The sequence below is a fragment of the Amycolatopsis suaedae genome (genome assembly GCF_004214935.1).
Lineage (GTDB): Bacteria > Actinomycetota > Actinomycetes > Mycobacteriales > Pseudonocardiaceae > Amycolatopsis > Amycolatopsis suaedae.
This window is the reverse complement of the sequence record NZ_SFCC01000004.1, coordinates 56,741-113,829: the sequence shown is the minus strand read 5'-3', so window position 1 is coordinate 113,829 and position 57,089 is coordinate 56,741. Positions and strand designations below refer to the sequence as shown.

At 69.5% G+C, this 57,089-nt stretch carries 57 protein-coding genes (2 of these 57 running past the window's edge); 47 read left to right on the top strand and 10 right to left on the bottom strand.

The features are described from left to right. The 5 genes in view from rplF to rplO are tightly spaced (at most 25 nt apart) and all read left to right on the top strand, a layout consistent with a single transcriptional unit that may run on beyond the window. On the top strand, positions 1-289 hold the 3' portion of the coding sequence (rplF, locus tag EWH70_RS08960) for a 50S ribosomal protein L6 (protein ID WP_130474832.1). 248 nt of this gene lie to the left of the window's left edge; the window shows 289 of its 537 coding nt (coding positions 249-537); its start codon lies beyond the left edge, outside the window; the stop codon is at positions 287-289. Further along, entirely contained in the window at positions 286-693 is a 408-nt protein-coding gene (gene rplR / locus EWH70_RS08955; RefSeq protein ID WP_420809043.1) for a 50S ribosomal protein L18, read from the top strand. Before rplF ends, rplR begins: the two co-directional genes overlap by 4 nt. 25 nt (positions 694-718) lie before the next feature. Then, positions 719-1,366: a 30S ribosomal protein S5 gene (rpsE, locus tag EWH70_RS08950; RefSeq protein WP_130474830.1), complete on the top strand. Its 648-nt coding sequence runs from the start codon at positions 719-721 to the stop codon at positions 1,364-1,366. Between the two features lies 1 nt (position 1,367). Then, positions 1,368-1,553, top strand: a complete 186-nt coding sequence (rpmD, locus tag EWH70_RS08945) for a 50S ribosomal protein L30 (protein ID WP_130474829.1) — start codon at positions 1,368-1,370, stop codon at positions 1,551-1,553. Then, a complete protein-coding gene (gene rplO, locus EWH70_RS08940; RefSeq protein WP_130474828.1) occupies positions 1,550-1,999 on the top strand; it encodes a 50S ribosomal protein L15 in 450 nt (149 codons plus the stop codon). Before rpmD ends, rplO begins: the two co-directional genes overlap by 4 nt. 155 nt (positions 2,000-2,154) lie before the next feature. On the opposite strand, the gene EWH70_RS08935 is transcribed toward rplO, so the two are convergent. Further along, entirely contained in the window at positions 2,155-3,078 is a 924-nt protein-coding gene (locus EWH70_RS08935) for an SEC-C domain-containing protein (RefSeq protein WP_130474827.1), read from the bottom strand. 514 nt (positions 3,079-3,592) lie between these two features. On the opposite strand from EWH70_RS08935, the gene secY reads away from it, so the two are divergent. The 12 genes from secY (at position 3,593) to truA (ending at position 11,570) form a co-directional block, all read left to right on the top strand. Next, positions 3,593-4,900 carry a preprotein translocase subunit SecY gene (gene secY, locus EWH70_RS08930; RefSeq protein WP_130474826.1) on the top strand — a complete coding sequence of 436 codons (1,308 nt, stop codon included), beginning with the start codon at positions 3,593-3,595 and terminating at the stop codon, positions 4,898-4,900. Beyond that, a complete protein-coding gene (locus EWH70_RS08925; RefSeq protein ID WP_130474825.1) occupies positions 4,897-5,451 on the top strand; it encodes an adenylate kinase in 555 nt (184 codons plus the stop codon). The genes secY and EWH70_RS08925 overlap by 4 nt, the downstream gene beginning before the upstream one ends. Positions 5,452-5,486: 35 nt before the next feature. Next, a complete protein-coding gene (map, locus tag EWH70_RS08920) occupies positions 5,487-6,272 on the top strand; it encodes a type I methionyl aminopeptidase (RefSeq protein ID WP_130474824.1) in 786 nt (261 codons plus the stop codon). A 302-nt stretch (positions 6,273-6,574) separates the two neighbouring features. Then, on the top strand, positions 6,575-6,796 hold the full coding sequence (infA, locus tag EWH70_RS08915; protein WP_005166804.1) for a translation initiation factor IF-1: 222 nt from the start codon (positions 6,575-6,577) through the stop codon (positions 6,794-6,796). 40 nt (positions 6,797-6,836) lie between these two features. Next, on the top strand, positions 6,837-6,950 hold the full coding sequence (gene rpmJ, locus EWH70_RS08910; RefSeq protein WP_004558882.1) for a 50S ribosomal protein L36: 114 nt from the start codon (positions 6,837-6,839) through the stop codon (positions 6,948-6,950). A 206-nt stretch (positions 6,951-7,156) separates the two neighbouring features. Then, positions 7,157-7,537 carry a 30S ribosomal protein S13 gene (gene rpsM, locus EWH70_RS08905; RefSeq protein WP_130474823.1) on the top strand — a complete coding sequence of 127 codons (381 nt, stop codon included), beginning with the start codon at positions 7,157-7,159 and terminating at the stop codon, positions 7,535-7,537. Then, the gene (locus tag EWH70_RS08900) at positions 7,534-7,722 is read left to right on the top strand and encodes a hypothetical protein (RefSeq protein ID WP_130474822.1); all 189 of its coding nucleotides are present in this window, start codon (positions 7,534-7,536) and stop codon (positions 7,720-7,722) included. The genes rpsM and EWH70_RS08900 overlap by 4 nt, the downstream gene beginning before the upstream one ends. A gap of 19 nt (positions 7,723-7,741) precedes the next feature. Next, positions 7,742-8,146, top strand: a complete 405-nt coding sequence (gene rpsK / locus EWH70_RS08895; protein WP_130474821.1) for a 30S ribosomal protein S11 — start codon at positions 7,742-7,744, stop codon at positions 8,144-8,146. Between the two features lie 23 nt (positions 8,147-8,169). After that, positions 8,170-8,778 carry a 30S ribosomal protein S4 gene (gene rpsD / locus EWH70_RS08890; RefSeq protein WP_130474820.1) on the top strand — a complete coding sequence of 203 codons (609 nt, stop codon included), beginning with the start codon at positions 8,170-8,172 and terminating at the stop codon, positions 8,776-8,778. Positions 8,779-8,893: 115 nt separating this feature from the next. Beyond that, positions 8,894-9,970, top strand: coding sequence for a DNA-directed RNA polymerase subunit alpha (locus tag EWH70_RS08885; protein WP_130474819.1), 1,077 nt, complete (start codon positions 8,894-8,896; stop codon positions 9,968-9,970). 77 nt (positions 9,971-10,047) lie between these two features. Then, positions 10,048-10,653: a 50S ribosomal protein L17 gene (rplQ, locus tag EWH70_RS08880; protein WP_130474818.1), complete on the top strand. Its 606-nt coding sequence runs from the start codon at positions 10,048-10,050 to the stop codon at positions 10,651-10,653. Continuing rightward, complete coding sequence (truA, locus tag EWH70_RS08875; protein ID WP_240686914.1) at positions 10,650-11,570, top strand: tRNA pseudouridine(38-40) synthase TruA; 921 nt, start codon at positions 10,650-10,652, stop codon at positions 11,568-11,570. Before rplQ ends, truA begins: the two co-directional genes overlap by 4 nt. Here the strand turns inward: truA and EWH70_RS08870 are convergent. The 3 genes from EWH70_RS08870 to eccE all read right to left on the bottom strand — a co-directional run bounded on the left by EWH70_RS08870 (position 11,510) and on the right by eccE (position 14,613). Continuing rightward, positions 11,510-12,484, bottom strand: a complete 975-nt coding sequence (locus EWH70_RS08870) for a hypothetical protein (RefSeq protein WP_130475154.1) — start codon at positions 12,482-12,484, stop codon at positions 11,510-11,512. The genes truA and EWH70_RS08870 overlap by 61 nt on opposite strands. A gap of 228 nt (positions 12,485-12,712) precedes the next feature. Then, on the bottom strand, positions 12,713-13,435 hold the full coding sequence (locus EWH70_RS08865; protein ID WP_130474816.1) for a hypothetical protein: 723 nt from the start codon (positions 13,433-13,435) through the stop codon (positions 12,713-12,715). Then, the gene (gene eccE, locus EWH70_RS08860; protein WP_240686913.1) at positions 13,432-14,613 is read right to left on the bottom strand and encodes a type VII secretion protein EccE; all 1,182 of its coding nucleotides are present in this window, start codon (positions 14,611-14,613) and stop codon (positions 13,432-13,434) included. Before eccE ends, EWH70_RS08865 begins: the two co-directional genes overlap by 4 nt. 248 nt (positions 14,614-14,861) lie before the next feature. Between eccE and EWH70_RS08850 the strand changes: the two genes are divergently transcribed. From EWH70_RS08850 to EWH70_RS08835, 4 genes are all read left to right on the top strand, one after another. Continuing rightward, positions 14,862-15,071: a hypothetical protein gene (locus EWH70_RS08850; RefSeq protein ID WP_130474813.1), complete on the top strand. Its 210-nt coding sequence runs from the start codon at positions 14,862-14,864 to the stop codon at positions 15,069-15,071. A 161-nt stretch (positions 15,072-15,232) separates the two neighbouring features. Next, positions 15,233-16,906 carry a type VII secretion protein EccB gene (gene eccB / locus EWH70_RS08845; RefSeq protein ID WP_130474812.1) on the top strand — a complete coding sequence of 558 codons (1,674 nt, stop codon included), beginning with the start codon at positions 15,233-15,235 and terminating at the stop codon, positions 16,904-16,906. Between the two features lie 71 nt (positions 16,907-16,977). Continuing rightward, positions 16,978-17,292: a hypothetical protein gene (locus EWH70_RS08840; protein WP_130474811.1), complete on the top strand. Its 315-nt coding sequence runs from the start codon at positions 16,978-16,980 to the stop codon at positions 17,290-17,292. Continuing rightward, entirely contained in the window at positions 17,289-18,374 is a 1,086-nt protein-coding gene (locus tag EWH70_RS08835; protein ID WP_130474810.1) for a WXG100 family type VII secretion target, read from the top strand. The genes EWH70_RS08840 and EWH70_RS08835 overlap by 4 nt, the downstream gene beginning before the upstream one ends. Positions 18,375-18,473: 99 nt before the next feature. Here the strand turns inward: EWH70_RS08835 and EWH70_RS08830 are convergent, their stop codons facing one another. Beyond that, positions 18,474-20,054 (bottom strand): type VII secretion-associated serine protease mycosin, encoded by a 1,581-nt coding sequence (locus EWH70_RS08830; protein WP_240686912.1) that lies wholly within the window; start codon positions 20,052-20,054, stop codon positions 18,474-18,476. An 86-nt stretch (positions 20,055-20,140) separates the two neighbouring features. Further along, the gene (gene eccD, locus EWH70_RS08825) at positions 20,141-21,541 is read right to left on the bottom strand and encodes a type VII secretion integral membrane protein EccD (RefSeq protein ID WP_130474809.1); all 1,401 of its coding nucleotides are present in this window, start codon (positions 21,539-21,541) and stop codon (positions 20,141-20,143) included. A 245-nt stretch (positions 21,542-21,786) separates the two neighbouring features. Here eccD and eccCa point away from each other — a divergent pair, with 245 nt between their 5' ends. From eccCa to EWH70_RS08805, 4 genes are all read left to right on the top strand, one after another. Further along, positions 21,787-25,794: a type VII secretion protein EccCa gene (gene eccCa / locus EWH70_RS08820; RefSeq protein ID WP_130474808.1), complete on the top strand. Its 4,008-nt coding sequence runs from the start codon at positions 21,787-21,789 to the stop codon at positions 25,792-25,794. 25 nt (positions 25,795-25,819) lie between these two features. Continuing rightward, positions 25,820-27,721: a type VII secretion-associated protein gene (locus EWH70_RS08815; RefSeq protein WP_130474807.1), complete on the top strand. Its 1,902-nt coding sequence runs from the start codon at positions 25,820-25,822 to the stop codon at positions 27,719-27,721. 563 nt (positions 27,722-28,284) lie between these two features. Then, positions 28,285-28,602 carry a WXG100 family type VII secretion target gene (locus EWH70_RS08810; RefSeq protein ID WP_130474806.1) on the top strand — a complete coding sequence of 106 codons (318 nt, stop codon included), beginning with the start codon at positions 28,285-28,287 and terminating at the stop codon, positions 28,600-28,602. A 50-nt stretch (positions 28,603-28,652) separates the two neighbouring features. Continuing rightward, on the top strand, positions 28,653-28,937 hold the full coding sequence (locus EWH70_RS08805; protein WP_130474805.1) for a WXG100 family type VII secretion target: 285 nt from the start codon (positions 28,653-28,655) through the stop codon (positions 28,935-28,937). 60 nt (positions 28,938-28,997) lie between these two features. Here EWH70_RS08805 and EWH70_RS08800 read toward each other — a convergent pair whose 3' ends face one another. Next, on the bottom strand, positions 28,998-29,588 hold the full coding sequence (locus tag EWH70_RS08800) for a DUF4333 domain-containing protein (protein WP_130474804.1): 591 nt from the start codon (positions 29,586-29,588) through the stop codon (positions 28,998-29,000). Positions 29,589-29,621: 33 nt separating this feature from the next. Continuing rightward, entirely contained in the window at positions 29,622-30,515 is an 894-nt protein-coding gene (locus tag EWH70_RS08795; RefSeq protein WP_130474803.1) for a hypothetical protein, read from the bottom strand. A gap of 214 nt (positions 30,516-30,729) precedes the next feature. Here EWH70_RS08795 and rplM point away from each other — a divergent pair, with 214 nt between their 5' ends. From rplM to EWH70_RS08765, 6 genes are all read left to right on the top strand, one after another. Next, positions 30,730-31,182, top strand: a complete 453-nt coding sequence (rplM, locus tag EWH70_RS08790) for a 50S ribosomal protein L13 (protein ID WP_130474802.1) — start codon at positions 30,730-30,732, stop codon at positions 31,180-31,182. Between the two features lie 14 nt (positions 31,183-31,196). Continuing rightward, the gene (gene rpsI / locus EWH70_RS08785) at positions 31,197-31,685 is read left to right on the top strand and encodes a 30S ribosomal protein S9 (protein ID WP_130474801.1); all 489 of its coding nucleotides are present in this window, start codon (positions 31,197-31,199) and stop codon (positions 31,683-31,685) included. Positions 31,686-31,936: 251 nt separating this feature from the next. After that, complete coding sequence (glmM, locus tag EWH70_RS08780) at positions 31,937-33,271, top strand: phosphoglucosamine mutase (RefSeq protein ID WP_130474800.1); 1,335 nt, start codon at positions 31,937-31,939, stop codon at positions 33,269-33,271. Between the two features lie 116 nt (positions 33,272-33,387). Continuing rightward, a complete protein-coding gene (locus tag EWH70_RS08775; protein ID WP_130474799.1) occupies positions 33,388-33,723 on the top strand; it encodes a hypothetical protein in 336 nt (111 codons plus the stop codon). A 1-nt stretch (position 33,724) separates the two neighbouring features. Continuing rightward, a complete protein-coding gene (locus EWH70_RS08770) occupies positions 33,725-35,956 on the top strand; it encodes a WXG100 family type VII secretion target (RefSeq protein WP_130474798.1) in 2,232 nt (743 codons plus the stop codon). A gap of 9 nt (positions 35,957-35,965) precedes the next feature. Then, on the top strand, positions 35,966-36,433 hold the full coding sequence (locus EWH70_RS08765) for a hypothetical protein (protein ID WP_130474797.1): 468 nt from the start codon (positions 35,966-35,968) through the stop codon (positions 36,431-36,433). Between the two features lie 44 nt (positions 36,434-36,477). Here the strand turns inward: EWH70_RS08765 and EWH70_RS08760 are convergent, their stop codons facing one another. Beyond that, the gene (locus EWH70_RS08760; RefSeq protein ID WP_240686884.1) at positions 36,478-37,422 is read right to left on the bottom strand and encodes a cytochrome P450; all 945 of its coding nucleotides are present in this window, start codon (positions 37,420-37,422) and stop codon (positions 36,478-36,480) included. 37 nt (positions 37,423-37,459) lie between these two features. Between EWH70_RS08760 and EWH70_RS08755 the strand changes: the two genes are divergently transcribed. The 5 genes from EWH70_RS08755 (at position 37,460) to EWH70_RS08735 (ending at position 42,899) form a co-directional block, all read left to right on the top strand. Beyond that, complete coding sequence (locus tag EWH70_RS08755) at positions 37,460-39,199, top strand: fatty acyl-AMP ligase (protein WP_130474796.1); 1,740 nt, start codon at positions 37,460-37,462, stop codon at positions 39,197-39,199. Positions 39,200-39,210: 11 nt separating this feature from the next. Beyond that, complete coding sequence (locus tag EWH70_RS08750; protein WP_130474795.1) at positions 39,211-39,468, top strand: acyl carrier protein; 258 nt, start codon at positions 39,211-39,213, stop codon at positions 39,466-39,468. 194 nt (positions 39,469-39,662) lie between these two features. Then, the gene (locus EWH70_RS08745) at positions 39,663-39,941 is read left to right on the top strand and encodes a hypothetical protein (RefSeq protein ID WP_130474794.1); all 279 of its coding nucleotides are present in this window, start codon (positions 39,663-39,665) and stop codon (positions 39,939-39,941) included. Then, a complete protein-coding gene (locus tag EWH70_RS08740; protein WP_130474793.1) occupies positions 39,941-42,376 on the top strand; it encodes a WXG100 family type VII secretion target in 2,436 nt (811 codons plus the stop codon). The genes EWH70_RS08745 and EWH70_RS08740 overlap by 1 nt, the downstream gene beginning before the upstream one ends. Before the next feature lie 28 nt (positions 42,377-42,404). Next, the gene (locus tag EWH70_RS08735; RefSeq protein WP_240686883.1) at positions 42,405-42,899 is read left to right on the top strand and encodes a hypothetical protein; all 495 of its coding nucleotides are present in this window, start codon (positions 42,405-42,407) and stop codon (positions 42,897-42,899) included. 31 nt (positions 42,900-42,930) lie between these two features. On the opposite strand, the gene EWH70_RS08730 is transcribed toward EWH70_RS08735, so the two are convergent. Further along, complete coding sequence (locus tag EWH70_RS08730; RefSeq protein WP_130474792.1) at positions 42,931-43,731, bottom strand: dienelactone hydrolase family protein; 801 nt, start codon at positions 43,729-43,731, stop codon at positions 42,931-42,933. A 228-nt stretch (positions 43,732-43,959) separates the two neighbouring features. Here EWH70_RS08730 and glmS point away from each other — a divergent pair, with 228 nt between their 5' ends. The 11 genes from glmS to alr form a co-directional block, all read left to right on the top strand. Further along, complete coding sequence (gene glmS / locus EWH70_RS08725) at positions 43,960-45,822, top strand: glutamine--fructose-6-phosphate transaminase (isomerizing) (protein ID WP_130474791.1); 1,863 nt, start codon at positions 43,960-43,962, stop codon at positions 45,820-45,822. 10 nt (positions 45,823-45,832) lie between these two features. Then, positions 45,833-47,275, top strand: coding sequence for an NAD(P)H-hydrate dehydratase (locus EWH70_RS08720; protein ID WP_130474790.1), 1,443 nt, complete (start codon positions 45,833-45,835; stop codon positions 47,273-47,275). A 222-nt stretch (positions 47,276-47,497) separates the two neighbouring features. Further along, complete coding sequence (locus tag EWH70_RS08715; protein ID WP_130474789.1) at positions 47,498-48,949, top strand: extracellular solute-binding protein; 1,452 nt, start codon at positions 47,498-47,500, stop codon at positions 48,947-48,949. Then, positions 48,946-49,815, top strand: a complete 870-nt coding sequence (locus EWH70_RS08710) for a carbohydrate ABC transporter permease (RefSeq protein ID WP_240686882.1) — start codon at positions 48,946-48,948, stop codon at positions 49,813-49,815. The genes EWH70_RS08715 and EWH70_RS08710 overlap by 4 nt, the downstream gene beginning before the upstream one ends. Then, positions 49,812-50,666, top strand: a complete 855-nt coding sequence (locus tag EWH70_RS08705; protein ID WP_130474788.1) for a carbohydrate ABC transporter permease — start codon at positions 49,812-49,814, stop codon at positions 50,664-50,666. Before EWH70_RS08710 ends, EWH70_RS08705 begins: the two co-directional genes overlap by 4 nt. Further along, entirely contained in the window at positions 50,663-51,706 is a 1,044-nt protein-coding gene (locus EWH70_RS08700; RefSeq protein ID WP_205669070.1) for an NAD(P)-dependent alcohol dehydrogenase, read from the top strand. The genes EWH70_RS08705 and EWH70_RS08700 overlap by 4 nt, the downstream gene beginning before the upstream one ends. Next, a complete protein-coding gene (locus tag EWH70_RS08695; protein WP_130474787.1) occupies positions 51,696-52,493 on the top strand; it encodes a DeoR/GlpR family DNA-binding transcription regulator in 798 nt (265 codons plus the stop codon). Before EWH70_RS08700 ends, EWH70_RS08695 begins: the two co-directional genes overlap by 11 nt. 4 nt (positions 52,494-52,497) lie before the next feature. After that, on the top strand, positions 52,498-53,496 hold the full coding sequence (locus EWH70_RS08690; RefSeq protein WP_130474786.1) for a zinc-dependent alcohol dehydrogenase family protein: 999 nt from the start codon (positions 52,498-52,500) through the stop codon (positions 53,494-53,496). Between the two features lie 2 nt (positions 53,497-53,498). Further along, positions 53,499-54,926 carry a xylulokinase gene (xylB, locus tag EWH70_RS08685; protein WP_130474785.1) on the top strand — a complete coding sequence of 476 codons (1,428 nt, stop codon included), beginning with the start codon at positions 53,499-53,501 and terminating at the stop codon, positions 54,924-54,926. Next, positions 54,926-56,011: an ABC transporter ATP-binding protein gene (locus tag EWH70_RS08680; protein ID WP_130474784.1), complete on the top strand. Its 1,086-nt coding sequence runs from the start codon at positions 54,926-54,928 to the stop codon at positions 56,009-56,011. The genes xylB and EWH70_RS08680 overlap by 1 nt, the downstream gene beginning before the upstream one ends. Positions 56,012-56,038: 27 nt before the next feature. Beyond that, positions 56,039-57,089 carry the 5' portion of an alanine racemase gene (alr, locus tag EWH70_RS08675; RefSeq protein WP_130474783.1) on the top strand. The gene runs 77 nt beyond the window's last position, so only the first 1,051 of its 1,128 coding nucleotides appear in the window; it begins with the start codon at positions 56,039-56,041; its stop codon lies off the right edge, out of view.

Below are 57,089 nucleotides of genomic sequence, written 5' to 3'. Positions count from 1 at the left end.
CGAGAAGAAGCTCGAGATCCACGGTGTCGGTTACCGCGTGCAGGCCAAGGGCTCGGACCTGGAGTTCGCGCTCGGGTTCAGCCACCCGGTGAAGATCGAGGCCCCCGAGGGCATCACCTTCAAGGTGGAGACCCCGACCCGGTTCTCGGTGTCCGGCATCGACAAGCAGAAGGTCGGCCAGACGGCGGCGGTCATCCGCAAGCTGCGCCGCCCCGACCCCTACAAGGGCAAGGGTCTGCGCTACGAGGGTGAGCGCATCCGCCGCAAGGTCGGAAAGACGGGTAAGTGATCATGAGCGACACGACTACGACGAAGCGCAAGCCGGTCGGCAAGGACATCTCGACGCGCCGTCGCGTGGCGAAGACCCGTCGGCACTTCCGGCTTCGCAAGAAGATCAGCGGGACCCCGCAGCGGCCCCGCCTGGCCGTGAAGAAGTCTTCGCGGCACATCGCGGTCCAGCTCATCGACGACATCGCCGGGCACACCCTGGCCGCGGCGTCGTCGGTCGAGGCGGACGTTCGCGCGGTCGAGGGCGACAAGAAGGCCAAGGCCGCCAAGGTCGGCGAGCTGCTGGCCGCCCGCGCGAAGAACGCAGGCGTTTCCGCCGTCGTGTTCGACCGTGGTGGCAACGCCTACCACGGCCGGATCGCGGCTCTCGCCGACGCGGCCCGCGAAGGCGGGTTGGAGTTCTGATGCAGATGAATGGAAGGACAGCCTGATGCCGGGACGTACACGGCAATTCGGCGGCGGCCAGGGCGGACCCGGCGGGCAGGGCGGCGATCGCGACCGCAATGACCGCCGCGACCGCAGGGACCGGCGCGACGGCGGCCGTGGCGGGGCGGCCCAGGACAAGACCCCGCACCTCGAGCGCGTCGTGGCGATCAACCGCGTCGCCAAGGTGGTCAAGGGTGGCCGGCGGTTCAGCTTCACCGCGCTGGTTGTCGTCGGTGACGGCGACGGCCAGGTCGGTGTCGGCTACGGCAAGGCCAAGGAGGTGCCCTCGGCCATCGCCAAGGGTGTCGAGGAGGCGAAGAAGAACTTCTTCCGCGTGCCTCGCATCGCCGGCACCATCCCGCACCCGGTGCAGGGCGAGGACGCCGCCGGCGTCGTGCTGCTGCGTCCGGCCAGCGCCGGTACCGGTGTCATCGCCGGTGGCTCGGTGCGTGCGGTGCTGGAGTGCGCCGGGGTGCACGACGTGCTCTCCAAGTCGCTCGGCAGCGACAACCAGATCAACATCGTGCACGCGACCGTCGCCGCTCTGAAGAGCCTGCAGCGTCCGGAGGAGGTGGCGGCCCGTCGTGGTCTGCCGCTCGAGGACGTCGCTCCGGCCCGGATGCTGCGCCAGCGTGCGGGGCAGGGGGTCTGACATGGCTCAGCTCAAGGTGACCCAGGTCAAGAGCAAGATCGGCACCAAGCACAACCACCGCGAGTCGCTGCGCACCCTCGGGCTGCGCAAGATCCGCCAGTCGGTGGTGCGGGAAGACACTCCCGAGGTGCGTGGCCTCATCAACGCGGTCCGCCACCTGGTGGAGGTCGAGGAGGTCAAGTCATGACGGCCATCAAGATCCACCACCTGCGGCCGGCGCCCGGCGCCAAGACGGACAAGATCCGGGTCGGCCGCGGTGAGGGTTCGAAGGGCAAGACGGCCGGGCGCGGTACGAAGGGCACCAAGGCCCGGAAGAACGTGCCCGCCGCGTTCGAGGGTGGGCAGATGCCCATCCACATGCGGCTGCCGAAGCTGCGTGGCTTCAAGAACCGGTTCCGCACCGAGTACCAGCCGGTGAACGTGGGCGACATCGCCCGGGTGTTCGCCGACGGTGGCACGGTCGGTCCGGAGGACCTGGCCGCCCGCGGCCTGGTCCGCAAGGGCAAGCTGGTGAAGGTGCTCGGCACCGGTGACGTGAACGGCGTCAAGCTGAACGTCACGGCCGACAAGTTCTCCGCTTCGGCGAAGGAGAAGCTCGAGGCGGCCGGCGGCACGGCCACCGAGACGGCCTAGTTCTCCACGCCCCACAGAAAGGCCCGCCAGGTCCCCCAAGACCCGGCGGGCCTTTCTCATGCCCACCCCGCGCGCCGTCTTTAGCCCGCTAAAGCCGCCGCCCGCCGCCCCCGCGCCCCACGTCGGCTTTAGCGGGCTGAAGACGGTTCCGGACGTCAGAGTGGACGGCCGCAGCACTTCTTGTACTTGCTGGCCGAGCCACACCAGCACGGCGCGTTCCGAGTCGGCGGCCAGCTGATCGTGTTGCCGCCGTCGGCGAGCTCGTTCATGCAGGCCATGCGGGTGTCCCCGTCCAGGGGGTCACGGCCAGTTCGGGCGCAGAAGTCCTGTAGCGCTGCGGCGGTCAACGGCACCATGACGATCCGGCTGACCCCGGCCTCGGACAGCTCGCGGTTGTCGGCCTCACGGTCCGCGCAGATGAGGTCGACGTCGGTGCGTTCGACCAGCTGTGGCCAGTGGGCATGAGCCAGGGGGATCTGGTCGCGGGGCCAGAACAGGACCTGCAACTCTGCCGGCGGGTCATGAGGAAGCCTGCTGAACAGCTCCTCGGTCTGGTCCGGCAGAGGCAGGACTGACTCGTCGAGCTCATCGGCGGGCATCCTGAGTGCCTGGCGAACGTCCCCGCGGCCGGTGAGGATGGCGTTGGCAAGGGAAGCGAAGCCGAAGTCCGCGGTCAGTTCGGCCATGTCCTGCTCGGTCAGTCTGGAGACGGCCGTGTTGAACCAGGTCAGTGCTTCCTGATACTCGCCGCGCTGGCTCAGCAGCTCCGCGGCCAGGTGATGGGGAATGGGCGATGGAAGGCGCGACTGTCGCAGCTCGGCGAGCTGGGTCCGGGCTTCCGCCTCGCGGTCGAGAGCGAACAGGAACTCGGCCATCGCCACTCGGGCGCAGCCGCCGTCCTCGCCGCCCAGGGCTATCGCCTGCGTGAGCAGCTCAGCAGAGCGTTCCTGGTTACCGGCCCGATGCCACGCCCCGGCCGCCTCTACCAGGATCTGACCTCGTTGTTCGGGATGAAGTGCCAGTTCGGCTTCGAGTTCTTCCGCCATGTCGGCGTTCGGGTTTGCCTGCACCACCCGCACGCTATCGCGATCGCCGCGTCACCGAGCGCGCCGCCGTCCGAGCCGGGACCGGCTTTAGTCCGCTAAAGTCGCCACGGCCCCGCAGGCGGCTTTAGCCCGCGAAAGACGGCGTAGGCCAGCCGGGTGGTTCCGCCCAAGGCGAACAGACCGTTGTCACGGAAAGTAAGTGCACGACGACATCCTCAGCCGGGGCGTACACCGTCCGCCCGGGCGGTGACGATCGTCTGACCTGGCACCGGATGCCCGCCAGCGGCAAGGAAATCAACGCGGGCACCCCGAACGGCCCATTCGCGCGGCGACGTACCGCCACCGTCACCAGGATCCTGCCAGCGAAAACCTGGCACGTGCTGGTCATCACGAACGGTAAGGCTGTTAGAGTCGGCGACACGCTTCGGGACACCTGTGCCCGGAAGCGTTCCTGGCTTGCCTGCCAGCGAGTATGTGTTCCCGCCGGTCTCGTGCCGGCCAAGCCGATCGTCGGCACGAAGCCGGCGACGCCGAGGAGGTCCCCCGCGTGCTCAGCGCCTTCCGCTCGGCTCTCGCGACGCCGGACCTGCGCAAGAAGATCCTCTTCACGTTGATGATCGTGGCGGTCTACCGTCTCGGCACGATCATTCCGGCCCCGGGGGTGTCCTACCCCAACGTGGAGGCGTGCCAGGCGCAGGTCGAGAGCAGTGGCATCTACTCACTGCTGAACCTGTTCAGTGGCGGCGCGCTGCTGCAGCTGTCGATCTTCTCGACCGGCATCATGCCGTACATCACCGCGAGCATCATCATCCAGCTGCTCGGCGTCGTGATCCCGCGGTTCGAGGAACTGCGCAAGGAGGGCCAGTCCGGCCAGAACAAGCTGACGCAGTACACCCGGTACCTGACCATCGCGCTGGCGATCCTGCAGGCCACCGGTGTCATCGCGCTGGCCGACCGCGGACAGCTGTTCCAGAACTGCGACCAGCCGGTGATCCCGGACAACTCGATCTACACGCTGGCGCTGATCGTGGTCACCATGACCGCGGGCACCGCCGTGATGATGTGGATGGGTGAGCTGATCACCGAGCGCGGTGTCGGCAACGGCATGTCGGTGCTGATCTTCCTGAACATCGCCGCGATCCTGCCGGCGGAGGGCGCGAACATCCTGGACCGCAACGGCGGCCTCGTCTTCGCCTTCGTCTGCCTGTTCGGCCTGGTCATCATCGCCAGCGTCATCTTCATCGAGCAGGGCCAGCGCCGGATCCCGGTGCAGTACGCCAAGCGTATGGTCGGCAGGCGCATGTACGGCGGCACGTCGACCTACCTGCCGATCAAGGTCAACCAGGCCGGTGTCATCCCGGTCATCTTCGGCTCGTCGCTGCTGTACCTGCCCGACCTCATCTCGCGGCTCATCGGCGACCAGAACGCCAACTCCGGATGGCAGGTCTTCATCCGGACCTACATCGTCGACCAGTCCAGCTGGCTGCACATCCTGCTGTACTTCGCGATGATCATCTTCTTCACGTACTTCTACATCACGATCACGTTCAACGTGGACGAGCGTGCGGAGGACATGAAGAAGTACGGCGGGTTCATCCCGGGCATCCGGCCGGGCCGCCCGACCGCCGAGTACCTCAGGTACGTGCTCGGCCGGATCACGCTGCCGGGGTCGATCTACCTGGGCATCGTGGCGATCCTGCCGAACTTCTTCCTGTCGCTCACCGGCCAGGGCCAGAACCAGAACTTCCCGTTCGGCGGCACTGCGGTGCTGATCATGGTCGGCGTCGGCCTCGACACGGTGAAGCAGATCGAAAGCCAGCTCATGCAACGTAACTACGAAGGATTCCTCAAGTGACCCGCGTGGTTCTGGTGGGTCCGCCGGGTGCCGGCAAGGGGACGCAGGCCAGCGCCCTGTCGGAACGGCTGGGTGTCCCGCACATCTCGACCGGTGACCTGTTCCGCGCGCACGTGGGCGAGGAGACGCCGCTCGGCCTGGAGGCCAAGCGCTACCTGGCCGAGGGCGAGCTCGTCCCTGACTCGGTGACCAACGAGATGGTCAAGGAGCGGCTGGCCGAGCCGGACGCCAAGGTCGGGTTCCTGCTCGACGGCTTCCCGCGCACGACCAAGCAGGCCGAGGTCCTCGGCCAGATGCTCGCCGACGCCGACGTCAGCCTCGACGCGGTCATCCAGATCGATGTCCCGGAGGACGTCCTGGTCGACCGGCTGCTGTCGCGGGGGCGCTCGGACGACACCGAGGACGTCATCCGGCGTCGTCAGCAGGTGTACCGGTCCGAGACCTCGCCGCTGCTCGAGTACTACGCGGACATCCTGGTCACCGTGAACGGTGTCGGTGGCGTCGACGAGGTGTCCGAGCGCGTGTTGTCCGCACTCGACGACCGCGGGTGAACGGCGGCTGGCAACGGTTGTTCCGGCGCGGACGCATGATCGAGGTCAAGTCACCCGGTGAGCTCCAGGCGATGCGGGCGGCCGGGCTTGTGGTCGCCCGCACGCTCGCCCTGGTGACTGAGGCGGCGAAACCCGGTTCCACCACGGCGGAGCTCGACGAGCTGGCCGAGCAGACGATCCGGGACGCCGGCGCGGTGCCGTCGTTCAAGGGCTACCACGGCTTCCCCGCGTCCATCTGCGCCTCGGTGAACGAGGAGATCGTGCATGGCATCCCGTCGTCCCGGCAGCTGGCCGACGGTGACCTGATCTCCGTCGACTGCGGGGCGATTCTGGACGGCTGGCACGGCGACTCGGCAGTGACCATCGCGGTCGGGGAGGTGTCCGCCGAGGACGCGGCCCTGTCGGCCGCCACCCGCGCCGCGATGTGGGCCGGTGTCGAAGCCGTGCGGGCGGACGGGCGGCTCACCGACATCTCCTTCGCCGTGCAGACGGCGGCCGAGCAGGCGGCGATGGCCGACGGGATCGACTACGGGATGATCGTCGAGTACGGCGGTCACGGAATCGGCAGCCAGATGCACATGGAGCCGTTCCTGCCGAACATCGGCAAGCCGGGCAAGGGGCCCAGGCTGAAGGTGGGCATGGCGCTGGCGATCGAGCCGATGCTGACGCTCGGCACGGGGGAGACCCGTGAGCTGGACGACGGCTGGACGGTCATCACCACCGACGGCTCCCGCGCCGCCCACTGGGAGCACACCGTCGCCATCACCGAGGACGGCCCGTGGGTCCTGACCGCGCCCGAGGAGTCGGCTTTAGCGGGCTAAAGACGCCTCCCGGGACCCGGCGGTCACGGGACGTATGGTGCTTCGCGACTCTGCGTGGTCGACGCTGATCCGGTGGTAAACTGGAGGGTGACCAGGGCCTCCGGGCGGCCACCGTGCGCTAGCACACACAACCCCCGGTTCAGGTCTTCAACACGGGTTGCGTACACTGTCAAGTCGGCGTATGTGTCTCGCCGGGTCCAGCGCGCTCGTGAATTTTCTCGCGGCATTGGAGTCGGGGCGGCACGCGCGTCGCACATGAAGGCAAGCACTCACGCTCAACCGAATCACGAAACGCGGAGGACATGGGCAAGAAGGACGGGGCCATCGAGGTCGAAGGCCGCGTAGTCGAGCCGCTTCCCAACGCGATGTTCCGCGTCGAGTTGGAGAACGGCCACAAGGTCCTTGCACACATCAGCGGCAAGATGCGGCAGCACTACATCCGCATCCTGCCCGAGGACAGGGTCGTCGTGGAGCTCTCGCCCTACGACTTGTCCCGTGGTCGCATCGTCTACCGCTACAAGTGATCTGGTCAGGCGAAGCACACACAGCAGGAAAGCAGGAGACGTGAAGGTCCAGCCGAGCGTCAAGAAGATCTGCGACAAGTGCAAGGTGATCCGCCGTCACGGCCGGATCATGGTGATCTGCGAGAACCTGCGGCACAAGCAGCGGCAGGGCTGATCGCCGGGCACACGTCGGCCACTGATTGACGGCTACACAACTCCCCGAACCTGCCGGGCCCTGACGGGCCTGGTTCACCCCCGGACTCCAGGCCGGGGCCGGGACACCACCAGCGTAAGCCGGTGGGACGACAGCGAGTCGGTCCCGGGACCGGGCGGGGAGCAGACCTGGAGAGACGAACACACCGACAAGGAGCACCAACGCCAATGGCACGACTCGCTGGCGTAGACCTCCCCCGCGAGAAGCGGTTGGAGATCGCGCTTACCTACATCTACGGCATCGGCCGTACCCGCTCCAAGGAGCTCATCGGCGCCACGGGCCTGAACGCGGACACCCGCGTCAAGGACCTGAGCGACGACGACCTCGTGAAGCTGCGGGACTACGTCGAAGAGAACTTCAAGGTCGAGGGTGACCTTCGCCGCGAGGTGAACGCCGACATCCGTCGGAAGATCGAGATCGGGTGCTACGAGGGGCTGCGGTGGCGCCGCGGTCTTCCCGTCCGCGGTCAGCGGACCAAGACCAACGCCCGCACCCGCAAGGGCCCGAAGAAGACGGTCGCCGGCAAGAAGAAGGCTGGCAAGAAGTGAGCGTCCGGGGCAAGAAGGTCGTGCACATCGGCGGTGCTCAGCGCCGCGGCACGGCTTCGTGCGTTTCGCCGACGGCGCTCTACGCCCGCCCCATGGCCCTGCGTGAGCTGTACACCGACGCCGGTTCCGTGATCCGGCGCGGGCAGCGCGAAGCGGCCGCCGCTCACCAGCAGAACTCGCGCTAACGAGGAGAATCACCCAGACATGCCACCCAAGTCTCGCACCGCCGGGGCCAAGAAGGTCCGGCGGAAGGAAAAGAAGAACGTGGCCCACGGCCACGCGCACATCAAGAGCACCTTCAACAACACGATCGTGTCGATCACCGACCCGAACGGTGCCGTGATCTCCTGGGCCTCGTCCGGGCACGTCGGCTTCAAGGGCTCGCGCAAGTCCACGCCGTTCGCGGCGCAGATGGCCGCCGAGAACGCGGCGCGCAAGGCCGCCGAGCACGGCATGAAGAAGGTCGACGTGTTCGTCAAGGGCCCCGGCTCCGGCAGGGAGACCGCGATCCGTTCGCTGCAGGCGGCCGGTCTCGAGGTCGGCATCATCCAGGACGTGACCCCGCAGCCTCACAACGGCTGCCGCCCGCCCAAGCGGCGCCGGGTCTGAGGAACGGGGAGGAGTAAGCACCAATGGCTCGTTACACCGGCCCCGCGACGCGTCTGTCGCGTCGCCTGAAGGTTGACCTCATCGGCGGCGACCAGGCTTTCGAGCGCCGCCCGTACCCGCCCGGCCAGCACGGCCGCGGCCGGGTCAAGGAGAGCGAGTACCTGCTCCAGCTGCAGGAGAAGCAGAAGGCCCGCCACACCTACGGCATCCTCGAGCGGCAGTTCAGCCGTTACTACAAGGAGGCCGTGCGGCGCCCCGGCAAGACCGGTGAGAACCTGCTGCAGCTGCTCGAGTGCCGCCTGGACAACGTGATCTACCGCGCCGGCATCGCCCGCACCCGCAGGCAGGCCCGGCAGCTGGTCAGCCACGGCCACTTCCTGGTCAACGGCAAGAAGGTCAACATCCCGAGCTTCCGCGTCTCGAAGTTCGACATCATCGACGTGCGTCCCAAGTCGATGCCGATGCTGCCCTTCGTCGCCGCCAAGGAGTCCTTCGGCGACCGCCCGATCCCGGCCTGGCTGCAGGTCGTGCAGTCCAACCTACGCGTCCTGGTGCACCAGGAGCCGGAGCGGGCGCAGATCGACGTTCCGGTTCAGGAGCAGCTGATCGTGGAGTACTACTCGAAGAACTGACCCCTGGCCGGGTTCGCCCGGTGGGGATCGAGCGGCGGCGCCGCCGAGTGCGCCGCCGCTACGCCACCTCTCGACGTCATATGGCGGGCGTCGGCAGGACAAGGAGAACAAGAAAGTGCTGATTTCCCAGCGACCGGCCCTCGGCGAGGAGACGGTCAACGAGACCCGTTCGCGGTTCACCATCGAGCCGCTGGAGCCCGGCTTCGGTTACACCCTCGGCAACTCGCTGCGTCGCACGCTGCTGTCGTCGATCCCGGGTGCGGCGGTCACCAGCATCCGCATCGACGGTGTGCTGCACGAGTTCACCACCGTTCCGGGGGTGAAGGAAGACGTCACCGACATCATCCTGAACCTCAAGGAGCTGGTCGTGTCCTCCGAGGAGGACGAGCCGGTCACCATGTACCTGCGCAAGCAGGGCCCGGGTGAGGTCACCGCCGCCGACATCGTGCCGCCCGCCGGCGTCACCGTGCACAACCCGGATCTGCACATCGCCTCGCTGAACGGCAAGGGCAAGCTGGAGATCGAGCTGGTGGTGGAGCGTGGCCGTGGCTACGTCCCCGCCCTGCAGAACAAGCAGGCCGGCGCGGAGATCGGCCGGATCCCGGTCGACTCGATCTACTCGCCGGTGCTCAAGGTGACCTACAAGGTCGAGGCCACCCGTGTCGAGCAGCGCACCGACTTCGACAAGCTGATCCTGGACGTGGAGACCAAGCCGTCGATCACGCCGCGGGACGCCGTCGCGTCGGCCGGTAAGACGCTGGTCGAGCTGTTCGGGCTCGCCCGGGAGCTCAACGTCGACGCCGAGGGCATCGAGATCGGCCCGTCGCCGCAGGAGGCGGACACCATCGCCGCCTACGCGATGCCGATCGAAGACCTGGACCTCACGGTCCGGTCGTACAACTGCCTCAAGCGCGAGGGCATCCACACCGTCGGCGAGCTGGTTTCGCGCAGCGAAGCCGACCTGCTCGACATCCGCAACTTCGGTGCGAAGTCGATCGACGAGGTCAAGCTGAAGCTCGTCGGCCTCGGCCTCACGCTGAAGGACAGCCCGCCCGGGTTCGACCCGACCGCGGCCGCCGTCAGCTACGACGGTGAGGGCTGGTCCGAGGGCGTCGGCGGTGGCATCACCGACGGCATCTCGGACAACGGCCACGACGACGGCCAGGACTACGCAGAGACGGAGCAGCTGTAGGACCGGTGGTCGCTCCGGTGTGGTGACGCATCGGAGCGACCTGGTTCCGCGGCTGGAAAGCTGAACTAGGAGAACCGATGCCCACCCCCACCAAGGGAGCCCGTCTCGGCGGCTCGGCCGCTCACCAGCGGCACCTGCTGGCCAACCTGGCCACGTCGCTGTTCGAGCACGGCAAGATCACGACGACCGAGGCCAAGGCCCGGCGCGTGCGTCCGCTCGCCGAGAAGCTCATCACCAAGGCGAAGCGGGGCGACCTGCACAACCGGCGGCAGATCCAGCGGGTCATCCGCAACAAGTCGGTCGTGCACAAGCTGATCGCCGAGATCGGTCCGCACTTCGAGGACCGTGAGGGCGGCTACGTCCGGATCACCAAGACGGTGCCGCGCAAGGGCGACAACGCCCCCATGGCGGTCATCGAGCTGGTGGCCGAGAAGACGGTGACCGCGGAGGCCCAGGCCGCGCGCAAGACGAAGTTCGCCAAGGACGAGGCCCCCAAGGCTGCCGCCACCGAGGCCACGGAGGAGACCACGGACGCCGCCGAGGCGACCGAGGCTCCCGCTGCCGACGAGGCTCCGGCGGCGGAGTCCGCCGACTCCGCCGAGGCCAAGTCCGACGACGCCCCCGAGGCTGCCGACGAGTCGGCTTCTGCGGGCGAAAGCGACACCAAGAAGGCCGACTCCTGACGTTGACGTCGGCTGAAGCCTTCTCCGGCGAGCCCGTCACCCCCACCGGGGGTGGCGGGCTCGTCCGTCTGCGCCTGGACGTCTCCTACGACGGCACGAACTTCTCCGGCTGGGCCAAGCAGCCGGGCAGGCGGACCGTGCAGGGCACGCTCGAGGACGCTCTCACCAAGCAGCCTCCGGGTGCGGAACCGCCCCGTTCGGTCGTCGTCGCTGGCCGCACGGACGCCGGTGTGCATGCCACCGGCCAGGTGGTCCACCTCGACGTGCCGGCTTTAGCGGGCGAAAGCCGATCCGGCCGGCTGCCTGTCGATGCGGACGGGATTCCGGACCTTGGGCGCATGCTGCACCGCTGGAATCGGTACCTGCCCGCGGACGTGCGTGTACTCGGCGCGAGGGTGGCGCCGCGAGGATTCGACGCGCGGTTCTCCGCCATCCGCAGGCACTACCGCTACAGCGTCTCGGACGCGCCGTGGGGCGTTGACCCGTTGCATCGCTTCGACACGCTCGCCTGGGGCCGTGAGCTGTCCGTTGAGCGGCTGAACGAGGCTTCCGCGGAGTTACTGGGCCTGCACGACTTCGCGGCGTTCTGCAAGCAACGTGAAGGCGGAACGACCGTGCGTGAACTGCAGCAGTTCAGTTGGCGTCGCACCGGTGAGCACCTCATCGAGGCCACGGTGTCGGCAGATGCGTTCTGTCATTCGATGGTGCGAAGTCTTGTCGGGGCACTCCTTCTGGTCGGGGACGGCAGGCGGCCGCCCGGGTGGCCCGTTCGGCTGCTCGGTGATCGTGTCCGGGACAGCGCCGTCGCACCCGCACACGGGCTGACCCTGACGGGCGTCGATTACCCGCCGGACGATCAGCTAGCCGCCCGTGCCGACCAGACCCGTGCGGTGCGGTCGCCCATCGAGACGCCCTGACCCCTGGTGCGGGCGCGGCCGATACCCGCCTGGATCTTTCCGAGCAGGGTCGTGTAGTCACCGGCGAGGTCCTCGGCTGTGACCACGACGAACTGCCACCCCTGCGCGAACAGTTGTCGGCGCCTGAGATCGTCCAGACGTGCCTGACGAGGTGCGTTGTGCCACCGTCCGTCGTACTCGACCGCCACCTTTTCAGGTTCGATGGCGAGGTCGAGGCGAGCGATGCGTCTTCGTCCTCGGCGAACGGTCAACTGTGGGACGGCCTTGATCCCGCCGAAATGCATGACCACGCGTAGTTCGGACTCGGGATGGGACTCGGCGCGTGTGTCCGCGAGGTTCAGTGCGGTTCGGGCGAGCCGTATGCCGCGGTTTCGCCGACGGTGAAACATTTTGTCCAGTGTGCGCCTGCGTATTCGCTTGAAACGCAGGAAGGCGTCGAGGTCGGGTACGCCGATGCGAAGGCGGCGTACCCACCCGCGTGTGCGTGGTGAAAGGCGGAGTAACAGGTCCAGTGCCACCCTGCTCGGCTTTGCGATTCTGATGCCGTTCCATCGTCGGGACTCGGTTTTCTTCACCTCCGTTCGCCGGACGTGCATTCCTTGCTTGGGGCCGAAGCGCGATGCCTCAGGTACGACGAACTCGACGGGATCGTAGGGCTTGGCCAGTTCGACGCCCATCACCGTCGCCGCGGACCTGCCGGTCAGCACCGCGTCTTCAGGCACAACCAGTGCCGCACCCCGGCACCGCAGTTCGTGGGTGACGGGGACGTCGGCGGCGACGTAGACGTCCTGGAAGAGCCGGCGGAACCTCGGTCCCTGGAGCTGCGCTTTCGTGACGATGCCCGCGGCCCGGGCTTCGGAGCCGCGGAATACGTCGTTGAGTACGGGGTTCTCGAAAACTGTCGTGGTAGTCACGTCCAACACCGTGCAACACGGCACCGACAAATTCGAGTCCTGCGAGATATCCACAGCCAGCGGGTTGTCCACAGCCCCGCGAATTCACTATTGACAAAGTTGCGCCTACGAAAACGACGCCGGCCCCGTCGGCTTTAGCACGCTAAAGCCGACGGGGCCGGGCACAAGAACGGCGCCGGGGGCGGAGATGCCCGGCCGGCGCCGTTCGAGTGGACGTGGACGCTGCAGTCAGTCGCCGCGGCGGACAGGGCCGAGGAGCTGCTGTTCCTTGGCGGTCGTGACCAGTCGCAGCGGCCGCCACAGGTTGCGGCCCAAGGCCACCACCTGGTCGTCCTTGAGGCCGGTGAGCTGCCGCATCATCTGCGGCGGCAGACGCCAGATCCGGGCCGCCAGCTCGGCTTGTCCCGGCGGAAGCCGCTGCATCAGCACCATGTCGGCGGCGTTGGCCGTCGCGCTGGCCTGCGGATGCAGGTAGGGCAGCACGTACACCGTCGTCTGCCACGGTGACCGCGGCGGGAACAGATCCTGCGGAGTAGGCCCGCCGTCGGTCACCACGAGCAGCGGGGCGTCCTCCGACGGCCGGGGCAACTCAACCGGCGAAAGCCGACGGATCTGCACGAGCGGCGACGGACGGCCGTCGCGCTGGGTTCCGGCGGCCTGCTGCAGCAGCTGCCAGGCTGTCGGCCGACCGGTGGCCACGACCACCCACGCACCTACCGCCATCGCCCGCAGAGCCACCTGGCGTGCCAGGTACAGGCCGCCGACCAGAACGATCCGGGTGGGGGTCGAGCGGAGCGCGGAGATCGTCAGCGGCTCACCCTTGAGACCGGAACCGAGCACGATTCCGCCTCGGTCACCTGACGGGCTGATCGCGTCGAGCAGCGCCGGGTCGACGGAGAACTCCGGAGCCACCCCGGTGTTCTGGCCCGCGTCGCGCACACCCGTGCTCATGCCGTACCTCCCATCGGCAGCGTGGCCGCCAACCCAGCCACCTGCAGACCCCGTAGCGGGGTCAGGCTGATGCCGACCCGGTCGGCCAGGCTGTTCAGCCGGTTGTCGGCGGCTTCCAGCTCACGCGGGTTGCGGGCGCTGAGCCGGACCACGCCACGCAGGCCGATCCGCCCGTCGTCCGAAGACGGCGAAATCGACATGGCGACCGTCGCCGACAGCGCCCGGACACTGGTCAGGGCGTTCAGGTTGGTCGTGATGCGCCCCTTGGGCCAGGTGGTGATGGCGTAGCTGGCGTGACCGATGCCGGCCGCCGTCACGCCCGTCCGGCGCTCCTGCAGCCCGACCCGCTCGCCGGAACCGGCCACGGCGGTGAGTTCAGCCGCCGAAAGACCGGCACGCAGCAGCTCGTCCGGATCCAGCGGCCTCGTCGGCACACCACGGGACTCGAGCGCGTTACGCACACGGGACAGAGCGCCGATCAGGGCACGGTGCGCACCCACGACGCCGCCGCCACGCTCACGGATCGCCGACGGGCACCGTCGCGGGTCCAGCCGGACGGCGACCCAGGTGGTGCGGCGTGCAGCGGCCGGCAGCGGTCCCAGAACCTCCATATAGGAAGTGAGCGCGGGGGAATCCGACGGCAGTGCCGCACTGCCCGGGTAGGTGTGCCAGATGACCTGGATCGAGTCGAGCACCACACCACGGTCCTCGAGGCAGGGAGCCAGCGACGACAACGGCAGGCTCGGCGCGCCATCGGCCTGGTTGATCAGCGCGGGGGTGGGTTCCACCAGCAGGACCGCGGTCCACGTGCCGTCGTCCCAGGCGAGGCCGACCTGCTGACGCTCGTGGTCGACGCCGTGCGCGACGACCAGGCCGGGCACCACCAGCCGCAGCAGGTTGACCCGGGCGTCGTCCGCGCCGGTGACGGTGTTGTCCTCGGTCGCCATCGCCTCCAGGCTCGCCGGGGGCACCGGGTGCGCCACCCGTGTGTGCGAGCGCATGGAGTAGCGGAGGCTAAGTCCAACCCATTGGGTGAACCACTGGCCGCCCCATCGAAGGAACGCCAGGATCAGCGCGACCGCGAGCACGCCGATCGAGACGTACAGCAGGTCCATGTCGATCGCCAGCAGGATGAGGCCGATCGCCAGGCCCACTTCGAGCAGGATGAGGTTCATCACCGGCAGCGGACCCAGGTTCACCCCGAGGGTGCGGCGGCGCGGAGTTCCCACCCGGACAGGGGCGGACGCTCCAGCCGGAGGGCCAGGCGGAGGGCCGCTGGGACCTCCCGATCCCCCAGCTCCCCCTGGGCCACCTGGCCCGCCGGGGCCTCCGGGACCACCCGGACCGCCGGGCCCGTTGGGAGGTCCGCCGGGGCCTCCCGGACCGGCCTGACGTGCCGGAGGAGCACCACCGGGACCACCCGGGCGTGCGGACTGACCGGCTGGCCGTCGGCCGGGAGGAGCTGCGGGGGGCGGGCCGGCGGGGCCACCGGGTGGGCCGCCAGGGCCGCGCGGCGCGGCCGGTGCGCCGGGCGCCCTCACCGGCTGCCCGGGCGGCGTCGGCGGCGGTCCCGGGCGGCGCCCCTGCGGCGGCTGCCCACCTGCTGGACGCCCCGGTGGGCGTGGAGGAGTGGTGACCGACATCCGCTCGTTCTCTTCCCCTCGTAACGTGCAACTGCGCCGGAAGACCAGTCCGGGTGTCGAACACTAACCGGAGTTGGTAGAAACCAACCACCAGTGGTCCCCGCACGGCTATCCTGCGGAACCGTACCGCGAGTGGGAGAGCTGTAGGTCGAGAATGCCGTCAACACCGACAACAAAGTCTCAGGTCCAGGCGTACCAGTTCGTGCTGCGGAGGATGCAGTCGGCGCTGGTCCGCAAGGACGCGGTCATGCTCCACGACCCGATGCGAACCCACTCCCGGGCGACCATCGTTGGTGTGGTCTTGAGCATGCTCGGTCTGCTGGGGTTCGTCATCTGGGGGTTCATCAAGCCCGCGCCGACTCCACCCAAGGCGGGCATCGTGATCGGCGAGCAGTCGGGGGAGGTGTACGTCAAGACGGAGAACCCGTCGTACCTGATCCCCACCTTCAACCTCGCGTCTGCCCGGCTGTTGCTGATGGCCCAGCAGGAGCAGCAGCAACAGCAGGGGCAGGGTGGCCAGCAGGCCGGCTCGGCACCGCCGGCGCAGGCCGCGCAGACCGAGGTCAAGCCCGCGACCGTTGTGCCCGACGACCAGCTCAAGGACATCCCGCGCAAGCGCATGCAGGGAATCGTCGACGCGCCGCAGCTTCTGCCGACAAAGGAACAGCGGATCGCCGACCACTGGGCCGTCTGCGACAACATCATCAGCGACGCCAACCTGCCCACGGAGGAACGCCGGAGGCAGGCCCGCCGGGAGACCGCCGTGCTGGCCGGTGTGGACAGCCTGGGCACCCAGGGCATGGGCCGGGAGCTCCAGCCCAACGAGGCGGTCCTCGTTCGCGGTGACAACCAGGAGATCTACCTGATCTACCGGCTGATCGGGAACGTGAACCAGCCCAACGCCAGCGCGGTCAAGGCGAAGATCGACGGCAGGAACGGCATCGTCCAGTCGACCCTCGGTCTCGGCGACGAGTACCGCCAGGCGTCGATGGGGCTGCTGAACGCCATTCCGGAGGTCGACCCGCTGCGGCCCATCGAGATCCCGAACGCCGGTAACCCCAGCCAGTTCAACATCGATGGCCTGCCCATCGGGTCGGTGTTCAAGACCCAGTCGTCGAGCGGGCAGCTCCAGTTCTGGGCGATCCTGCAGGACGGTGTCCAGGAGATCTCCGAGCTCACCGGCGACCTGATCCGCAACGGCAACCAGGTCCCCGGGCGGGAGACCGTGACGACGGTGAGCCCGGACCGGCTCAACAACGTGCAGCGCATCCTGCCCGGTATGCCGCAGTACCTGAAGGTCGACGAGTTCCCGAAGACCAAGCCGACGATTCTCGACTCGTTCTCCAGCGACACCCCGGTCACGTGCCTGGGATGGCAGGTCCGCGGCGAGGGGGCCAACCGGGACGGCCACACCGCGATCTTCGTCAGCAACGAGATTCCGTTCCCGAAGGACAAGCAGGGCAACCGGTACCAGCCTGTCGACATCGGTCAGGCCAACCCGGACGCGACGACGCGGGTGGACAAGTTCTACATGCCCTACGGCCGCGCCGCCTTCATCCGCGCTGCCCAGTCGAAGGAGTCGTTCGACACCGGCCAGATGTCGATCGTTTCGGATCGTGGGATGCGCTACGGCGTTCCGGACATGCGGATCGCGCAGGGGTTGGGGCTGGAGGCGCCGACGCCGGCGCCCGAGCTGATCATCGGGCTGCTGCCGACCGGGTCGTCCCTCAACACCAGGGATGTGCTCAGGACGTACGACTCGGTGCAGATCGACCCGAACTCCGGCTCGTTCCCGACGTCCTCGGCGGCCCCCGCGCCGCCAGGCTGACGGCGGGAACCGGTCCGGGCGGGCGCTCGTCCCAGTCGGTGACGGTCCCAGGTCCTGCGGAGGTGACACCGATGTCCGATTTCCGGCTCGACGCGGAGATCCTGGCCGGTTACGTCAGAACGATCGAAGGGGCTGCGGCCGACCTCGGTGCCGCTGTGTCCGTCCTGGACGGCGACGCGGTCGGGAACGACGCGTTCGGACCGTTGGGCAAAGAGGTGGGGGCCGACGGTGCCTATGCCCGCGCGGCGGAGGCCCTGCGCCGGCAGCTCGACGATGGTTGCCGAGCGGTCCGTTCGGCGGCGGACGCCCTGCGAACGGTGACGGCGATGCACACGGGGGGCGACGAGGACGCCGGCGCCCAGATCGGCAAGGCGGATCAGCGATGACGCGCACGCCCGACGCGCAGTCCTCACCCGACGTCGGCTTTAGCCCGCTAAAGCCGACGTCCGGCGCCGAGCGGGGTGGTGCGCACCTGAGCTACCTGTCGGAGGCGGCGGGGCAGTTGGGGGTGGACGATCCGGTCCGGACCCACTTGCTTCCGGCGATGGTCCAGTGGCGCGAACTGCGAGCTGAAGCGACTCGCTGGCGCTCGGCCGCACAGTCGGCGGCCGAGACGGCAACCGCGCTGGAAGCGACGCTGGGCAAGCTCGACGCCGGCTGGGACGGTGCCAGCGCGGATGCGTTCGTCGGCTACGTCAGGCGGATCATCGCGGCCGGCACGGACGCGCAGGAAGCGATGAGCACGCTGGCGGACGCACTCGACGAGGTCGCTCGCGGCACGGAACAGATCACCGGCACGCTGGCGGAAGTTCTTCTCGACGCCGCGGAGACGGTGTCGGAGACCGTCCTGATGCCCGTAGGCGGTGAGGACCGAGCCCGCGCCGAGATCGTCCAGGCGAGCCGGTGGGCTGCTCAGCTGCGGAACTCCGTGCGGGACATCCTGGAAGAATTCACCCGTTTGTGTGACGGCGTGGGGTCCGGGGGCCGCGACGTCGTGATGGAACAGCGTTACCCCGCCGAACCCTTCGTGCTACCCGAGGAGAACACCCCCGGCGTTCCCAACGCCGGTGCGACGAGCGACGCCTTGCCTGATGCCACGACCTCGGCGCAGGCTGCCGGTGACGAAGAGGGGCAGGGGGTGCAGGGCGGCCTCGGCGGTGGTACGCCGGGTGCCGAGGGCTTCGGCCCCGTAGGAGGCGGACAGCCCGCCGCAGGGCAGTCGCCGGTGGGCGCGCCCCCGGCGCCGCAGACCGGTAGCGGAACCGCTGCGCCGATGATGGGCGGGATGATGCCAATGGGCATGGGTATGGGCGCCGGTCAGGGCGGACAGGCAAGCCAGCGTCAGCCTCGCCGGGGCGCGCCCGTGGACCCCACCGAACTCGTCGGAAAGGCCGATTACGTCGCGCCCGCCGTCCTGGGGGAGGACCCCAAGCCGCCGCCCTCCGAGGACAAGGCCAAGCGTCTTTAGCGGGCTAAAGCCGACGTCGGCAGGGGAACGGGGCAGCCCGGAGTGGAGTCCCGCGACCCCGGTGGGCGTCTTTAGCCCGCTAAAGACGCCGTCGCGGGCCTAGGCGGAGCGCTCGGGGTCGTTGCGGCGCAGGGTGTGCATCACGAACATCGTGATCAGCAGGATCACCAGACCGCCACCGGCGCCGGCGAGCGCCACGATCATCGGGGTGTCGTCGGTGTTGTCGGCCGGCGGCAGGTCGGACGGGATCGTCATGTTCTGCGCCGGCGGGAACCCCTGCTCGGACGGCAGGGCGGCGGTCAGCGCCGCCATCGGGTTGATCATTCCGTAGCCGACGAACTGGTCCCGGCCACCGTGCGCGCCGGGGTGCTGCGCGGTCTGCATGATCCGCGCCATCACCTGCCGGGCGTTCAGATGCGGGAACTTCGCACGCACCAGCACCGCCAGCCCGGCGACGTACGGCGCCGCGAAGCTGGTCCCCTGAATCTCCTGGGGCTTGCCGCCCTCGATCGTCAGGTTCGCCAGCGACGGGGTGCTACCGGGAGCCGGATCCAACGAGATGATCTTGGTTCCCGGCGCCGCCACGCTCACCCACGGGCCGTTGACGCTGAACTGCGCCACACTGCCGGTCTGGTCGATCGCGGCCACCGACAGCACGTCGTCACGGAACCACGGCGGGTTGACGATGCTGATCGGCTGGTTCGGGTCGGGCTGATTGTTCTGCGGGCACGCCTCCGACGTGTTGCCGGCGGCCGCGACCACCACGATGTTCTTCTGCTCCACTGCGTAGCGGACCGCGGCCTGCAGCTCGCTCTCCGACGCCGTGCGCGGGCCGCCCGAGGCCTTGCGGCAGTTGTCGACCGACATGTTGATGACCTTGACGCCCTCGGTGTCCGCGGCCGTCCGCACCGAGTGTGCGAGCGTGCCGACGGTTCCCGCCGCGGTGCCGTTGTCCTCGATCTGCCGGCCGCCACCCTGCTGGCCCGGTTCGGTGCCGTCGCCGCCGGGCTGAGCCCCGCCGCCCTCCTCGGGAGGCGCCTCCGAGGAGGAACTGGGCGGAGCACCCCCGGACGAACTGGGCGGGGCACCCGAGGACGACGGCGGCGGAGCCGCGGGCGACGAGGTCTTCTCGGCCTCCTGGTAATTCTGGCTCGACTGCCGGATCGAAACGATCTGCGAATCCGGCGCGACCCCGCGAAAGCCGACGTCGTTGGGGGTCTTCGCGCCGATGATGCCGGCGACCTCCGTGCCGTGGCCGTCGCAGTCCTCCAGGCCGCGGTTCTCCTCCTTGACGTAGTCGCCGCCGCCCTGGACCGGGTGGCCGAACCACGGGTGGTTGTGCACGCCGGTGTCGATCACCGCGACCCTGATTGGCTGCTTGGTCTGCGGGTCGATCCCGATGCCGCCGGTCTCGGCCTGCATCAGCCGGTGCACGTCGTCGAGGCGCAGGTACTGCTGACCCCAGGGAATCTCCTTGGGGATGATGTTCTCCCCGAGGCTGCGGGTGACGCACTCGGTCTTCTTCTCGTAGGTCTTGTCGGGCTTGCCCGACCCGCTCGGCAGTGCGCTCAGGTCCACCGGGGGCGGTACGGCCATCCCCTGGCCGGGCGGGGGCGCTGCTGGTGGCTGGGCCGCCGCGACGGCCGCACCCGGCGTCAGCATGCCGATCGTGGCCGCCATCACCGCCGTGGCCGCCCGCTTGCCGGGTCCGAACCGCACCACAGTCCCCCTGTCCTTCCGCACTACGTCAGGCAAACCCCGGAAAGCTACCGGGGGAAGTCGATGTGCCGCACCGTCGAGTACAGATCCATGACGGCCAGCGCCAGCGGCAGCACCGTGGCGATGCAGATCGCCTCGATGATCTCCACCGTACGGCGCAGCGGCGGCGAGAAGCGCTGCCCGGGGAACACCACACCGAGGACGAGCGCCGCGGCGCCGACCAGGATGAGTGTTCCGAAGACCCACAGCAGCCTGCCGAGGCCGTCCTGCATCCACATCCAGCCGAGCAGGATGCCGCCCAGCGACACGATGCCGGTGGTGAGCAGCGCCACGGCCTGACTGCCGTTGGCGTAGGCGCGGCCGCGCAGCAGCAGCACCAGGCTCGCCACCACGCCCATGATCGGGCCGAAGATGCTCGACGAGCTGGCCGCGACGATCGACGAGAGCGCGGCGATCGTGCCGCAGCCGACCAGCAGACCGGTCATGTAGTTGTGCGCGACCGCGGTCCGGCGCTCGATGGCGGAGTAGTCGGGGAACCCGGTGTCCTCCTTGAGCTCCTCGGCGCTGCCGGGAACGTGTGGCAGCGGCAGTTTCGCCAGCTGCAACGTCACCCTCGGCAGCATCGAGATGCACGCCAGCGCCACGGCGGCGGTACCGGCGGCGATCCCCGCGGGCGGGTGCGCGATCAGCATGGCGACCAGGAACGCGATCGACGCCAGCGTCGCGGCCGAGGCCGCAGCGATGAACGTCGTGATCCCCGCTCCGATGATCATGATCGACGCCGACGCGACGATCAGCACCATGGCCGCGGCGAGAAGCAGGTTCGCGCGGATCCCCAGGCCGGGCACGATGTAGAAGCCGCTGACGAACGCCATCGGCAGACCACCGGCCGCGGCGATCAGCACGCCCGTCGACACCGCGTTGTAGGCCTTGACCATCGTGGCACCGACGGCGACGAACGCGATCGCGCCGACGCCACCGGCGATGGCCGCGGTCAGCGAGCTTCCGCCGGGGAACAGCCCGCCGCCCATGAACAGCGCGAGCGCGGCGGCGAACAGCGCCAGCCCACCCGCGATGTGACCGATCCGCTGGGCGGTCTCCTTGGTCCAGGGCCGGAAGCTGTCCGGGTCGGCCTCGGCGATCGCGTCGACGACGTCGTCGTACAGCGGCGGGGGCGGGTTCTCGTTGCGCTTGCGCAGCTGCAGCAGCTCGCCGTCGACGACGCCGAGCGACGCGAGCGTCCGGCTCGGGTCCAGCGGCGCGTCACCGAGCTTCGCCAGCGCCCAGCCGCCGTGCCTGGCCCCGCCGTCCGGCGTGGCCTCCTTGGCCATTTCCAACAGCATGGGCAGCAGGTCGGCCACCGCGACGTCGGCGGGCAGCGCCACGTCGATACGGGTCCGCGGTGCGACCACCGTGACCCTGCTGAATACCGTCGTCCCCGTCGCCACCAACTGCCCCCTGCCTAGAGAGAATGCTGCGGGCTACTTATACCCACGCCCGCCCACCTGGGCCAAACCGGCCCACAGGGTCGGCGAGCGGCTCTAGTATTAACCCACTCGTGGTGGCCGTGTGGTCACTTCGACCGAACCCGACCGGGTTGGGCAGTCTTTGACCCCATCGTCGGCCCGGTTCGCTACCGTGTGGGTCGGCCGCAGCTCGTGGCCGCAGTCGCCGAGTTGAAGAGGGGTCTTCGGTGAGCACGCTGCAGTTCAAGCGGTCGCCACGCCTGGCCGCGCCGCGTCCGCCAGGCGGCGAGGTGCACCTCGAGCCGCCACCGGAGGTCCCAAGGACCATCCCCGGCAACATCGTCATGAAGCTGCTGCCGGTCGTGATGATCGTCGCCTCGATCGGCATGATGATCTTCATGCTCACCGTCGGTGGGCGTAACCCCATGATGCTCATGATGGGCGGCATGATGGTCATGGGCACCGTCGGCATGATGGTCGGCGGCGCCGGCCGCGGTGGTGGCCAGAAGAAGGCCGAGATGAACGAGGACCGCAAGGACTACCTGCGGTACCTCGGCCAGATGCGCGACCGTGCCCGCGAGGCCATGGTCGACCAGCGTGCGGCCCTGGAGTGGGTCCATCCCGATCCGCAGGCGCTGTGGTCGCTGGCCACCAGCCGCCGGATGTGGGAGCGCAGGCAGAACGACCAGGACTTCCTGCACCTGCGTGTCGGCCGCAGCTCGCACCGCCTGGCGACGCGCCTCGTACCGCCGCAGACCGGCCCGGTCGACGAGCTGGAGCCGATCGCCACCCTCGCGCTGCGCCGGTTCGTGCGCGCGCACTCGATCGTTCCCGACCTGCCGACCCAGATCACTTTGCGGGGTTTCGCCGCCGTCAGCCTGCAGGGCGACCGCGAGCTGACCCGGGGCCTGACCCGGGCGATGCTGGCCCAGCTGGTCACCTTCCACAGCCCCGACGACGTGCTCATCGCCGTCGCCACCGCGGGCCGGGCCAAGGAGGTGTGGGAGTGGGCCAAGTGGCTGCCGCACACCCAGCACCCCGGTCTGTCCGACGGTATCGGCCAGCTGCGCATGATGGCCGGTTCGCTGGCCCAGATCGAGGCGTGGCTGGACGAGGAACTCCGGGACCGCCAGCGGTTCTCCCGTAACGCCACTCCGCCGCCGGACCAGCCGCACGTCGTGATCATCGTCGACGACGCCGAGGTGACCCGCGAGGAGCAGATCATCCTCGAGGAGGGCCTGGTCGGCGTCACGATCGTCGACCTGTCCGACTCGATCGGCAACCTCGCGGCCCGCCGCGGTCTGCGGCTGGTGGTCGAGGAGAAGCGGCTGGGTGCCCGCAGCGCCAGCGGTGTCGAGTGGTTCGGCCGTCCGGACACGCTCAGCGTCGTCGAGGCCGAGGCGCTGGCCCGCAAGCTCTCGCCGTACCGCGTCGGCTCCGCCGCGCAGGAGGCCGACGAGGACGAGCCGCTGCTGTCGAACCCGTCGCTGCTGGAGCTGCTGGGCATCCCCGGTGACCCGATGACCTTCGACGTGCAGCAGGCCTGGCGGCCGAGGCCGGTCCGCGACCGCTACCGCGTCCCGTTCGGGGTCGGTGAGTACGGCCAGCCGGTGGAGCTGGACATCAAGGAAGCCGCGATGGAGGGCATGGGCCCGCACGGCCTGTGCATCGGCGCCACCGGTTCCGGTAAGTCGGAGTTCCTCCGCACGCTGGTGCTGGGCATGCTCGCCACGCACTCGTCGACCACGCTCAACTTCGTCCTGGTCGACTTCAAGGGTGGTGCGACGTTCCTCGGTCTGGACACCGCGCCGCACGTGTCCGCGGTCATCACCAACCTCGCCGACGAGGTCACGCTGGTCGACCGGATGAAGGACGCGCTGGCCGGCGAGATGAACCGCCGGCAGGAGGCGCTGAAGGACGGCGGCAACTTCAAGAACGTCTGGGAGTACGAGAAGGCCAGGGAGAACGGCGCCGACCTCGACCCGCTCCCCGCGCTGTTCATCGTCGTCGACGAGTTCTCCGAGCTGCTGTCGGCCAAGCCCGACTTCATTGACCTGTTCGTCGCCATCGGCCGGCTGGGACGGTCGCTGCAGATGCACATGCTGCTGGCGTCGCAACGGCTCGAGGAAGGCAAGCTGCGTGGTCTGGACTCGCACCTGTCGTACCGCATCGGTCTGAAGACGTTCTCCGCGTCGGAGTCGCGGGCGGCGATCGGTGTGCCGGACGCGTTCGAGCTGCCCTCGGTGCCCGGTGGCGGGTACCTGAAGTACGACACCTCGACGCTGGTGCGGTTCAAGGCGTCCTATGTGTCCGGTCCGTACCGGCCCGCGGGCATCAAGGCCGCCGCGCCTGGTGCCGCCGTCGTCCGCGCGGACAAGCGGCCGCAGTTCTTCGTGCCCGACTTCGTCGAGCTGCCGAAGGAGCCGGAACCCGAGCCGGAGCCGGTCGTTCAGCAGCAACAGCCGGAGTCGGAGGAGGCCGTCGAGCCCAGCGAGCTCGACGTCATCGTGAGCAGGCTGGTCGGCCAGGGGCCGCCGGCACACGAGGTGTGGCTGCCGCCGCTGAAGGAGCCCAGCTCACTGGACACCCTGCTGCCGAACCTCAACCCCACCGAGGACCGCGGTCTGTCGCCGGTCGGCTTCTTCGGAAACGGCAGGCTGCAGATCCCGCTGGGCATCGTCGACCGGCCCTACGAGCAGCGGCGTGATCCGCTGTGGGCCGACTTCTCCGGTGGCGCGGGCCACGCCGTCATCGTCGGCGGTCCGCAGTCGGGCAAGTCGACCATGCTGCGTACGTTGATCATGTCGATGGCGCTCACCCACACGCCGGAGGAAGCGCAGTTCTACTGCGTCGACCTCGGTGGTGGCACGCTCGCCGGTCTCGCCGACCTGCCGCACGTCGGTGGTGTCGCGGTGGCCCGGCGCGAGCCCGACAAGGCCCGCCGCATCGTGGCCGAGCTCACCTCGCTCGCCAACGAGCGGGAAGGCCGGTTCGGTGCGATGGGCATCGACTCGATGAACGAGTTCCGCAACCGCAAGCGCCGCGGCGAGATCACCGCCGAGCAGGACCCGTGGGGTGACGCGTTCCTCATCGTCGACGGCTGGAAGGCACTGCGCGACGACTTCGACGAACTCGAGCCGCAGATCACCAAGCTGGCGACCCAGGGTCTGAACTACGGCGTGCACGTGATCATCGCGTCCAACCGGTGGGCCGACATCCGGCCCGCCATCAAGGACATGATCGGCACCCGGTTCGAACTCCGCCTGGGTGATCCCAGCGAGTCCGAAGTGGACCGCAGGGTGGCGGTCAACGTGCCGCCTGGCCGGCCGGGCCGGGGCCTGAGCCGGGACAAGCTGCACGTGCTCACCGGTCTTCCGCGCATCGACGGGTCGAGTGACGGCGAGAACGTCGGCCAGGGCGTCGCCGACGCGGTGGCCAAGATCAAGGCTGCCTGGAAGGGCAGGCACGCGCCTGCCGTCCGGCTCCTGCCGGACATGCTCCCGTACGAGGAGCTGTTGCTGCAGGACAAGCGGCGCGACTCCAAGCTCATCCCGATCGGTGTCAACGAGGACGACCTCGCGCCGGTGTATCTGGACTTCAACGCCGATCCGCACTTCCTGTGCTTCGCCGATGGCGAGTCCGGCAAGACGAACCTGCTGCGGCAGATCGCCCGCGGCATCACCGAGCGCTACACCAAGGAAGAGGCGCTCATCGTGCTCGTCGACTACCGGCGCACGATGCTCGGGTTCCTCGACGGCGACCAGTTGCTCGGGTACGCGGTGTCGGCACAGCAGCTGGAGTCCATGATCACCGATATCAAGGGCTCGATGACCCGGAGGTTGCCCGGCCCGGACGTCACGCCGGACCAGCTGCGCAACCGTTCGTGGTGGAAGGGCCCTGAGCTGTTCCTCATCGTCGACGACTACGACCTCGTGGTCACCCAGCAGGCGAACCCGCTGCGGCCGCTGAGCGACTTCCTCGCGCAGTCCAAGGACATCGGTCTGCACGTGATCGTCGCCAGGCGTTCCGGCGGTGCCAACCGGTCTTCGGTGGACCCGATCATCGGCAAGATGAAGGAACTGGCGCAGCCCGGTATCGCGATGAGCGGTAACCGCGACGACGGCGTACTGCTCGGTAACGTGCGCATGGGGCCGCTGCCTCCGGGACGGGGCAAGCTGGTCTCCCGCAAGGGCGGTACGCAGTTGATGCAGGTTTCGTGGATCCCGCCGGAGTGATCGACAGGGCCGTTGGGGGTAGCCGGTGACCTTGCGGGTCGCGGTCGACTTCGGCACGTCGAGTACCTGCGTCGTCGCGTCGCTGAACGGACGGGAACCGCAGGTCGTCGTCGTCGACGGGCAGCCGCTGATGTCGTCGGCGGTGTACGCCGCGCCGGACGGCACGCTGTTCGTCGGCCAGGAGGCCGAGCGGCAGGCCGCCGTCGACCCGGCGCGCTTCGAGCCAAATCCGAAGCGCCGCATCGACGAAGGTGAGCTGCTGCTCGGCGACACCGTCCTGCGGGTGGTCGACGCGGTGCACGCCGTGCTGCGTCGAGCGGTCGGCGAGGCGCGGCGGTTCGCCGGCGGTGCCGAGGTGAGCCTGCTGGTGCTGACCCACCCGGCGGACTGGGGAGCCGTCCGCACCCGGCTGCTGCGGCAGGCGGCCGGGCGGCTGGCGCACGAGGTGGCGCTGGTGCCCGAACCGGTCGCCGCGGCGGTGTTCCACGCCGCGACGTTCGCCACGGCCGAGGTGAACCAGGAGCGCACGGTCGAGTTCAGTGGCCAGCCGGGCGAGACGATCGCCGTGCTCGATCTGGGTGGCGGCACCGTGGACGTCAGCGTGGTCCGGCGGATGCCCCGCCGTCCGGCCGAGCGCCGCGGCGGGTTCCAGGTGCTGGCGACCCGCGGGGACCCGAGCTTCGGCGGGGCCGACATCGACCAGGCGCTGCTGGAGTACGTCGGCTCCCTGGTGTCCGGCTCGGAGCCGGAGGAGTGGCGGCAGCTCGTCGAGGGCCGGGAGCTGGCGGACCGGCGGCGCCGGCGGGTGCTACGGCAGGACGTCCGCGGCGCGAAGGAGACGCTGTCCCGGCACGCCTACACCGACGTCCCGATGCCGCCGCCGTTCGCCGACGCGCACGTGACCAGGGCGGCCCTGGAGCAGTTGATCGCGGTGCCGCTGGGCAGGACGGTTGAGCTGACCTCGGCCGCCATCGAGGAGGCCGGGCTGCGGCCGCAGCAGCTGACGGCGATCTTCCTGGTCGGCGGGTCCAGCCGGATCCCGATGGTGTCGCGGCTGGTCCACGAGCGCACCGGCGTCGTGCCGACCACGCTGGACCAGCCGGAGACGGTGGTCGCGCGGGGAGCACTGCGTGCGGTGCAGGTCGACCCGGACCGCACCGGCGCGCTGCCCGGCGCCGGCGGCTTTAGCGGGCTAAAGACGGCGTCCGGGCAGGCGCCGGGACCGAGACCGGTCAGTGAGCAGCGCACCGAGGTGGTCCGGGCCCTGACCCCGGGCCAGCCACGACCACCGCAGCCGGCGCGGCCCCCGCAGCCGACACCGCCGAGGCCGCTACCGGTCATGGAGCCCAGTCCGCCCAGAGGGATGCAACTGCCACCGTCCGGGGCGCGACCAGCGCGGAAGGGCTGGGTTCGGTGGGCCGTGATCGGCACGGTCGTCCTGTTGGCCGGCGTGGCCGGCGTTCTGGTGTTCACGCTGCGGCCGAACGAACCCGACGGCAAGGTCGTCGCGCAGTTCTCCTACCGCTTCCAGGTGCCGATGGACTGGACACAGACGGGCGGCGCCGTGGCCGACAGGCAGACGATCGTGCGGCCTGCCGACGCCCAGCAGGGCGACGACCTCGTGGTCGTGCAGGAGTACAACCAGGACTACGACGCGACCGCGAACCGTGCGGAACTGGTCGCCGACCTGGACACACGGGTACGGCAGGCCGGGCCGAGCTACTCGGGTTTCGTCGCCGACCGCGAGTACGCGGGCAAGACGACCGTGTATTACCGGGAGACGAAGCAGGCCGCGAAGGTCGACTGGTTCGTCGTCGGCAAGGCGCACGTGCGGGTGCACGTGGGCTGCCAGGCCACCGCCGGCGGCGAGGCCCGGGTGAGCGGTGCCTGCGAGCAGGTGGTGCGCACGCTGGAACTGACCAACTAGCGGGAGTGGGTATGGCCGACGACCCCATGCAGCGCCTGCGCACCGCGGTGCAGCACGCCGTGACTCACGCCGAGCGGGTGGGTGCGGAAGCGCGGGAGCGGGCGCGGCGGCAGCAGGCGGAGGCCCGTGGACTGGGCCGAGCGCTTCGTGGCCCGCTCACGACCGTCGCGGGGCAATTGGCGGCCGCCGAGTCGCAGGCTTCAGCCCGCGAATTTCGCATTAGCAACGGCCTATCGGTGCCCGAATCAGTTCGGATTTACGCAAGGGAACGGCCTGAGGAACCCCGTGTGGGTGACCACGAGGAAGACTTCTCGCGTTCCACAATTATGCGACGCGTGGACGGTACTCCCGGGTAACCGTTGGGGTACAACGGTTTCCGTGGCAGCAAGGTCGAGGCTGTGGATGTTGTCCGGTGCGCGGTTCCCGCCTGTCGCATTCACATCAGCAACTACTTGCCGGTTGATGCGGACACGAGGGAACCGACCATGGCAGGGTCTTCGTCGTAGGCACGTACGAAACAAACGCAGTACGGGCAAACCACTAGCCAAGAAGGGGGCAGCTCCATGAGCGGCTTTACCGGGACAGTCGAAGACTTCACCAATGCCGAGCGCAACGTGTACACCGCCAAGCAGTCGATGGACCAGAACCTGCTGAGGCTGCAGGACAACATCGAGGCGACCCGTGCCGGCTGGCAGGGCGGCGCTGCCGAGGCGTTCAACAAGGTGATGGAGCGCTTCAACACCGCCGGTGGCAAGCTGGGTGCCGCGCTCGAGAACATCGGCAACCTGCTCCAGCAGGCCGGTTCGAAGTACGAGCAGTCCGAGCAGCAGCAGCAGGACACCATCGCCAAGCTGAACTCCGGTTTCGAAGCGCTCGGCTGAGCCACTTTCCACTCTGACCACACACAGACTTTCACCTGACGGAGGAAACAATGGGCGAGATCAAGGTTGATTACGCGACAATCGAGCGCGCGGCCGAGGACTGCCGTGCCACCGAGGGCGAGCTGGCGGCCCTGTTCGACCAGCTGAAGCAGGACCTGCAGCCGCTGATCAGCAGCTGGAGCGGTGACGCGATGACGATGTACGAGCAGCACCAGAGGGAGTGGGACAACGCCTTCGAGGAGCTGAAGGTCGTCCTGAACCAGATCGCCATCGCGCTGCCCGAGATCCGGGACGGCTACCAGGCCACCGACAAGGGCGTCGAGGGCCTGTTCTGATCGGCCTCGCCACGTCAAGGGCCCGGCACTTCGGTGCCGGGCCTTTTGGCGTCTGGCGGATCAGCGCGGGGCGCCGACCTCGAACTCCGGGCGGTCGTTGAGCACGCGGATGCTCACCTTCCGTGGGGTCTTCCCGACGTCCAGCGTGCACTCGAACGTGTGACCGGCCTTGATCGGCTCGCCCGACGGGCAGCTGACGTTGCTGACGTTCGGCTCGCCGTAGGTGTCGCGCATGACGGCGGTGATGCCGTCCTGTGCCGATCCGGGGTCCAGCGTTTCCCCGGCGAACACGCCGAGCTGCCAGGCCGCGACACCGCCGCCGGCGAGCAGCAACACCACGACACCACCGATGATCAACGGCTTCTTCGACCTGGCCGGCCTCGCCGGCTTCTCCTCGGTGAACGCGCCGAGGCCGCCGTACTGGGACGATCCGGTGAAGCCGCCGCCGTACTGGGGCTCCGGCTGCGCGGGCTGGACCGGCTGGCCATGCGGCGGGCTGGCGGGTTGCTGCCACTGCCCCGGCTGCGGCTGCTGCGGCTGCTGGTAGGCGGGCTGTTGCCAGCTGCCCTGCTGGCCTGGCTGGGGTTGCCAGCCCTGGCTCTGCTGGGGGTCGCCGGGCTGCCACCACTGCGGGTTCGGTGGCTGGGTCATCGGGTCTCACCTCGCGTCGGGGTCGGCATGCCGTCAGCCACCGGTGATCTCGCCGAGCTTGCGGTGGAACTCGTCGACGGCTGCCCTGTCGGGCAGGTGCGTGATCTGGGCCGCGTCCGGTTTCTTGGGGATGTCCCGTGCGGTGGCGGGCCCGAGGTTCTCGTACTTGATCCGGACCTCGACCTCGCTCGGACCGGGGATGACCCCGACCATCTCGACCCGGACCAGCCCGCCGTCGGCGTTCAGCACCACCGTGGTGGGGAAGGTCTTGCCCTTCTGTTCCTCGGTGATCTTGGAGGCGAGCGACTCGGGGAACACCACCACGCGTTCCTTGATGAACACCCGCAGCGGAACGTCGGCGACCAGTTCGACACCGCCGTCGGGGAGGCTCTTGGCGCGCTTCGCGGCCTTGCCGCTGCCCTCCTTCACCGAGGACTCCACCGAGGCCACCAGCTTGCAGGCGTCGATCATGCCGTTCCAGTAGCACTCGATGAGGTTGCCGCCCGTGTACTCGCGGGACACCCACGGTGTCGATGCGAGGCTGGAGTAGACCGGGCCGAGGTGCATGTAGTCGAGCGGGTCGCCCGCCGGGTGCAGGAACTCCCGGAAGTCACCCGCGTCCTTGTTCGACCGCAGCTGAACGAAGCGCGACGGCGGGCTGCCGAACTGGACCGAGTCGAGTGTCGTGTTGGCGTTCTTCTCGCCGATCCGGGCGAACGACTCCAGGCGGGCCTTGCGGGACTTGTCCCCGCTGAACTCGCCCTTCAGCCCTTCCAGCTTCGTCCGGAACTTCTCCGTCACGTAGTTGGCCGCCTGGTCGCCGTCCGGCAGCGCCGTGCCGGCCCTGCCCTGCGCGCAGCCTGTGGCCAGCAGCGCGACGCAGGCCAGAGCTGTGAACCGGGTGATCCGCCGGGTGAGCGCTGGCACCTTCGTACCCCCTGGAAGGCTGGAAGCGGTCGAACGTCTGCAGACACTAGTATGGGTGGTTGAGGGCGTGCGCCTCGCGGTACACCGGGTTAAGGTGCCCCGCGTTCACCCGGTCCGAAGGGGCCGGGTATCGTCATAGGTCGTTGTGCGCTGCGGCGTGAACACGCTAGGCCCGCACTCAACCCACACGCGAAGTTGACGACGAGGTAGACCCTTGCCCACGTACAGCCCGAAGCCCGGTGACATCACTCGCGCCTGGCACGTGATTGACGCCGAGGATGTGGTCCTCGGACGCCTCGCGACCGAGGTCGCCACGCTGCTGCGCGGCAAGCACAAGCCGACCTATGCGCCGCATGTCGACACCGGTGACTTCGTCATCATCGTCAACGCCGACAAGGTGGCGCTGACCGGCAACAAGCGCGAGCAGAAGTTCGCCTACCGGCACAGCGGTTACCCCGGCGGTCTGCGCAAGCGTTCCTTCGGCGAGCTGCTCGACACCAAGCCCGAGCGGCTGCTCGAGAAGGTCGTGAAGGGCATGCTGCCGAAGAACAAGCTCGGCCGTGCCCAGGCGAAGAAGCTGAAGGTCTACGCCGGCCCGCAGCACCCGCACGCGGCGCAGCAGCCCCAGCCGCGCGAGATCAGCAAGATCGCGCAGGTCGCCAAGTGAGTGAGGAACAGTTCGTGACCAGCACCGAGACCGAAGGCCAGGAGAGCACCGAGACCTCGCCGGCCGCCGTCGTGACCAGCGAGACCCCGGCCGCGCCGCGGCCGTCGCGGGCCGCCGGTGGTTCCGCGCACTCCGTCGGCCGCCGCAAGGAAGCCGTGGTGCGGGTGCGCCTGGTGCCCGGCAGCGGTGAGTTCAAGCTGAACGGCAAGAGCCTCGAGGACTACTTCCCGAACAAGGTGCACCAGCAGCTCATCCGTGAGCCGCTGATCACCGTCGAGAAGGGCGAGTCCTTCGACATCTTCGGCAACCTCAAGGGCGGCGGCACGTCCGGCCAGGCCGGCGCGCTGCGTCTGGCCATCGCGCGTGCGCTGGTCGAGGTCGACGCCGACGACCGTCCCGCTCTGAAGAAGGCCGGCTTCCTGACCCGGGACGCCCGCGCCACCGAGCGGAAGAAGTACGGCCTGAAGAAGGCCCGCAAGGCGCCGCAGTACAGCAAGCGCTGACCCGCGCCCACGAGGCAACCCCCGAAAGCGCTCATCCGTCTACTACGGGTGGGCGCTTTCGGCATGTCTGTCCATACCCGCAGCCCCGCTGCGCCCCGGACGTCGGCTTTAGCACGCTAAAGACGGTCGCGGTGCCTGCCTCGTGCCCACCGTCGCCGTCTTTAGCCCGCTAAAGCCGCCTCCCGGGGGCGCGGCGGCGGCCGGTGTCCGGCCCGCTAGGTTGGTTCGGGTTGTTTGTTCAAGGAGGATCGATGGCTCGCCTTTTCGGTACGGACGGAGTGCGGGGGCTGGCCAACGCCGAGCTCACGCCCGAGCTGGCGACGGCCTTGGCGGCCAGCGCCGCCAGGGTGCTCGCTGCGCATGACCGTTCGCACCGGCCGGTCGCGGTCGTCGGCAGGGACCCGCGGGCCAGCGGCGAGATGCTGGAGGCCGCCGTCGTGGCCGGTCTGGCCTCGGCCGGTGCCGACGTCGTGCGGGTCGGTGTGCTGCCCACCCCCGCCGTCGCCTTCCTTGTCGGTGACCTGGGCGCCGACCTCGGCGTGATGATCTCCGCCTCGCACAACCCGATGCCGGACAACGGCATCAAGCTGTTCGCGGCAGGCGGGCACAAGCTGCCCGACGGTATCGAAGACGAAATCGAGGCAGGACTGTCCGCTGAAGCGGTTCGTCCGACCGGCGCGGAGATCGGCCGGGCCTCCGACCTGGCCGACGCGCTGGATCGCTACGCCGCTCACCTGATCGCCGCCACCCCGCACTCGCTGGATGGCCTCCGGATCGTCGTCGACTGCGCCAACGGCGCCGCCTCCTTCGCCGCGCCCGAGGTCTACCGCCGCGCCGGGGCGGACGTCATCGCGATCTGTGCTGAGCCGGATGGCATCAACATCAACGACGGTTGCGGCTCCACTCACATGGAGGTCCTCAGCGCTGCGGTGCGTGAACACGGCGCGGCGCTCGGTATCGCTCACGACGGTGACGCCGACCGCTGCCTCGCAGTGGACGCCGATGGCGAGCTGATCGACGGCGACCAGATCATGGCCGTGCTGGCACTGGCCATGGCCGAGGCGGGCGAGCTGACCGACGGCACGCTGGTCGCGACCGTGATGAGCAACCTCGGACTGCACCTCGCCATGCGCGCACACGGCGTGAACCTGCGGACCACCGCGGTCGGCGACCGCTACGTCCTCGAGGAGCTGCGGGCCGGCGGGTTCGCTCTGGGTGGTGAGCAGTCGGGTCACGTCGTGCTGCCTGCCCACGCCACCACCGGTGACGGTTTGCTCACCGCGCTGCGGCTGATGAGCAGGGTGGCGGCCACCGGGAAGACCCTGGCCGAGCTCGCCGGAGTCATGCAGCGACTGCCTCAGGTGCTGGTCAACGTCCGGGTGGCCGACAAGGCCGCGGTCGCCGGATCCTCCGCCGTCCGGGAGGCTGTCGACGCGATCGAGGCCGAGCTCGGTGACGCCGGCCGTGTGCTGCTGCGCCCGTCCGGCACCGAGCAACTCGTCCGGGTGATGGTCGAGGCGCAGGCCGAGGACACCGCCAAGGCCGCGGCCGACCGCCTCGCGGGTGTGGTCTCCGCCGTCAGCTGACGAGTTCCGGCGAAACCCCCGTCCGGTCCGGTCCGACTGTGTAGATTGCTGTGTGTGCTTGACGCCGTACGGATAGCAGCGACCTGAGTCGGATCAGGCCAGTTAGGGGGAGAGACATGGGCGAAGCCGGCATGAAGATGGACACCTCGGCCGTCATGGCCGTCGGCAAGGAGGTCGAACAGCTGGCCGACGCGGTCGGTGCTGACAAGGTCGGTGCTGTCGCCTATGCGGGCGGCTCGGCCGTCACGGCGGAGTGCTTCGGCAGGATGCCGGAGAGCGCCAACGTTGGTAACGCGGTGATGGATGCGGTGCGACAGCTGGCCGAGTCTCTCGGTCACGCGGGCGCTTTCATGACCGGCACCGTCGGTGCCATCAAGCAGGCGGTCGGAGTGACGCAGGCCAACGAGGAAGCGACGACCGAGGCGGTCAACAAGGCCGGCGAGGGAGTCTGACGTGGGTGCGATCAATGCCGCCGCGGACGAGATCCAGAACGCCGTACGATTTCCGCCGCCCAACGTCAACGCCAACGACACCAGCGACGTCCACCTGGAGAAGCTGAAGCTGTTCCAGGACATCGTCAATCCACAACGGATGGGTTCGCTGTACGACCGCTGGAACCAGTGCGTCCTCGCCCGCAAGACCTGGGACCAGCCCCCGTGGGGACAGCACGAGGCCGAGAGCCAGCTGCTCCCGCAGCTGTTCGGGTTCAACTGGGGCCTGATCTACGACGTGGCTCAACGCATGGGAGCGCTGGCGACGGTCGGGGCCAGCCTGGGCAGTGGCGCGTCGGCTTCACAGTCCGCTCTGGACGGCGTCTGGAAGGGAGCCGGTGCGGACGCGGCGTTGCAGAAGTTCGCCGATCTGAAGGCAGGGGCCGCGAAATATCAGCAGACCAACGCGTCGATTTCCGGTCAGTTGATGGGGATGTGGCAGACGACCAGGGAACCGGTTCTTCAGCTTGCGGCTATGGGCGACAGCGGCCGGGTCAAGGACTTCTGCGGTTTCTACGAGAGCATCGACGACACGAGCCGGTCGCAGAAGCATGCCAACATCGGCTACGCCGAGCAGTTCGTCAAGGATTTCGATATCCGAAGCCGTGAACAGGGTCTCAAGGTTCTGACGGTGATGGGCGCCAGCCTGGGTGCCAACACGTACTTCGACCAGTACAGTGCTTTCGGTCTCGCGAAGGCGATCTCGTCCATCGACGGACTTCCGGGATGGGCGCAGCAGTTCACGAGTTTCCTCGGCCAGTTCTCGCCGTCCGAGATCGCCGCGTCAGTGGCGTCCTGGATCACCGGCAAGGAAATCTCACACATCGACGATATCGCCAAGGAAATACCGTTCCTCGACGATTACTGCCAGCAGTACAACGACACGGTCGTCGAGTTACGGCAGCGCATCACCGAGACCCACCGTACGGTCCGGCTCGCGCTGGAAACCGCTGATGATCAGTTCAGGCAGTTCGGCTGGGGAACCGAGGACAGCGCGACCACGCTGACGCCCTTCGCAAAGTTGGCTCCGCCCAAGGCCGAGGAACCGCCGCCGGCGGAGAAACCGGCGTCCGAGCCCAAGCCGGGTGGAGGTGTCGCATCCGGACCTGGCATGCCGGCCACCCCCGGAGGCGGGGGGGTCAGTCCGCCGGCTCCGCCCGCTCCGCCGACGCCGCCGATGCCGGAACCGGGCAAGAACCCCGTTACGGGCGAAGCTCTGGAGATTGACCCGGAGACAGGCAAGGCGCTGCCGATCGACCCCGTCACGGGCGAGGTGGTCGCCGACGCTGCCGGTGAACCCGAGACCATGACGGTGGAGAAGGGCGACAATCGCATCTCGCTCACGGAACCGGATGCCGACGGCAAGATGACCATCGGCGTCGAGGGGAAGTCCGGCGAGCCGCAGACATTCGAGCTGAACTTCGACCCGAAAGAGCCCGGCGCGGAAACGGATCCCGAGTCCAACGGTCATGTGCCTGGTCCGGACGGGAAGATCCACATCGACGAGGGTGGCCTGAAGATCACTGCCGAGCGTCCTGACGGTCCCGGAGGCCCGACGCTGGTCACCGTCGACGACGGCAGCGGTGAACCGACCACCTACACACTGGGTGAGAAGCCGAAGGAGCCAGGCCCCGCGGTTCCGACGGGTATGGAGGAGCCGGCGGTGGCAGGGCGTCGGCAGGAGCCGGTCGGCCCGGATGCCGACGTACGGCCGGTATCCACCGCGGGTGTCGCCGATGGACCGGCGCAGGTCGCCGGTGCGGAGGCAGTCGGTTCCCCGGAACCCGCGGTGGCCGACGCGACGACGCCCCAGGCCGTGGGCGCGGGTGATGCGACGGCGCCTCAGTTCGCCGTCGGCGATGCCTTCACATCCGAACCGGCAGGTGGGCTGGGCAGCGCCGAGACCGAGCCGGGCGGCATGCCGCCGCGATCGCCGGCAGGGGCCGGGCTGGGTAGTGCACCCGGGGGCGGTGCCTCGGACGAACCGGGCGCCGGTGCCGGAACCGCCGGGATGGGCATGCCCATGATGGGCGGTGTCGGCGGAGGCGCGGGTGGCGGCAACGCCGATGATTCCGAGCGCGGACCAAGCCAGTTCCGGCAGCAAGTGACCGACCTGTTCGAGCCTCCCGACTCGGGCAGCCGCATCAGCGGGTCGCTCGACGACCTTGGTAGCTCCGTCAGGTTCGACAGGTAGGCGGCGATCATGATCGAACAGGACCCCGCATACCGCAGAGCGCTGGCGCGCTACACGGAACTGGTCATCGCTCACCGCGAGGCGGTCGAGCACATCACCGCGTCCGCCGACAAGAGGGCCGCGGAATCCGCGTCCCTGAAGGAACGGGACGAGCGTGAGCAACGCGAGCTGAAGGCTGCGGTCGATCGGCAGCTAGCCGAGGCCAAGGCGCAGGAGAAGCTGGGCGACGCCGACGGACAGGTCAAGGAGGAGAAGAGCGGCTGGGCTAAGAAACCTCCGGCCGACGACGAGGAGTCGTTCACGTTCTTGGAGTTCGACGGGCCCCCGGTCGAGCAGGCCGCAGCACCTGCCGCCTCGTCCCCTCCGCCACCGGCTGTCGCGCCGCCACCTCCACCGCCGCCCGCTCCGCGCAGGCGCGCCGCCAGGGCTGACGATGACGACGACGACTTCGACCAGCACAAATGGTGGGCGGGCTGACTGCCGTGCCCGACTCGAGGCGGCTTTAGCCCGCTAAAGCCGCCTCAGGACGGTCGGACGGTGGCTGCGGCCAGGCCGTGGAAGACAGGGTGGGGCTTCCAGCGGATGTCGGTCACCGTCGGGGTGCCGCCGACTACGACGGCCAGTGCCCGCAGGGCCACGGCCGCCTCGGCGACGGCGACGACCGAGCCGGGGCAGGCGTGACGTCCCATGCCGAACGGTAGACCGGCGGAGGCGAGCGAGATGGCCACTCGGGTGCCCGCTGTCACCGAGGTGCCCGCCAGTTCGACATCCTCGTCGGCTTGCCGCAGTACGTAGCGGGCTGGTGCCAGGTCCACGGCGAGTGCCCGGACTGCGGCTTCGTCCAGGTCACCGGCTGCCCTCCCCTGTACGACCTCGAGTGCTGCCAGCCCGAGGAAGTTCATCGAGTTCTCGTAGGCCGCGTGCGCCAGTACGACCGGCGTGACCAGCAATTCGTCGGCCGACAGCGTCCCCGCCTCGCGGAGGGCGGCCAGCCCGCTTCCCGGCGCCGGGGTGGCGCGGTTGAGTGCGAGGGCCAGTCGTAGCCCGGCTGTCTGCGCCCGCTTGTCCACTCGCCCGTCGAACCAGATTTCGAGGTTGCCGGCGGTCGCTTCGAGGTGGTCGAGGAATTCGCTGTCGAGCTGGACACCCAGCAGGGCGCCGGTGACCGCGGCGGCGACCGGCCGGGCGAAGTCCGCGACCAGGTCGATCGAGGTGCGACCGCGGAGTGCGAACACTGTTCGTTCGATCGTGTCGCGAACGTGGGCCGGCAGCGGTTCGCAGGCGGCGATGATCGAGCGGAGCAGTCCGCGGATGCGCTGGTGATCGTCGCCGTCGAGGAACAGCACGCTCGTCGAGTCCGCACCGGGACTCGACTTCAGCGCGGGGTGCCGCAGCGCCGCGGCACACGCCGGACGGTCACGCAGCACGGTGAACCCGTCGTACGGGAAGACGTCCTCGCTCGTCACGAGCACACCGTAGGTCCGGCGGTGCCAAGATGACCCGGTGACACCACGGGACCCGGCGCAGCTCGTCCCCGCCGACGTTCTGAACACGTCACTGACCGAGTTGCTCGATGCACGGCCGGACTGTCCTGACCCCGCCTTCACATGGCAGGTCCACGCCGGTGACTCGGTTACCGAGCACACGCTGACCTGGGCCGACCTCCTTCGGCGGGTCCGGTCGGTCGCCGGGCGGCTGGAGGCCCTCACCGAGCCCGGCGACCGCGTCGCCGTCCTTAGCCCGCAGAACCTGGACTACGTGGTGGGCTTCCTCGCGGCGTTGTACGCCGGCCGGGTCGCTGTCCCGCTGCCGGCCCCACAGGGGCGAGCGCAGATCGAGCGCCTGACCGGAGCGTTGACCGACAGCGCGGCCCGGGTGTGGCTCACCTCGAGCGGCACCGTCGACGCGGTCCGGGCGCTCGTCGACGCCGACGTGCCCGGTCCGAGCGGCATCCTCGAGGTGGACACCGTGCCGTCTTTAGCCCGCGAAAGCCGACGTGCGGCAGCGCCGGTGGACGGCGGGGACGTCGCCTACCTGCAGTACACGTCGGGATCGACGAGACGGCCGGCCGGAGCGATGATCACGCACCGGGCGATCGCGGCGAACTGCTGGCAGTCGGCTCAGGCGTACGACGTCGACTCCGCCACGACGTTCACCGGCTGGTTGCCCTTCTTCCACGACATGGGCTTGATGCTCCTGATCGCGATGCCGGTGTTCACCGGTGGGCATTCGGTGTTCACCGCGCCGCTGGAGTTCATCCGCAGGCCGCAGCGATGGCTGCGTTCCCTTCAGCTGCCGAACGCGCTGACCGCCGCCCCGAATTTCGCCTACGACCTTGCCGTTGACGTGGTACGTGCTGGACGAACGGGCCGACTGGACCTGTCCGGGGTGCGGGCAACGCTCAACGGCAGCGAGCCGGTGCGGCCCGCGACGGTCCGCGCCTTCACGGAGGCACTGCGTCCGTTCGGGTTTCCTCCCGAGGCGCACCGGCCCTGCTACGGCCTGGCCGAGGCCACCGTCTACGTCTCCGGAACCGGCCGAGACGGACCCGTGTTCGCGGTGTTCGACCGTGCCGCGCTGGCCGCCGGCCGTCTTTTGCCCGCTAAAGCCGACGTCGGGGGCGTCGAGCTGGTCGCTGCGGGGAGGTCGCACGGGCAGCTCGTCCGGGTGGTCGATCCGGAGAGTGCGGCAGTCGTCGCCGACGGCGTGGTCGGGGAGGTGTGGGTCTGGGGGCCGCACGTCGCCGCCGGGTACTGGAACCGGCCCGTCGAGACGGCCGCCACGTTCGACGGCCGCCTGGCCGAGCCCGACCCGGGCCTACCCGCCACCGGGTGGCTGCGCACCGGCGATCTCGGCGCCCGCCACGACGGCCTGCTGTACCTCACCGGCCGGGCCAAGGACCTGATCATCATCGACGGCCGGAACCACTACCCGCACGACATCGAGCACACCGTCGCCGACTCGCACGACGTCCTTCGCCGCGACCGGGTCGCCGTCGTCGCCGGCCGGGATGCCGACGGCGAAACCGTCGTCGTGGTCGCCGAGCGTCACGGCCGACCACTCGACGAGCAACAGACCCGCGACGTCACCCGCGCCGTACGCCGCGCCATCGCCACCCGGCACGACGTCGCACTCGGGGCGTTGCACCTGGTCAAGCCAGGCGCGCTGCCGCGTACGTCCAGCGGCAAGATCGCCCGGTCCGCGGTCCGGGACCGGTGGGCGGGGGACGCCCCAGCGGGGTGACAATTGACCCCATGACCGCCGCGAACCACGTCGACGAGCTGCGCACTCTCATCTGCCGCACGCTGGGCCTGGACCCCTCGGAGCTGACGCCGTCCACGCCGTTCGACGAGCTCGGCATCTCCTCCCGCCAGCGGGTGCATCTCCTGGCGACGGTCGAGGTCCACTTCGACGTCGCCCTGGACCTCGACCAGCTCGACCGTCTGGTCGATGTCGACGCGGTCGCGGAAATGATCGCCGAGGCACAAGCCGCGAAACGGACAACCGGCTGAGGCACCGTTCGTTTGGGTACGCAAATCGGTCAAGTCTGTGCCGCGTGAGTTCCTGACCGGTACATTCTCTGTGCATATGCGACGGCACCAAGCGGTCGCCCGGTGCGTCCCAGTACGCGAACCGACACCTGGCACCGTGGAAGAAGGGGGCAGCGACCATGCCTAACGGGGGCTATACAACAGGCTCCGAGGCGATGATGCGGGCGCAGGTGCGCCTGAGCGAAGCCGCCGAGGAGCCGGCCAACGGGGCCAAGAAGGTCGCTACCGAGATCAAGGAAGAGGGTTTCGGCCGCGTCCACAAGCAGCATCACGCCAAGTACAAGGCGGGGCTCGACGAGCTCGTCGCCGGCATGCAGGGCCTGGGCAGTGCGCTGACCAATCTCGGCGGTGGAATCGGTGCCGCCGGTGGCAAGTACTCGGCCGCCGAGGACCAGGCCGCGGCCGACGCGAACAAGGCGGGGAGTAAGCAGTAATGGCCGAATGGAAAGACATCAAGGCTGTTCTCGACGACCCCAACGTCTCCATGGCGACGAAGTCTCGCCTCATGGAGGAGTACGACCGCAATACCTTCAACTTCGATGATGAAGAGGAAGAGTATGCGAAGAAGTACGTCGAGGGTTACTCCGACGGGGACAACGACGGCTACGAGCCCATCTTCGAAAACGACGACACCGACGACATCCTCAAAGAGGCACAGGCCGAGGCCAAGGCCGGCAAGGATGCGGAGGCCGCCGAGAATCAGAAGAAGACCGACGCGCAGTCCAAACTGGACTCCAAGCAGCCGCCCGCTCCCGGGGGTGTCGGAACCCAGACCTCCGACGAGATTCTCGATCAGGGCAACGTCACACTGACCTTCCTGTCCGACTGGATCACCGCGATCTGGAACGAGCGGCCTGACGCGAGCGACAAGAAGAACAAGGACAAGGACATCTGGGACAGGTTCCACGAGAACCGTGGAATCAACTTCGGGGCATTCCTGTCCGACGCCGATGAGCTGAGCAAGGCGCACAAGGTGGTCGAAACCGCGTTGACGGATTCCGACACCGAATTGAAGACGCTGTTTGGCGAATGGACCGGTAGCGGTGCGAAGGCCGCACAGATCAAGTACGAGGAAGCGGTCAAGCCGGACGCCAACGAGCTGAAGGAGCAGCTCGGCGGCGCGGCGAAAATGATTCCGGAAACGGTGACCGCCGTCTACAACGCTGTCAAGAAGAAGACCGACGAGGTCATCGACATGTTCCAGGTCCAGGTCGCCAAGGCGGATCTGAACATGGCCAAGAAGGTCCTGGACATCGGCAAGAACGCGCCAGACGACTTCGACAAGTACATGGAGGTCGCCAGCTGGGTCGACGCGAACGTTCCCGGCAGCAACCTCTGCGAACGACTGCAGAACGACGACTGCGGGTTCAACGACGAGAACCGGACCTACGGTCAGAACCTGTGCAAGCAGTGGCTGTCCGGAGCGTTCACGTCCGAGTTCAGCGGGATCCTGAACAAGTTCGCGCAGTCCTGCGAGACCGCCAAGACGACGATCGACCAGCAGTGGGGTGCGTTGGCGACGTTCCTCGGTGACTACACCAACGGCCTGACCGAGCAGTCGGGCAAGGGTGACTTCGGTAACGGCAACGGCAATGGAAACGGCAACGGGAACGGCGGCACCGGCACCGGCGGTGGTTCCGGCACCGGCGGTGGCGGCGGGATGCCCAGTGGTGGCGGGTCCGGTTCCGGTGGCGGTGGCACGCCGCCCAGCGCGGAGCCGCCCAAGCCCGAGGACGGCGGCGCGGGCACCAACCCGGTCACCGGTAAGCCGCTCGAGGTTGACCCCGAGACGGGCGAGCCGTACCCGATCGACCCCAAGACCGGGGAGGCGATCAAGGACGCCGGCGATGACGACGACACGATGACCGTCAAGCAGGGCGACAACGAGATCAAGATGACTGAGCCGGGCAAAGACGGCAAGATGGACATCTCGTTGGACGACGGCACCCCGCCGCCGCAGGAGTACAAGCTCGACTTCGGCACCGGTGAGCCGGAACTCGGTCCGGACGGCAAGCCGGTCGAGGGTGCCGAGGGTGCGAAGGACGGCGAGAAGGTCTACAAGCCCGGTCCCGATGGCAAGATCCACATCGAGGAGAACGGCGTCAAGATCACGGCCGAGCAGCCGAAGGGCCCGAACGGGCCGACCGTCGTCACCGTCGACGACGGCAAGGGCGAGCCGGTGACCTACACCCTCGGCTCGGACAAGACCGGTGATGACAAGGGCGGGGTACCCGGCGCGGACGGTGCCCTGCGCGACGACATGGCCCGGGTCGACGACAAGGGCAACCCCATCGGCGAGACTCCGGACGACCGGGACCCGGGTGCGGGCAGCAAGGAGCCCGGATACACCTCGCCTGGCGGCCTGGACCTCGGTGAGGACGGCGACAAGGCCGGCGGCGGTGCGGGTGGTGCGGGCGACGACACCAAGCCCGCCGACGCAGGCGGTTCCGGTGCGGGTGGCTCCGGTGGTGGCGGAGGCGGAGGTGTCTCCGCTGGTGGCGGCGCCGACCCGGGTGGCCTCGGCGACGGCGCGTCGCTGCAGGCCGGTGCGCAAACCGGCGGCGGGGCGGTTCCCGCGCCTGCCGCTGCCGGGCTGGGCATGGCCCCCGGCGGGGACGCCATGGCCGCCGCGGCCTCGGCCACCGGTGGTGCCTCGGGGACGGGTGCGGCCGGTATGGGCGGCATGGGCATGATGGGTGGCATGGGCGCGATGGGTGGCGCCGGAGGCCAGGGCGGTGGCGGCGACCAGGAGCGCAGCTCCAGCCAGTACCGCGTGGCCGGCAACATCTTCGAGACCAGCGGCGCCGGCAGCAGGATCAGCGGTTCGCTGGAAGAAGAGGGCGACCGTTCCATCCGCTACGACCGGTGAGCGCGGCGGCTGAGGAGAGGGTGCGGCAGTGAGCGTCGAGGACAGGTTGCGGGCGGCGATGGCCAAGCTGGACGTCGCCGCGCGCGAGCAGGACGAGCAGCGCGCCCTGCGGGACCGACGGTTCGCCGAGGTCAAGGAGCAGGCCGCGAGTGGGTTCCAGAAGGAGGTGCTCAGCGCCAACAAGTACGCCGAGCACATGGAGGAGCTCAACAAGCGGAAGAAGGAAGCCGGCGGTTGGGCCACCAACAAGACGCTGTCCGACAAGAGTCACGTGATGGGGTTCGGCACGGAGGAAGAGGAGACCAGCGGTCCCGGCTTCACCGGCTACGACCCCAGCCAGACGGCGCCGAAGCCCGCCGAGCCGCGTAACGCCGGCTGGGAGGAGCCGGCCCGCGCGGCCACGCCACCGCCCGCGCCGGAACCGACCGTGTCGGCACCGCCCCCGCGGCGGCGGGCCGGGAGGCACCGGCAGGAGGAATCGTTCGACGAGGACGACTTCTCCAACAACAGCTGGATGAAGTAAGCGAAACGGCCCGGGACTCCCGGGCCGTTTCTCATGCCGGGGTTTCGATGGCGGCGTTCTTGACGTCGGCGTCCAGCAACGCCTGGTAGTCGTCGGTGCCGGTGAGGTGGGTCAGGAAGAACGCCGTGAACAGGGCCCTGGCCAGCTGCTGGGTCTTGCGGTGCGGCTTGCCGTGCAGCAGCAGCTGGCTCCAGTGCGCCCCCTCGGTCACGCCGAGGTGGGACGACTTGCCGAGCAGCCGCAGCTGGACGGGTCCGCGCCAGGCCCTGGCGATGGCTTCGGAGTGGCCGACGGCGGGCGCGACCAGGTCGTCGTCGGCCGCCAGGTGCAGTCCGGGGACCTCGATGCGGGTGGCGGCGTCGGTGGCCGGCGGCATGGTCTGCGCGGCGGCGATCGTGGCGACCGCGCGGATGGCGGGGCCGGTGCCCGCGGCCGCGGCCAGTACCGCGGAGCCGCCACCGGTCGAGTGCCCGGCGAGGCCGAGCTTGCCGGGGTCGACGCTGATGCCGTCCGGGCCGAGCCGGACGGTGGTGACCAGCTCCAGGGTGTCGAGCAGGTCGGTGGCGAGCAGCCGGTGCGACGGCAGCGGGCCGCGTTGCGTGGCCGGTGCGGCGGCGACGATGCCCCAGCTGGCGAGGTGCCGGAGCAGGCTCCGGTAGCGGTCCGGCGGCTGGAGCCAGCCGTGACCGAAGGCGATCGCGGGGAGGTTCAGGCCCGCCTTCGGCGTGTAGACGACGCCGGGCAGTCCGACCAGCGCCAGGTTGCCGCGGAGTACCTCGTGCGGGCCGGGGTGGGACAGCTCCTCGAGCAGGTGCTTGGGCTTGCGGGCCATGGCGCGAGCGTACTGCCCCCGACCCGGCCCGGCCTGCCACGGCGCCCGCGAGGCGGCTTTAGCGTGCTAAAGCCGCCTCGCGGGGGTGCGGGCGCCGGCGAGTGACGGTGTGCCCCCGGGGCGACCGAGATCACCTTCCGGAAGTGCCCCGACCGGCTTTAGCGGGCTAAAGCCGGTCGGCGGCGGGGGCAGGCGGGGACGGGTACGGGCCTCGTTACGCTGGTGGGCGTGTGCGGAATCGTGGGATACATCGGCCACCGGCAGGCACTGGACGTGGTGCTCGACGGGCTACGCCGAATGGAGTACCGGGGCTATGACTCGGCAGGTGTCGCGGTGCTCGACGGCGCCGGGTCGCTGACCGTCGAGCGCAAGGCAGGCCGCCTGGCGAACCTGGAGGCCCAGCTCGAGGCCACCGGACGGGACTCCTTCACCGGCACCGCCGGCATGGGCCACACCCGCTGGGCCACCCACGGGCCGCCGGTCGACCGCAACTCCCACCCGCACCGCGACCTGACCGGCCGGCTCGCGGTCGTGCACAACGGCATCATCGAGAACTTCGCCGCACTGCGTGCCGAGCTGGAGGCCGACGGCGTCGAGCTCACCAGCGACACCGACACCGAGACCGCCGCGCACCTGATCGCACGTGCCTACGCCGAGGGCGACACCGCGGGTGACCTGCCTGCCAGTGTGCGTGCCGTGTGTCGGCGCCTCGAGGGCGCGTTCACCCTGGTCGTCACCCACGCCGACGAGCCGGACACCATCGTCGCCGCCCGCCGTTCCTCGCCGCTGGTCGTCGGCGTCGGCGAGGGCGAGACGTTCGTCTCGTCCGACGTCGCCGCGTTCATCGAGCACACCCGTGAGGCCGTCGAGCTGGGTCAGGACCAGCTGGTCGTGGCGACCCGCGACGGTTACGAGGTCACCGACTTCCACGGCGAACCCGCACAGGCCAAGCCGTTCACCGTGAGCTGGGACCTCTCAGCCGCCGAGAAGGGTGGCCACGAGTACTTCATGCTCAAGGAGATCGAGGAGCAGCCGGACGCGCTGGCCAACACGCTGCGTGGCCACTTCAGCGACGGCCGGATCGTCCTCGACGAGCAGCGCCTGTCCGATCAGGACCTGCGCGACGTCGACAAGGTGTTCGTGATCGCCTGTGGCTCGGCCTACCACTCCGGCCTGGTCGCCAAGTACGCGATCGAGCACTGGACGCGCCTGCCGGTCGAGGTCGAGCTGGCCAGTGAGTTCCGCTACCGCGACCCGGTTCTCGACCGGGACACGCTGGTCGTCGCGGTCTCCCAGTCCGGCGAGACGGCCGACACCCTGGAGGCCGTCCGGCACGCCCGCGAGCAGAAGGCCCGCGTCCTCGCCGTCTGCAACACCAACGGCGCGCAGATCCCCCGTGAGTCCGATGCGGTGCTCTACACCCACGCCGGTCCCGAGATCGGTGTCGCGTCGACGAAGGCGTTCCTCGCCCAGATCGCCGCGAACTACCTGGTCGGCCTGGCCCTGGCGCAGGCCCGCGGCACCAAGTACCCGGACGAGGTCGCCCGCGAGTTCGCCGAGCTGGAGGCCGCGCCTGCCGCCGTCCAGAAGGTGCTGTCCACGGTCGACCAGGTGCGTGACCTGGGCAGGCGCATCGCCGATTCACGTGCTGTGCTGTTCCTGGGCAGGCATGTCGGGTTCCCGGTGGCGCTGGAGGGCGCGCTCAAGCTGAAGGAACTCGCCTACATGCACGCCGAGGGCTTCGCCGCCGGCGAGCTGAAGCACGGGCCGATCGCGTTGATCGAGGACGGCCTGCCGGTCGTGGTGGTCATGCCGTCGCCGAAGGGACGGGCGGTGCTGCACGCGAAGCTGGTCTCCAACATCAGCGAGATCCAGGCCCGGGGTGCGCGCACGATCGTCATCGCCGAGGAAGGCGACGAGACGGTCCGCCCGTTCGCGGACGAACTGGTCGAGATCCCGGCGGTGCCCACGCTGCTGCAGCCGCTGGTGTCGACCGTCCCGCTGCAGGTCCTGGCCGCCGAGATCGCCAAGACGCGCGGGTACGACGTCGACAAGCCGCGCAACCTGGCCAAGTCCGTGACGGTGGAGTAGACAGGGCCCTGTGCAGGGGATCTGGACCACCGAACGGATTCGTGCGGCCGAGGAACGCCTGCTGGCGGTGACCCCGGACGGGGCGCTGATGCACCGTGCGGCGTTCGGCGTCGCCGTGGCGGCGGCTGACCTGCTGGCCGAGCACACCGGCGGTGTCGCCGGCAGACGGGTCGTGCTGCTCGTGGGGGCCGGGAACAACGGTGGTGACGCCCTGTGGGCCGGCGCGTTCCTGCGCCGTCGCGGAGTCGGGGTTGCCGCCGTGCTGCTGGCGCCGAACCGTGCGCATCCCGCCGGGCTCGCCGCGTTCCGGCGTGCCGGAGGCCGGGTCGTCGACGACGGTGCGGAGTGGATCTCCCGGGCTGACCTGGTGGTGGACGGCATCGTCGGGCTGTCGGCGCGTGGACCGCTGCGGCCCGCCGCCGCCGAACTGGTCGGTGTCGTGCGTTCGCCGGTCCTGGCCGTCGACCTGCCGAGCGGGGTCGACCCGGACACCGGCGCCGTCGACGGCCCCGCGGTGACCGCGACCAGGACCGTGACGTTCGGTGCCCGCAAGCCGGTCCACGTGCTCAACCCCGCCCGGTGCGGGGACGTGGTGCTGGTCGACATCGGCCTGGGCCCTGAGCTGGGGGAGCCGGACCTGTCAACTCTGGACGCCGCCGACGTCGCGGCCGTCTGGCCAGTGCCGGGGGTGGCCGACGACAAGTACAGCCAGGGCGTGACCGGGGTGGCCGCCGGCTCGGCCGTCTACCCCGGGGCCGCGGTGCTCGCGGCGGGTTCGGCGGTGCTCGCGACGTCCGGCATGGTCCGCTACGCCGGGCCCGCGGCGGACGTGGTGCGGGCGAACTGGCCGGAGGTCGTGGCGACCGGGTCGGTGACCGATGCCGGGCGCGTGCAGGCCTGGGTGGTCGGCCCGGGTATCGGCACCGGCTCGGAGGGGCGGGAGACGCTGCGGCACGTGCTGGGCTCCGGGCTGCCGGTGTGCGCCGATGCTGACGCGATCACGCTGATCGCCTCGGACCCGTCGGTGCTGGACGCACGGGAACCGGGAACGCCGCTGGTCCTGACCCCGCACGACGGCGAGTTCGAGCGCCTGACCGGAGCACGCCCGGGCGCGGACCGGGTCGCGGCGGCGCGGGCGGCCGCGCGGCGGTTCGACGCGATCGTGCTGCTCAAGGGGCACAACACAGTTGTGGCCGCGCCCGACGGCCGGACGCTGGTGAACGTGCCGCGCGGGTCGTGGCTGGCGACGGCGGGGTCGGGTGACGTGCTGTCCGGCCTGATCGGGGCGTTGCTGGCGTCCGGGCTCGACCCGTGGCTGGCTGCCGGGGCCGCGGCGAAGGTACACGGGCAGGCCGCGTACCTCGCCGCCGCGGGCGCGCCCGTCTCAGCCTCGGGAATCCTCCACGCCATCCCGGACGCCCTGCGTGCTCTGACCCCCGCGCGCCGTCTTTAGCCCGCTAAAGACGCCTCCCGGCGCCGCGGGAGAGCCGAGGATGGACTGCGGTGCCGCCCATTCGCATTCGCGATGGTGGGCGGCGCCGGGGCGGCTTTAGCGGGCTAAAGACGGCGTCCGGCACCGAGGACTGGCTGGAGTTCTCATGTTTTGTGTTAACAATGGGCGGGTTGTCTGGTAAGAATGGGCTGCGTCACAGCTTGGGGTCACTTGGAGGAGCCAATGACGGCACCCAGCCCGCGACGGGGCTTCGGCCGCAGGACCGCCCTCATGGGGGCACTGGGTGGCGCGGCCGGGCTGCTCGCCGCCTGCGGCGGCAGGCAGGACGCGGCCCGGATCGCCACCGACGATCGCTGGCGCCAGTTCGCAGGCACCACGCTGAACCTGATCTCCGAGAACACCGCGCCGACCGCGGCCATCGCCGCCAACCTGCGCCCGTTCACCGAGCTGACCGGCATCAACGTCAACATCGTGACCCTGGAGCTGTCGGCCATGGTCCAGAAGGTCGCGCTCGACCTCGCCGGCGGCGAGTCGCAGTACCACGTCATCTACGCCGACCCGTACCAGGTGCTCGCGCCCTACTCGAAGGGCCTCGTCGACCTGCGCGAACTCGCCGGCCAGCCGGATCTTCCCCCGCTGCAGGGCGGTTTCGCCGACTTCATCCCGACCCAGCTCGACGCCGCGGGCCGGTTCGCCGACGCCGACAAGATCTTCGCCCTGCCCTACGACTGCCCGACGATGATCTGGCAGTACCGCGCCGACCTGTTCGCCAAGCACGGTGCCCGGATGGCCGCCGACCTCGGCTTCGACCCGACGCCCGGCCCGCAGCGCACCTGGGAGGAGTACTACCGGATCGCGGCCTGGTTCAACGACAACACCGACGACGTCGCGTTCGGCACCGGCCAGCAGGCCAAGCAGCACGACTCGCTGATGTGCGACTTCTCCAACGTCCTGTGGGCCTTCGGCGGTGACTACTTCGCGGGCGGCGAGGCCGTCGGCCGCATCGGCACCGTCGATCCCGGCCCGTGCCAGCTGAGCAGCGACGCCGCGATCGCCGCCGCCGAGTTCTACCAGCGGCTGCTCGCGGTGGCCGACCCGTCGTCGAAGACCTGGGACTGGAACGGCCTCGCCCCGGCGCTGAGCTCCGGCCGTGTTGCCATGTGCGTCAACTGGCACGAGTACGCCGCGGCCAACGAGAAGGCCATACCTGGCGCGTTTGGTTACGCTCCGCTGCCGAAAGGGCCGGTTCGCTCCGCGAATCACTACGGCGGCTGCGGCATCGGCATCAGCGGCAACACCCTGCCTAACCAGCGCATGGCCGCCTGGCTGTTCGTCCTCTGGGCCACCTCGCCGCAAACGCAGCTGGACGGCCTGAAGTCCAGTGCCGGTGGCGGGACACCCACCCGGCAGTCCGTCTACGACCTGCCCGAGGTCAGACGCGCCGAACAGCGGCCGAGCGAGATGCCCAACATCCTCACCGCACCGGCCGTCCGCACCGCGTGGGAGCCGGCCAACATCGGACTGCGGCCCAAGATCCCCATGTGGAACGAGTGCGACACGGCCATCTACACCGAGCTGTCCAGGATGCTCGCCGGTGACTCGACCCCCGCCGAGGCCATGCGGGCCGCGACCACCCGGATCGACCGCATCGTCGCCAGGGGGTGGACGTCGTGATCAGGCGAATCGGCTTTAGCGGGCGAATGATGGCGCCCGGCCTGCTCCTGCTCGCCGCGCTGTCGTTCATCCCGCTATTCACCGTCATCGCGATGAGCTTTTCCCGGCTAAAGCTGCTCGGGGGCGTCGCGTTCGAGTGGGCGGGGCTGGAGTTCTGGGGACGGTTCTTCACCGACGTCGACATGGGTGTGCAGTGGCTGCGCACCATCGTCTTCTTCGTGCTGACCGTGGGCATGGAGATGCTGCTCGGCCTGGTGTTCGCGCTGTGCCTGTGGAAGCTGATCAAGGCCCGCAACGTCCTGCTCAGCCTGTTCCTGCTGCCGATGTTCGTCGCGCCGGTGATCGTCGGCCTGCTCGGCCGGTTCCTCACCGACTCGACGTTCGGCCTCTACGCCTGGCTGGGCAGGCTCGTCGGGTACGAGGACGACATCCTCGGCGGCGGCACCAGCGCGTTCCTCGCCGTGGCGGCGATGGACATCTGGCAGTGGACCCCGCTCATCACCCTGATCACACTGGCCGGGCTGACCTCCGTGCCGGCCAGCGTCCGCGAGGCCGCCGCCCTCGACGGCGCGACGGGCTGGAGCAACCTGCGGCACATCATCCTGCCGTCGATCTCGAACGTCCTGCTGGTCGCGCTGCTGATCCGCTCGATGGACGCCATCCGCTACTTCGACATCATCGCCGTCACCACCAACGGCGGACCGGCCGACGCCACGAAGGTCGTCCCGATCCGGTTGTACGAGACGGCGTTCCGGTTCTTCGACCTCGGCTACGCCGCCGTCATCGGCCTGGTGATGCTGGCCGTCTCCATCGTCATCGCGCGCACGTTCGTCCGCCTGCTGGACAAGAAGGGGCTGACCCGATGACGAAACACAGCATGCCCGTCGACCGCAGCCCCGCCCGCGCCCGCCTGGCCTACCGCCTCATCGTCGGCCTCGGTCTACTGTGGACGATTGTTCCGCTGGCCTGGATGGCGTTGTCGTCCTTCAAGAACGAAGCCGACGTCACCTCGCCCGACCCGACGTTGCTGTTCGAACCGACGCTGGACAACTACGCCGGCCTGTTCAGCGGCGCCAACAACCTCGCGCCATACATCCTGCACAGCGTCCTGGCAAGTGGCATCTCCTCGGTGCTGGCGGTTGCGCTCGGCGCGCTGGCAGGCTACGGCCTCGCCACCACCCGCATGCGCGGTAAGAAACACGTCGCGTTCTGGATCATCTCCACCCGGATGGCCCCGATCGCCGCCGTGGTGCTGCCCCTGTTCCTGCTGTTCCGCGGCGCCGGGCTGATCGACAGCATCCCCGGCCTCGTGCTGGCGTACCTGACGTTCAACCTGCCGTTCGCCATCTGGCTGATGAGCGCGTTCTTCGCCGAGGTCCCGCCGTCGGTCGAGGAGTCGGCGCTGGTCGCCGGGTGCAGCCGCTGGCAGGCGTTCCGGCACGTCGTGCTTCCGCTGACGAAATCCGGTCTGGTCACCACGTTCGTGCTGTGCCTGGTGTTCTCCTGGAACGACTACGCGTTCGCGCTGGTGTTCAGCGGCCCCGACTCGCAGACGCTGCCCATCGCGGCCGACCAGCTGGTCACCCAGACCGGCATCGACTGGGGCCAGCTCACGGCCATCGGCACCATAGTGGTGGTGCCGATGATCGCCGCCGGACTGGCCGTGCGGCGCTGGCTCGTTACTGGACTGACGTTGGGAGCGGTGACCGGAGAATGAGGATCCCCCAGACCATGAAGGTGTCCGTGCTGAACGGCGTGCACGACATCGTCACCGAGGAACGGCCGGTACCCGTGCCCGCGCCGGACGAGGTGCTGATCAAGGTCACCGCCGTGGGCACCTGCGGGTCGGACGTGCACTACTACGAACACGGCCGCATCGGCGACTTCGTCGTCCGCGAGCCGCTCGTGCTCGGGCACGAGCCCGCGGGCGTCGTCGTGGCCAGGGGAGCCGACGCGGACAGCCACGAGATCGGCCAGCGTGTCGCGCTCGAACCCGGCGTGCCGTGCTCAACCTGCACGCAGTGCACCATCGGCCAGTACAACCTCTGTCCGCAGATGCGGTTCTTCGGCACTCCGCCGATCGACGGCGCGTTCTGCCAGTACGTGACGCTGCGCGAGGACTTCGCCTACGCCGTCCCCGACGAGCTGTCCGACGAGGCCGCGGGTCTGCTGGAACCGCTGTCGGTCGGGGTGTGGGCCTGCCGCAAGGCGACGGTCGGCCCCGGCGCCCGGGTGCTGATCACCGGCGCCGGGCCGATCGGGCTGGTCGCCACCCAGGCCGCCCGCGCGTTCGGCGCCACCGAGGTCGTGGTCACCGACGTCAACGCCGAACGCCTCGCGGTCGCCGCCGAACTGGGCGCGACCGGCACCGTCGACGTGTCGGCCGAAGCCATCGCCGACACCGGTTTCGAACCCGACGTGCTGCTGGAGTGCTCGGGCGTGCCGGCCGCCATCGGACCGGCCATCCGCGCCGTCGGCAAGGCCGGGCGGGTGGTCCTGATCGGCATGGGCGGCGACGAGATCCCGCTGCCGCTGGCCCACGTGCAGGGCAACGAGCTGGAGGTCACCGGTACGTTCCGCTACGCCAACACCTGGCCGACCGCCATCGCGCTGGCCGCGGGCGGTGACGTCGACCTGGACCGCCTGGTCACCCACCGGTTCGGTCTGGACCAGGTGACCGACGCCCTCACCGTCGCCGCCCGCGATCCGAAGGTGATCAAGCCCGTCGTGCTGCCGCAGGTCTCCCGTGTCGCCTAGACCGTCCGACGCCGCCGTCGAACAGCGCCGCCAGGACGTGCTGCGCAAGGTGATCGAGCTGGGCGAGGTCCGCATCGACGACCTCACCGAGTCCTTCGGCGTGAGCCTGATGACCATGCACCGCGACCTCGACGACCTCGCCGCCCGCCGGCTGCTGCGCAAGCTGCGTGGCAAGGTCGCCGCGTACCCGGCGCTGACCATGGAGACCGCCAAGCGCTTCCGGGAGGGCCTGAACCTGCCCTACAAGGAGGCACTCTGCGAACGCGCCGCCGCCGAGGTCCACAGTGGCCAGACGGTCTTCCTCGACGACTCCACCACGCTGTTCCCGCTCGCGAACCGGCTGTCCAGAGTGGACCATCTCGTGGTCATCACCAACTCGCTGACGGTCGCGCGGATCGTCGGCGAGGGCCCCGCCGAGGGCACCGAGGTGATCCTGCTCGGCGGCCGCTACACGGAGTTCGACTCGTGCATCGGCCCCGACGTGCTGGCGGGTCTGGAGCGGATGCGGTCCGATGTCGGCTTCGTCTCGGTGACCGCCGTCGCCGGTGGCAGGCTGTACCACCCGGTACGCGACTACGCCGACCTGAAGACCGCGATGCTGGCCAGCGTGAACCGTCCGGTGCTGGTCGTCGACCACACCAAGTTCGGCCGCACGGCCACCTACGCACACGGCGACGCGGGCGACTTCGCCCTCGTCGTCACCGACGAGAAGACCCCGGCCGACGAGGTCGACGCCATGCGTGAGCTGGGAACGACAGTGGAAACCGTTGCGGTGAAAGAGGTGTGATCCGGTGCGTGCGGTAGTCATCGAGCAGCCAGGCGAGATCAAGGTATCCACTGTGGACGATCCGGCGCCGAGTCCCGGTCAGGTCGTCGTCGAGGTGTCGGCCTGCGGGATCTGCGGGACCGACATCCACATCATCGACGGCGAGTTCGCGCCGACGCCCTACCCGATCGTGCCCGGCCACGAGTTCGCCGGGACGGTGGTCGCGCTCGGCGCCGGGGTCGGGACGCTGGCGGAGGGCGACCTGGTCGCCGTCGACCCGTCGCTGTTCTGCGGCAAGTGCCACTTCTGCGCGATCGGCAAGGGAAACCTGTGCGAGAACTGGAACGCCATCGGCGTTACCACGAACGGCGCTTGCGCCGAGTACGCGCTGGCGCCGGCGGAGAACTGCTACCGGCTGCCCGAGGGTGTCGACGTGCGGCAGGCCGCGCTGATCGAGCCGCTGTCCTGCGCGGTGCGGGGCTTCGACCTGCTGCCGCGCCGGCTCGGTGAGCATTACCTGATCTACGGCGCCGGAACGATGGGCCTGCTCATGCAGCAACTGGCCCGCACCGCCGGCGCCGGGTCGGTCTCCGTGGTGGACCTCAACACCGACCGCCTGGCGACGTCGGCGAAGCTCGGCGCCGACGCCACCGCGACCAGCGCCGACGACCTGGACCGGCCGGCGGGCTGGGAGGTCGTGATCGACTGCACCGGGGTCGTCGCCGCCATCGAGGACGCGCTGACCCGGGTCCGCCGCGGTGGTACATACCAGCAGTTCGGTGTCGCGCCGGCAGAGGCGATGGCGTCGTTCTCGCCGTTCCGGCTGTACAACGACGAGATCACGATGGTCGGCAGCATGGCCGTGCTGCACAGCTACGGACGGGCGGTCGAGCTGATGGGACGAGGTGTCGTGGACGCCGACACGATGATCAGTCACGCCATGTCACTGAACAATTACCTGCAAGCAGTGGACATGTTTCGCGCAAGTACTGGACGAAAGCTGCAAGTACGGCCAGGCTCGTGACCATGGACACAACCACGCTCGTCGCCGGAGTCGACTCGTCGACCCAGTCGACCAAGATCGTGGTCTGTGACGCCGCCACCGGCAGGGTGGTCCGGCAGGCCCGCGCCGACCACCCGGACGGCACCGAGGTCGACCCGGAGCACTGGTGGGCGGCGTTCACCCGGGCGTCGTCCGGCCTGCTCGACGGTGTCGCGGCCATCGGAGTCGCCGGTCAGCAGCACGGCATGGTCACCCTCGACGAGAGCGGCGCGGTGGTGCGGCCCGCGTTGCTGTGGAACGACACCCGCTCGGCCGGGGCGGCCGAGGATCTCGTCGCCGACCTGGGCGGCCCCGCGGAGTGGGCGGACGCCACGGGGTCGGTGCCGGTCGCCAGCTTCACGGTCACCAAGCTGCGCTGGCTGGCCGACAACGAGCCCGAGGCGGCCGACCGGGTCGCCCGGGTACTGCTCCCGCACGACTGGCTGACCTGGCGGCTGCTCGGTTCCGGCGACCCGGTCACCGACCGCGGCGACGCCTCGGGAACCGGCTACTTCTCACCGGGTAAGAACGCCTACCGCGGCGACCTGCTGCGGCTGGCGATGCGTGGCCGCGAGCCCGCGCTGCCCGCCGTGCTCGGCCCGGCGGAGCCCGCGGGGCACACCGACGGCGGCATGCTGGTGTCCGCGGGCACGGGCGACAACATGGCCGCCGCGCTCGCGCTGGAGCTGGCCGAGGGCGACGTCGTCGTCTCGCTGGGCACCAGCGGCACGGTGTTCGGCGTCAGCGCCACGGCACCCGCCGACGCGAGCGGCGTGGTCGCCGGGTTCGCCGACGCCACCGGCCGGTTCCTGCCGCTGGCGTGCACGCTCAACGCGGCACGGGTGCTCACCGCGACCGCGGAGCTGCTCGGCGTCGACCTCGCTGGTCTGGACCAACTGGTCCAGACCGCTGAGCCGGGTGCGGCGGGGCTGACGCTGCTGCCCTATCTGGACGGCGAGCGCACCCCGAACCTGCCCGGCGCCACCGGTTCGCTGCTGGGCCTGCGCAGGGACAACCTGACTCCGGCCAACGTCGCACGCGCCGCCGTCGAAGGCATGCTGTGTGGTCTGGCGGCCGGTCTGGACGCCGTCCGCGATCACGGGATCACGCCGCGCAGGGTACTGCTGACCGGCGGCGCGGCGCAGTCCGCCGGGGTCAGGGCGGTCGCGCCGATCGTGTTCGGCGTGCCCGTCGTCGTGCCCGAACCCGCCGAATACGTGGCGATCGGCGCCGCGCGGCAGGCGGCGTGGGCACTGTCCGGCGGCCCGCGCCCACCAGTCTGGCAGACCCGGGGTGCTGAGAAAGTCTTGCCTCCTGACGAGTTGAACAGCAGAGTTGGGCAGGAGGTCCGGCAGCGGCACGACGCCGCACGCACTCGCGTGCATGCCGAGGAGTTGAGGAAGGACAGTTGATGGCGACTATCACCTACGAGAAGGCGTCCCGCCGCTACGACGGCGCGGACCGCCCCGCCGTGGATGGTCTGGACCTGGAGATCTCCGACGGAGAGTTCCTCGTCCTTGTCGGCCCCTCCGGTTGCGGCAAGTCGACCAGTCTGCGGATGCTCGCCGGCCTGGAGGACGTCGACGAGGGTTCGGTCTGGATCGGTGACCGCGACGTCACGCAGCTGCCCCCGCGCTCCCGCGACATCGCCATGGTCTTCCAGAACTACGCGCTGTACCCGCACATGACCGTCGCGCAGAACATGGGCTTCGCGCTGAAGATCGCGGGCAAGCCGAAGGCGGAGATCCAGAAGCGGGTCGCCGAGGCGGCCAAGCTCCTCGACATCGAGCAGTACCTCGACCGCAAGCCGAAGGCTCTGTCCGGCGGTCAGCGGCAGCGGGTCGCCATGGGCCGGGCCATCGTGCGGGAGCCGCAGGTGTTCCTGATGGACGAGCCGCTGTCCAATTTGGACGCGAAGCTGCGGGTGTCGACCCGTACCCAGATCGCGGCGCTGCAGCGGCGGCTCGGTGTCACCACCGTGTACGTCACGCACGACCAGGTCGAGGCCATGACCATGGGCGACCGGGTCGCCGTTCTGCTCGACGGCGTGCTCCAGCAGTGCGCCAGCCCTCGTGAGCTGTACGACCGGCCCGCCAACGTGTTCGTCGCCGGGTTCATCGGCTCGCCGGCCATGAACATCGCCACCGCGCGGCTGAGCGGCAACGACGCGATGTTCGGCGGCGCCACCGTCGCCCTGCCGCGCGACCTGGTGGCCAAGGCCGACGACGGTTCGGTCAAGGTCGGCTTCCGGCCCGAGTCGCTGGAGGTCGCCGAGGAGGGCGAGGGGACCATCGCGGTCAAGGCCGACCTGGTCGAGGAGCTGGGCTCGGACGCCTACTGCTACGGCAAGCTCGCCGGTGACGACCCGGAGGCGGGCACCACGGTCGTCGCCAGGGTCGACCCGCGCACCCCGCCCGCCATGGGCGAGACGCTGCACTTCCGGATCCGCCCGGACGAGCTGCACGTGTTCTCCGCCACCACCGGCGACCGGTTGTAGCGCCACCTGTGGGAAAATCGGCAGGTCATGAACGTCGACCTGCCGATTCGCGCTGAAACCGTCGTCGACCTGCGGGCCGTGCGGCACAACGTCGCGCTGCTCGCCGGGCGGGCCGCCGCGTCCGGGGCCGCGACGATGGTCGTGGTCAAGGCCGACGGCTACGGCCACGGTGCCCTGCCCGTCGCGCGGGCCGCACTGGACGCCGGTGCCACCTGGCTGGGTACCGCGTCCGTCCACGAGGCTCTCGCCCTGCGTGAGCAGGGGATCACCGCGCCGATCCTGTCCTGGTTGGACACTCCGGCAGCGGACTTCGCGGCCGGGGTCGCCGCCGGGGTGGACCTGTCGGTCAGCTCGCCCGGCGAGCTGGCCAGGGTGAGTGCCGCGGCGGCGTCGGCCGGGCGGGTGGCGCGGGTGCACCTGAAGATCGACACCGGTCTCGCCCGCAACGGCTGCCCGCCCGAGACGTGGCCACACCTGGTCAAGGCGGCCGCGGCCGAGCCGGGCGTGCAGGTCGTGGCCATGTGGTCGCACCTGGCCTGCGCCGACGAGCCGGGACACCCGTCGATCGACGCGCAGGCCGCGCGGTTCGCCGACGCGCACCGCGTCGCCCGCGAGGCCGGACTGGACCCGATGCGGCACCTGGCGAACTCGGCCGCCACGCTCACCCGGCCGGACCTGCACTTCGACCTCGTGCGGCCGGGTATCGCCGTCTACGGGCTGAACCCGGTGCCGCAGGCCGAGGATCTGCGCCCGGTGATGACGTTCCGGTCCTCGGTGGTGCTGACCAGGCGCGTTCCGGCCGGTGAGTCGGTGTCCTACGGCCACACCTGGACCGCGACCAGGGACACCACGCTGGCACTGGTGCCGGCCGGGTACGCCGACGGCGTTCCGCGGTCGCTGTCCGGGCGGATGTCGGTGTGGCTGGACGGCGCCCGCCGCCCGGTGGCCGGGCGGATCTGCATGGACCAGTTCGTCGTCGACTGCGGTGACCACGAACCCGACGTCGGCGCCGAGGTGGTGCTGTTCGGCGACGGCACGCTCGGCGAGCCGACGGCCCGCGAATGGGCCGACACGCTGG

Excerpts from the sequence above, each read along its gene's own strand:
- rpsE (WP_130474830.1), top strand. The coding sequence starts at position 719 with ATGCCGGGACGTACACGGCAATTCGGCGGCGGCCAGGGCGGACCCGGC.
- rpmD (WP_130474829.1), top strand. The coding sequence starts at position 1,368 with ATGGCTCAGCTCAAGGTGACCCAGGTCAAGAGCAAGATCGGCACCAAG.
- rplO (WP_130474828.1), top strand. The coding sequence starts at position 1,550 with ATGACGGCCATCAAGATCCACCACCTGCGGCCGGCGCCCGGCGCCAAG.
- map (WP_130474824.1), top strand. The coding sequence starts at position 5,487 with ATGATCGAGGTCAAGTCACCCGGTGAGCTCCAGGCGATGCGGGCGGCC.
- infA (WP_005166804.1), top strand. The coding sequence starts at position 6,575 with ATGGGCAAGAAGGACGGGGCCATCGAGGTCGAAGGCCGCGTAGTCGAG.
- rpsM (WP_130474823.1), top strand. The coding sequence starts at position 7,157 with ATGGCACGACTCGCTGGCGTAGACCTCCCCCGCGAGAAGCGGTTGGAG.
- rpsK (WP_130474821.1), top strand. The coding sequence starts at position 7,742 with ATGCCACCCAAGTCTCGCACCGCCGGGGCCAAGAAGGTCCGGCGGAAG.
- rpsD (WP_130474820.1), top strand. The coding sequence starts at position 8,170 with ATGGCTCGTTACACCGGCCCCGCGACGCGTCTGTCGCGTCGCCTGAAG.
- rplQ (WP_130474818.1), top strand. The coding sequence starts at position 10,048 with ATGCCCACCCCCACCAAGGGAGCCCGTCTCGGCGGCTCGGCCGCTCAC.
- EWH70_RS08865 (WP_130474816.1), bottom strand. The coding sequence starts at position 13,435 with ATGAGCACGGGTGTGCGCGACGCGGGCCAGAACACCGGGGTGGCTCCG.
- eccB (WP_130474812.1), top strand. The coding sequence starts at position 15,233 with ATGCCGTCAACACCGACAACAAAGTCTCAGGTCCAGGCGTACCAGTTC.
- EWH70_RS08840 (WP_130474811.1), top strand. The coding sequence starts at position 16,978 with ATGTCCGATTTCCGGCTCGACGCGGAGATCCTGGCCGGTTACGTCAGA.
- EWH70_RS08835 (WP_130474810.1), top strand. The coding sequence starts at position 17,289 with ATGACGCGCACGCCCGACGCGCAGTCCTCACCCGACGTCGGCTTTAGC.
- EWH70_RS08830 (WP_240686912.1), bottom strand. The coding sequence starts at position 20,054 with ATGGCGGCCACGATCGGCATGCTGACGCCGGGTGCGGCCGTCGCGGCG.
- EWH70_RS08810 (WP_130474806.1), top strand. The coding sequence starts at position 28,285 with ATGAGCGGCTTTACCGGGACAGTCGAAGACTTCACCAATGCCGAGCGC.
- EWH70_RS08805 (WP_130474805.1), top strand. The coding sequence starts at position 28,653 with ATGGGCGAGATCAAGGTTGATTACGCGACAATCGAGCGCGCGGCCGAG.
- EWH70_RS08800 (WP_130474804.1), bottom strand. The coding sequence starts at position 29,588 with ATGACCCAGCCACCGAACCCGCAGTGGTGGCAGCCCGGCGACCCCCAG.
- glmM (WP_130474800.1), top strand. The coding sequence starts at position 31,937 with ATGGCTCGCCTTTTCGGTACGGACGGAGTGCGGGGGCTGGCCAACGCC.
- EWH70_RS08775 (WP_130474799.1), top strand. The coding sequence starts at position 33,388 with ATGGGCGAAGCCGGCATGAAGATGGACACCTCGGCCGTCATGGCCGTC.
- EWH70_RS08765 (WP_130474797.1), top strand. The coding sequence starts at position 35,966 with ATGATCGAACAGGACCCCGCATACCGCAGAGCGCTGGCGCGCTACACG.
- EWH70_RS08750 (WP_130474795.1), top strand. The coding sequence starts at position 39,211 with ATGACCGCCGCGAACCACGTCGACGAGCTGCGCACTCTCATCTGCCGC.
- EWH70_RS08745 (WP_130474794.1), top strand. The coding sequence starts at position 39,663 with ATGATGCGGGCGCAGGTGCGCCTGAGCGAAGCCGCCGAGGAGCCGGCC.
- EWH70_RS08740 (WP_130474793.1), top strand. The coding sequence starts at position 39,941 with ATGGCCGAATGGAAAGACATCAAGGCTGTTCTCGACGACCCCAACGTC.
- EWH70_RS08730 (WP_130474792.1), bottom strand. The coding sequence starts at position 43,731 with ATGGCCCGCAAGCCCAAGCACCTGCTCGAGGAGCTGTCCCACCCCGGC.
- EWH70_RS08715 (WP_130474789.1), top strand. The coding sequence starts at position 47,498 with ATGACGGCACCCAGCCCGCGACGGGGCTTCGGCCGCAGGACCGCCCTC.
- EWH70_RS08705 (WP_130474788.1), top strand. The coding sequence starts at position 49,812 with ATGACGAAACACAGCATGCCCGTCGACCGCAGCCCCGCCCGCGCCCGC.
- EWH70_RS08700 (WP_205669070.1), top strand. The coding sequence starts at position 50,663 with ATGAGGATCCCCCAGACCATGAAGGTGTCCGTGCTGAACGGCGTGCAC.
- xylB (WP_130474785.1), top strand. The coding sequence starts at position 53,499 with ATGGACACAACCACGCTCGTCGCCGGAGTCGACTCGTCGACCCAGTCG.
- EWH70_RS08680 (WP_130474784.1), top strand. The coding sequence starts at position 54,926 with ATGGCGACTATCACCTACGAGAAGGCGTCCCGCCGCTACGACGGCGCG.